49 protein-coding genes (2 of these 49 cut by a window edge) are annotated in these 57,671 nt (G+C 59.2%); 18 read left to right on the forward strand and 31 right to left on the reverse strand.

The window, feature by feature from the left end:
* Positions 1-239 carry the beginning of a DUF2066 domain-containing protein gene (locus tag JFU37_RS21870; protein ID WP_201118650.1) on the reverse strand. The gene continues 790 nt to the left of window position 1, outside the view, so only the first 239 of its 1,029 coding nucleotides appear in the window; its start codon is at positions 237-239; its stop codon lies beyond the left edge, outside the window.
* 382 nt (positions 240-621) lie between these two features.
* Between JFU37_RS21870 and purM the strand changes: the two genes are divergently transcribed.
* The 3 genes from purM to JFU37_RS21885 are packed head-to-tail and all read left to right on the forward strand — an operon-like array spanning position 622 to position 3,052.
* Positions 622-1,680 carry a phosphoribosylformylglycinamidine cyclo-ligase gene (purM, locus tag JFU37_RS21875; RefSeq protein WP_201118653.1) on the forward strand — a complete coding sequence of 353 codons (1,059 nt, stop codon included), beginning with the start codon at positions 622-624 and terminating at the stop codon, positions 1,678-1,680.
* The gene (gene purN, locus JFU37_RS21880; protein WP_201118656.1) at positions 1,680-2,330 is read left to right on the forward strand and encodes a phosphoribosylglycinamide formyltransferase; all 651 of its coding nucleotides are present in this window, start codon (positions 1,680-1,682) and stop codon (positions 2,328-2,330) included. Before purM ends, purN begins: the two co-directional genes overlap by 1 nt.
* 8 nt (positions 2,331-2,338) lie before the next feature.
* Entirely contained in the window at positions 2,339-3,052 is a 714-nt protein-coding gene (locus JFU37_RS21885; protein ID WP_201118658.1) for a DUF3108 domain-containing protein, read from the forward strand.
* A 64-nt stretch (positions 3,053-3,116) separates the two neighbouring features.
* Here JFU37_RS21885 and JFU37_RS21890 read toward each other — a convergent pair whose 3' ends face one another.
* Both JFU37_RS21890 and JFU37_RS21895 read right to left on the reverse strand, forming a co-directional pair.
* Positions 3,117-4,295 (reverse strand): trans-sulfuration enzyme family protein, encoded by a 1,179-nt coding sequence (locus JFU37_RS21890; protein WP_201118661.1) that lies wholly within the window; start codon positions 4,293-4,295, stop codon positions 3,117-3,119.
* Positions 4,292-5,668, reverse strand: a complete 1,377-nt coding sequence (locus JFU37_RS21895; RefSeq protein ID WP_201118664.1) for a pyridoxal-phosphate dependent enzyme — start codon at positions 5,666-5,668, stop codon at positions 4,292-4,294. The genes JFU37_RS21890 and JFU37_RS21895 overlap by 4 nt, the downstream gene beginning before the upstream one ends.
* A gap of 265 nt (positions 5,669-5,933) precedes the next feature.
* Here JFU37_RS21895 and JFU37_RS21900 point away from each other — a divergent pair, with 265 nt between their 5' ends.
* Both JFU37_RS21900 and JFU37_RS21905 read left to right on the forward strand, forming a co-directional pair.
* The gene (locus tag JFU37_RS21900) at positions 5,934-6,350 is read left to right on the forward strand and encodes an OsmC family protein (RefSeq protein WP_201118667.1); all 417 of its coding nucleotides are present in this window, start codon (positions 5,934-5,936) and stop codon (positions 6,348-6,350) included.
* A 61-nt stretch (positions 6,351-6,411) separates the two neighbouring features.
* Positions 6,412-7,272: a pirin family protein gene (locus JFU37_RS21905; RefSeq protein ID WP_201118669.1), complete on the forward strand. Its 861-nt coding sequence runs from the start codon at positions 6,412-6,414 to the stop codon at positions 7,270-7,272.
* A gap of 92 nt (positions 7,273-7,364) precedes the next feature.
* Here JFU37_RS21905 and JFU37_RS21910 read toward each other — a convergent pair whose 3' ends face one another.
* The 4 genes from JFU37_RS21910 to JFU37_RS21925 form a co-directional block, all read right to left on the reverse strand.
* Positions 7,365-8,093, reverse strand: a complete 729-nt coding sequence (locus JFU37_RS21910; RefSeq protein WP_201118671.1) for a dienelactone hydrolase family protein — start codon at positions 8,091-8,093, stop codon at positions 7,365-7,367.
* A 212-nt stretch (positions 8,094-8,305) separates the two neighbouring features.
* Entirely contained in the window at positions 8,306-10,210 is a 1,905-nt protein-coding gene (htpG, locus tag JFU37_RS21915) for a molecular chaperone HtpG (protein ID WP_201118673.1), read from the reverse strand.
* A 63-nt stretch (positions 10,211-10,273) separates the two neighbouring features.
* Positions 10,274-10,741 carry a PaaI family thioesterase gene (locus JFU37_RS21920; protein WP_201118675.1) on the reverse strand — a complete coding sequence of 156 codons (468 nt, stop codon included), beginning with the start codon at positions 10,739-10,741 and terminating at the stop codon, positions 10,274-10,276.
* Entirely contained in the window at positions 10,738-11,214 is a 477-nt protein-coding gene (locus JFU37_RS21925; protein WP_201118677.1) for a PaaI family thioesterase, read from the reverse strand. The genes JFU37_RS21920 and JFU37_RS21925 overlap by 4 nt, the downstream gene beginning before the upstream one ends.
* A gap of 158 nt (positions 11,215-11,372) precedes the next feature.
* Between JFU37_RS21925 and JFU37_RS21930 the strand changes: the two genes are divergently transcribed.
* Entirely contained in the window at positions 11,373-11,606 is a 234-nt protein-coding gene (locus tag JFU37_RS21930) for a hypothetical protein (protein WP_201118679.1), read from the forward strand.
* A gap of 67 nt (positions 11,607-11,673) precedes the next feature.
* Here the strand turns inward: JFU37_RS21930 and JFU37_RS21935 are convergent, their stop codons facing one another.
* The 12 genes from JFU37_RS21935 to sdhC form a co-directional block, all read right to left on the reverse strand.
* Complete coding sequence (locus JFU37_RS21935; RefSeq protein ID WP_201118682.1) at positions 11,674-12,075, reverse strand: MAPEG family protein; 402 nt, start codon at positions 12,073-12,075, stop codon at positions 11,674-11,676.
* Positions 12,075-12,812, reverse strand: a complete 738-nt coding sequence (locus JFU37_RS21940; protein WP_201118684.1) for a DUF599 domain-containing protein — start codon at positions 12,810-12,812, stop codon at positions 12,075-12,077. The genes JFU37_RS21935 and JFU37_RS21940 overlap by 1 nt, the downstream gene beginning before the upstream one ends.
* 226 nt (positions 12,813-13,038) lie before the next feature.
* Entirely contained in the window at positions 13,039-14,352 is a 1,314-nt protein-coding gene (gene brnQ / locus JFU37_RS21945) for a branched-chain amino acid transport system II carrier protein (protein WP_201118687.1), read from the reverse strand.
* Between the two features lie 394 nt (positions 14,353-14,746).
* A complete protein-coding gene (sucD, locus tag JFU37_RS21950) occupies positions 14,747-15,628 on the reverse strand; it encodes a succinate--CoA ligase subunit alpha (RefSeq protein WP_027922418.1) in 882 nt (293 codons plus the stop codon).
* Complete coding sequence (gene sucC / locus JFU37_RS21955) at positions 15,628-16,794, reverse strand: ADP-forming succinate--CoA ligase subunit beta (protein WP_008148602.1); 1,167 nt, start codon at positions 16,792-16,794, stop codon at positions 15,628-15,630. Before sucC ends, sucD begins: the two co-directional genes overlap by 1 nt.
* A 198-nt stretch (positions 16,795-16,992) precedes the next feature.
* Complete coding sequence (gene lpdA, locus JFU37_RS21960; protein WP_201118690.1) at positions 16,993-18,429, reverse strand: dihydrolipoyl dehydrogenase; 1,437 nt, start codon at positions 18,427-18,429, stop codon at positions 16,993-16,995.
* Positions 18,430-18,531: 102 nt separating this feature from the next.
* A complete protein-coding gene (gene odhB, locus JFU37_RS21965) occupies positions 18,532-19,752 on the reverse strand; it encodes a 2-oxoglutarate dehydrogenase complex dihydrolipoyllysine-residue succinyltransferase (RefSeq protein WP_010456848.1) in 1,221 nt (406 codons plus the stop codon).
* Positions 19,753-19,794: 42 nt separating this feature from the next.
* Positions 19,795-22,626, reverse strand: coding sequence for a 2-oxoglutarate dehydrogenase E1 component (locus tag JFU37_RS21970; RefSeq protein ID WP_201118693.1), 2,832 nt, complete (start codon positions 22,624-22,626; stop codon positions 19,795-19,797).
* Positions 22,627-22,887: 261 nt separating this feature from the next.
* A complete protein-coding gene (locus JFU37_RS21975) occupies positions 22,888-23,592 on the reverse strand; it encodes a succinate dehydrogenase iron-sulfur subunit (RefSeq protein ID WP_201118695.1) in 705 nt (234 codons plus the stop codon).
* 11 nt (positions 23,593-23,603) lie between these two features.
* Positions 23,604-25,379 carry a succinate dehydrogenase flavoprotein subunit gene (sdhA, locus tag JFU37_RS21980; protein WP_201118697.1) on the reverse strand — a complete coding sequence of 592 codons (1,776 nt, stop codon included), beginning with the start codon at positions 25,377-25,379 and terminating at the stop codon, positions 23,604-23,606.
* 3 nt (positions 25,380-25,382) lie between these two features.
* Positions 25,383-25,751 (reverse strand): succinate dehydrogenase, hydrophobic membrane anchor protein, encoded by a 369-nt coding sequence (gene sdhD, locus JFU37_RS21985; protein ID WP_059402221.1) that lies wholly within the window; start codon positions 25,749-25,751, stop codon positions 25,383-25,385.
* Positions 25,745-26,119, reverse strand: a complete 375-nt coding sequence (gene sdhC / locus JFU37_RS21990) for a succinate dehydrogenase, cytochrome b556 subunit (protein WP_027922413.1) — start codon at positions 26,117-26,119, stop codon at positions 25,745-25,747. Before sdhC ends, sdhD begins: the two co-directional genes overlap by 7 nt.
* A gap of 363 nt (positions 26,120-26,482) precedes the next feature.
* On the opposite strand from sdhC, the gene gltA reads away from it, so the two are divergent.
* A complete protein-coding gene (gltA, locus tag JFU37_RS21995; RefSeq protein ID WP_201118699.1) occupies positions 26,483-27,772 on the forward strand; it encodes a citrate synthase in 1,290 nt (429 codons plus the stop codon).
* A gap of 939 nt (positions 27,773-28,711) precedes the next feature.
* Here the strand turns inward: gltA and JFU37_RS22000 are convergent.
* From JFU37_RS22000 to JFU37_RS22010, 3 genes are all read right to left on the reverse strand, one after another.
* A complete protein-coding gene (locus JFU37_RS22000; protein ID WP_201118701.1) occupies positions 28,712-30,370 on the reverse strand; it encodes a cation acetate symporter in 1,659 nt (552 codons plus the stop codon).
* A complete protein-coding gene (locus JFU37_RS22005) occupies positions 30,367-30,678 on the reverse strand; it encodes a DUF485 domain-containing protein (protein WP_201118703.1) in 312 nt (103 codons plus the stop codon). Before JFU37_RS22005 ends, JFU37_RS22000 begins: the two co-directional genes overlap by 4 nt.
* Before the next feature lie 294 nt (positions 30,679-30,972).
* Complete coding sequence (locus JFU37_RS22010; RefSeq protein ID WP_201118705.1) at positions 30,973-31,824, reverse strand: glycine betaine ABC transporter substrate-binding protein; 852 nt, start codon at positions 31,822-31,824, stop codon at positions 30,973-30,975.
* Between the two features lie 286 nt (positions 31,825-32,110).
* Between JFU37_RS22010 and JFU37_RS22015 the strand changes: the two genes are divergently transcribed.
* Positions 32,111-33,712: a glycoside hydrolase family 17 protein gene (locus JFU37_RS22015; protein WP_201118707.1), complete on the forward strand. Its 1,602-nt coding sequence runs from the start codon at positions 32,111-32,113 to the stop codon at positions 33,710-33,712.
* 52 nt (positions 33,713-33,764) lie between these two features.
* Here JFU37_RS22015 and JFU37_RS22020 read toward each other — a convergent pair whose 3' ends face one another.
* Together JFU37_RS22020 and JFU37_RS22025 are read right to left on the reverse strand one after the other, a co-directional pair.
* Positions 33,765-34,772: an RHS repeat-associated core domain-containing protein gene (locus tag JFU37_RS22020; protein WP_201118709.1), complete on the reverse strand. Its 1,008-nt coding sequence runs from the start codon at positions 34,770-34,772 to the stop codon at positions 33,765-33,767.
* A 220-nt stretch (positions 34,773-34,992) separates the two neighbouring features.
* The gene (locus tag JFU37_RS22025; RefSeq protein ID WP_201118711.1) at positions 34,993-35,361 is read right to left on the reverse strand and encodes a hypothetical protein; all 369 of its coding nucleotides are present in this window, start codon (positions 35,359-35,361) and stop codon (positions 34,993-34,995) included.
* Positions 35,362-35,584: 223 nt separating this feature from the next.
* Between JFU37_RS22025 and JFU37_RS22030 the strand changes: the two genes are divergently transcribed.
* Positions 35,585-36,883, forward strand: a complete 1,299-nt coding sequence (locus JFU37_RS22030) for a serine/threonine protein kinase (protein WP_201118713.1) — start codon at positions 35,585-35,587, stop codon at positions 36,881-36,883.
* Positions 36,876-37,664, forward strand: coding sequence for an MlaA family lipoprotein (locus JFU37_RS22035; protein WP_201118715.1), 789 nt, complete (start codon positions 36,876-36,878; stop codon positions 37,662-37,664). The genes JFU37_RS22030 and JFU37_RS22035 overlap by 8 nt, the downstream gene beginning before the upstream one ends.
* Before the next feature lie 144 nt (positions 37,665-37,808).
* Here JFU37_RS22035 and JFU37_RS22040 read toward each other — a convergent pair whose 3' ends face one another.
* Genes JFU37_RS22040 through JFU37_RS22060 form a run of 5 tightly spaced genes read right to left on the reverse strand, consistent with a single transcriptional unit; the run spans position 37,809 to position 47,641 of the window.
* Complete coding sequence (locus JFU37_RS22040) at positions 37,809-38,723, reverse strand: DUF808 domain-containing protein (RefSeq protein ID WP_201118737.1); 915 nt, start codon at positions 38,721-38,723, stop codon at positions 37,809-37,811.
* Positions 38,724-38,767: 44 nt separating this feature from the next.
* Positions 38,768-40,315, reverse strand: a complete 1,548-nt coding sequence (locus tag JFU37_RS22045; protein WP_201118739.1) for an efflux transporter outer membrane subunit — start codon at positions 40,313-40,315, stop codon at positions 38,768-38,770.
* Positions 40,316-43,435, reverse strand: coding sequence for an efflux RND transporter permease subunit (locus tag JFU37_RS22050; protein ID WP_201118741.1), 3,120 nt, complete (start codon positions 43,433-43,435; stop codon positions 40,316-40,318).
* Positions 43,432-46,506 carry an efflux RND transporter permease subunit gene (locus JFU37_RS22055; RefSeq protein WP_201118744.1) on the reverse strand — a complete coding sequence of 1,025 codons (3,075 nt, stop codon included), beginning with the start codon at positions 46,504-46,506 and terminating at the stop codon, positions 43,432-43,434. The genes JFU37_RS22050 and JFU37_RS22055 overlap by 4 nt, the downstream gene beginning before the upstream one ends.
* A gap of 13 nt (positions 46,507-46,519) precedes the next feature.
* The gene (locus JFU37_RS22060; RefSeq protein ID WP_201118747.1) at positions 46,520-47,641 is read right to left on the reverse strand and encodes an efflux RND transporter periplasmic adaptor subunit; all 1,122 of its coding nucleotides are present in this window, start codon (positions 47,639-47,641) and stop codon (positions 46,520-46,522) included.
* Positions 47,642-47,836: 195 nt separating this feature from the next.
* On the opposite strand from JFU37_RS22060, the gene JFU37_RS22065 reads away from it, so the two are divergent.
* A complete protein-coding gene (locus tag JFU37_RS22065; protein WP_201118749.1) occupies positions 47,837-48,442 on the forward strand; it encodes a TetR/AcrR family transcriptional regulator in 606 nt (201 codons plus the stop codon).
* Positions 48,443-48,555: 113 nt separating this feature from the next.
* Here JFU37_RS22065 and JFU37_RS22070 read toward each other — a convergent pair whose 3' ends face one another.
* Together JFU37_RS22070 and JFU37_RS22075 are read right to left on the reverse strand one after the other, a co-directional pair.
* The gene (locus JFU37_RS22070) at positions 48,556-49,014 is read right to left on the reverse strand and encodes an REP-associated tyrosine transposase (protein ID WP_201118751.1); all 459 of its coding nucleotides are present in this window, start codon (positions 49,012-49,014) and stop codon (positions 48,556-48,558) included.
* A 199-nt stretch (positions 49,015-49,213) separates the two neighbouring features.
* A complete protein-coding gene (locus JFU37_RS22075; RefSeq protein ID WP_201118753.1) occupies positions 49,214-49,654 on the reverse strand; it encodes a GlcG/HbpS family heme-binding protein in 441 nt (146 codons plus the stop codon).
* A 266-nt stretch (positions 49,655-49,920) separates the two neighbouring features.
* Between JFU37_RS22075 and gcl the strand changes: the two genes are divergently transcribed.
* The 7 genes from gcl to JFU37_RS22110 all read left to right on the forward strand — a co-directional run.
* Entirely contained in the window at positions 49,921-51,696 is a 1,776-nt protein-coding gene (gene gcl / locus JFU37_RS22080) for a glyoxylate carboligase (RefSeq protein ID WP_201118755.1), read from the forward strand.
* A 143-nt stretch (positions 51,697-51,839) separates the two neighbouring features.
* The gene (gene hyi, locus JFU37_RS22085; RefSeq protein WP_201118757.1) at positions 51,840-52,622 is read left to right on the forward strand and encodes a hydroxypyruvate isomerase; all 783 of its coding nucleotides are present in this window, start codon (positions 51,840-51,842) and stop codon (positions 52,620-52,622) included.
* 164 nt (positions 52,623-52,786) lie between these two features.
* Positions 52,787-53,677 (forward strand): 2-hydroxy-3-oxopropionate reductase, encoded by an 891-nt coding sequence (locus JFU37_RS22090; RefSeq protein ID WP_201118759.1) that lies wholly within the window; start codon positions 52,787-52,789, stop codon positions 53,675-53,677.
* A 175-nt stretch (positions 53,678-53,852) separates the two neighbouring features.
* Complete coding sequence (locus JFU37_RS22095) at positions 53,853-55,133, forward strand: glycerate kinase type-2 family protein (protein ID WP_201118761.1); 1,281 nt, start codon at positions 53,853-53,855, stop codon at positions 55,131-55,133.
* Positions 55,123-56,538: a pyruvate kinase gene (pyk, locus tag JFU37_RS22100; protein WP_201118763.1), complete on the forward strand. Its 1,416-nt coding sequence runs from the start codon at positions 55,123-55,125 to the stop codon at positions 56,536-56,538. The genes JFU37_RS22095 and pyk overlap by 11 nt, the downstream gene beginning before the upstream one ends.
* A gap of 146 nt (positions 56,539-56,684) precedes the next feature.
* Positions 56,685-57,599, forward strand: coding sequence for an urea transporter (locus tag JFU37_RS22105; protein ID WP_201118765.1), 915 nt, complete (start codon positions 56,685-56,687; stop codon positions 57,597-57,599).
* Between the two features lie 21 nt (positions 57,600-57,620).
* On the forward strand, positions 57,621-57,671 hold the 5' portion of the coding sequence (locus JFU37_RS22110; RefSeq protein WP_201118767.1) for an ion transporter. The gene runs 774 nt beyond the window's last position; only the first 51 of its 825 coding nucleotides appear in the window; it begins with the start codon at positions 57,621-57,623; the stop codon falls past the right edge of the window.

The following is a 57,671-nucleotide window of genomic DNA, read 5'->3' on the forward strand; positions in this document are numbered from 1 at the left end:
ATGATTTGCTGCGGATCTTTGCGTACGGCCGCCAGACCCGGGCTTTGCGCAGCCTTGGGATCGCCGGTCAGGCGCAGGACCAGCGTATCCAGCGCACGCTGCGTCGCTTGATCACGCTCCTCCTGCGACTGACTGCTGACAGGCTCGCGAACCTGATAAAGACCTTTGACGGTTTCGGCATGGCTCGCCAGGCTGAAAAATGACAAACAGCCCACAAACATGAATTTACACAAACGCATGGAGGATTCCTGACGACAAGAGCGGCTGGAACAGACCGCATGAAGATGATCGGGCAAGGCTGTGACCACATCCTTGCGCAAAACATTCATACGATCACTGGAAGTTTTCGCACTGTCATAACGATAGACGGTTAATAGCGATACCTTATACAGCCATGCAAGACGCCACTCACACGGGCAATATCAATTTTTTTTATGCGATATGCCCCTGCCGTCGGCGTGAGGATGGCCGCTGCCCCTCAAGCCTGATAAAATCGCGCGCCTTCGCAGACCGGCAACAGCCGGGCACCCTGAAATATGCGCTCGGCACTCGTCCTCGTATGTTTCGGCGGTCCCACTGGACTCGGTCGTTACCCCTGAATCCCCCCTAAAGGCCTGGATCATGAGCAAGCAACCCTCCCTGAGCTACAAGGACGCCGGTGTAGACATCGACGCCGGTGAAGCATTGGTCGAACGCATCAAGAGCGTCGCCAAGCGCACTGCGCGCCCGGAAGTCATGGGCGGCCTGGGCGGTTTCGGCGCCCTCTGCGAAATCCCGGCCGGCTACAAGCAGCCTGTGCTGGTTTCCGGCACTGACGGCGTCGGTACCAAGCTGCGCCTGGCGCTGAACCTGAACAAGCACGACAGCATCGGCATCGACCTGGTTGCCATGTGCGTGAACGACCTGGTGGTCTGCGGCGCCGAGCCGCTGTTCTTCCTCGACTACTACGCCACCGGCAAACTGAACGTCGAAACCGCGACCCAGGTCGTCACCGGTATCGGCGCTGGCTGCGAACTGTCCGGCTGCTCCCTGGTCGGCGGCGAAACCGCTGAAATGCCTGGCATGTACGAAGGCGAAGACTACGATCTGGCCGGCTTCTGCGTCGGCGTCGTGGAAAAGTCGGAAATCATCGACGGTTCCAAAGTCGCTGCCGGCGACGCACTGCTTGCCCTGCCGTCTTCGGGCCCGCACTCCAACGGCTACTCGTTGATCCGCAAGATCATCGAAGTCTCCGGTGCAGACATCGAAAACATCCAGCTTGAAGGCAAACCGCTGACCGACCTGCTGATGGCCCCAACCCGTATCTACGTGAAGCCGTTGCTCAAGCTGATCAAGGAAACCGGCGCCGTCAAAGCCATGGCCCACATCACCGGTGGTGGCCTGCTCGACAACATCCCGCGCGTTCTGCCAAAAGGCGCTCAAGCGGTGGTTGACGTTGCAAGCTGGACCCGTCCTGCCGTGTTCGACTGGCTGCAAGAGAAAGGCAACGTCGACGAAAACGAAATGCACCGCGTCCTGAACTGCGGCGTCGGCATGGTCATCTGCGTGGCTCAAGAGCACGTCGAAACCGCGTTGAACGTGCTGCGTGAAGCTGGCGAGCAACCTTGGGTCATCGGCCAGATCTCCACCGCGGCTGAAGGCGCGGCCCAGGTTGAACTGAAGAACCTTAAGGCGCACTAATGTCCGCCACCTGTAATGTCGTGGTGCTGTTGTCCGGCACCGGCAGTAATTTGCAGGCCTTGATCGACAGCACGCGGACCGGCAACAGCCCGGTCCGCATCGCTGCGGTGATTTCCAACCGCGCCGACGCCTATGGCCTGCAACGCGCCAGGGACGCGGGTATCGACACCCGCACCCTGGATCACAAGGCATTCGAAGGCCGCGAAGCCTTCGATGCCGCGCTGATCGAACTGATCGACGCTTTCAATCCCAAGCTCGTGGTACTGGCTGGCTTCATGCGCATTCTCAGCGCTGACTTCGTGCGCCACTATCAGGGTCGCCTGTTCAATATCCATCCCTCGCTGCTACCCAAATACAAAGGGTTACACACGCATCAGCGCGCGCTGGACGCCGGCGATACTGAACACGGCTGCTCCGTGCATTTCGTCACCGAGGAACTCGATGGCGGACCACTGGTCGTACAGGCAGTAATACCGGTAGAGTTGCACGATTCGCCGCAGAGTCTGGCGCAGCGGGTCCACGTTCAGGAACACCTGATCTACCCGATGGCCGTACACTGGTTTGCCGAAGGTCGTTTATCACTCGGTGAACAAGGTGCTTTACTGGATGGTCAGTTACTTGCGGCCAGCGGCCACTTGATTCGAACCTAGGAGATTTTATGCGTCGTGCCCTGCTCTTCGCTTGCGCTCTGCTCGCCCTGCCCTTTGCGCAGGCGGCGGACCTTCAACCCTTCTCCGCCAGCTACACCGCCGACTGGAAGCAACTGCCCATGAGCGGCACGGCTGAACGCAGCCTGACCCAACAAGCCAATGGCGTCTGGAAGCTCAGTTTCAAGGCGTCGATGATGATCGCCAGCCTGACTGAAGAAAGCACCCTGACCCTGGACAAGAACACCCTGCTGCCTCAGTCCTACAACTTTGAACGTAGCGGCCTGGGCAAAGCCAAGAAGTCGAATCTGGATTTCGACTGGACCACCAAGATGGTCACTGGCACGGATCGCGGCGACCCGGTCAAGGTCCCGCTAAACACTGGCATGGTCGACAAATCCACTTATCAACTGGCCTTGCAGCACGACGTCGCCGCCGGCAAAAAAAGCATGAGCTATCAGGTAGTCGACGGCAACGACGTCGATACCTACGATTTCCGCGTGCTGGGCTCGGAAAAAGTCGAGACCAAGGCTGGCAACATCGATGCGATCAAGGTCGAGCGTGTACGCGACCCGACACAAAACAAACGCATCACCGTGCTGTGGTTTGCCAAGGACTGGGATTACCTGCTGGTTCGTTTGCAACAGGTTGAGACTGACGGCAAGGAGTACAACATCATGCTCCTCGACGGTACGGTCAACGGCAAGCCTGTCAAAGGCAGCTGATCCGGATCGACACCAAAATCCGGAATCTGATAAGGATTCCGGATTTTTTTATGCCTGTTGCCATTCAAATCCGCGCCAATGCCTGGGCCAGGTCGGCACGCAGGTCTTCGACATCCTCGACCCCCACCGACAAACGCACCAGTGCATCGCCAATCCCGAGCTGCGCGCGGGTGTCTGCAGGAATAGTCGCGTGCGTCATGATCGCCGGGTGTTCGATCAGGCTTTCCACACCGCCCAGGCTCTCGGCCAAGGCGAAGATCTGCATGCTCTCGAGGAAACGCTTGGCGCCCGCCAGGTCGCTGTTCAAATCGAGCGAAATCATCCCGCCAAAACCGCGCATCTGCCGCATCGCCAGTTGGTGCTGCGGGTGCGACGGCAGGCCCGGATAGTAAACGCGCGCCACCTGCGGCTGATGCTCCAGCCATTGCGCCAGTTCCAGCGCGTTGCTGCAGTGGCGTTCCATGCGCAGCGCCAGTGTCTTCACCCCGCGTAAGGTAAGGAAAGCGTCGAACGGCCCGGCGATAGCCCCCACCGCGTTCTGCAGGAAGCCCAGGCGCTCGCCCAGTTCGACGTTCTGCCCGACCACCGCAATACCGCCGATCACGTCGGAGTGGCCGTTCAGGTACTTGGTCGTCGAGTGCACCACGATATCGAAGCCCAACTCCAGCGGACGTTGTATCCACGGGCTGGCAAAGGTGTTGTCGGCCACACAGAGGATCCCTCGATCGCGACAGATGCGCGCGATAGCCGCGAGGTCAGTCAGACGCAGCAAAGGATTGCTGGGCGTCTCGACACAGACCATTCGCGTGTCGTCCTGCAGCGCCGCCTCGAAGGCCGACAGGTCAGTCAGATCGACGAAACTGAAGCGATGCCCGGCGCTGCGCCGCCGCACCTTGTCGAACAACCGGAAAGTACCGCCGTACAGGTCATTGCCGGACACAATATGCGCGCCCGTGTCGAGCAGTTCGAGCACCGTGGAAATAGTCGCCAGCCCCGAAGCAAAGGCGAACGCCCGCGTGCCGCCCTCAAGGTCCGCCACGCAACGCTCCAGCGCAAAGCGCGTCGGATTGTGCGAGCGCCCGTAGTCGAAGCCCTTGTGCACACCGGGGCTCTGCTGCAAAAAGGTGGAGTTGGCGTAAATCGGCGGCATCAGCGCCCCGGTGGTCGGGTCCGGCGACTGTCCGGCATGGATCACCCGGGTGGCAAAGCCACGTGGCGCAGCGGTTTCATCGTGTTGACTCATGTCAGCGATCTCCGTAAGTGATTGAGCATGTCGACTCGAGTAATCAAGCCGTGGAAGCCCGAGGCATCGGCGATGATCGCCACCAGCCCCCGGTCGAGCTCCGCCCGTAGTTCAGCCAGGCTGGCGCCGGGAGGCAGGGTTTGCAGTTTGTCGGTCATTGCGCTGGCGACGGTCAGGCGGAAGTGCGAAGGGTCTTCCTGCATGCCGAGCAGAATATCGGATTCGTCAATTACACCGACCAGCCGCTGTCCGCCCACCAGCACCGGCAATTGCGACACATCCGCCAGGCGCATGCGCTGGAAGGCCGTGAGCAGCGTGTCGTCCGGGCCCACGCTGATCACCCGCCCATCCTCGAAGCGCCGCGCGATCACGTCACGCAGATCGCCATAAGGCTTACGCGCAAGCAATCCCTGATCGTTCATCCACTGATCGTTGTAGACCTTTGACAGGTAGCGGGTGCCGGTATCACAGACAAAGCTGACTACCCGCTTCGGCTCGGTTTGCTCGCGGCAGTAGCGCAGCGCCGCCGCCAGCAAGGTGCCGGTCGAAGATCCGCCGAGAATGCCTTCGGCGCGCAGCAGTTGACGAGCATGATCGAAGCTTTCCTCGTCGCTGATCGAATACGCGTGGCGCACGCTGGACAGGTCGGCAATCGATGGAATGAAGTCTTCGCCGATCCCTTCGACCGCCCAGGAACCGGGCGTACCGAGCGTGCCGCTGCGGCTGTACTCGGCCATCACCGAGCCGACCGGATCGGCCAGCACCATGGCCAGGTCCGGCTGCACTCGGCGAAAGAAACGGGTCAGCCCGGTCAGCGTGCCGGCCGAACCGACGCCGACGACGATGGCATCCAGATCGTGCTGGGTCTGCGCCCAGATCTCCGGCGCGGTGCTGCACTCGTGGGCCAGCGGGTTGGCCGGGTTGTTGAATTGATCGGCGAAAAAGGCCTCGGGAATTTCCTGCGCCAGCCGCGCCGCGACGTCCTGGTAATAATCGGGGTGGCCCTTGCCGACATCGGAGCGGGTGATGTGCACCTCGGCGCCCATCGCCTTCAGGTGCAAGACTTTCTCGGAGGACATTTTGTCCGGCACCACCAACACCACCCGGTAGCCCTTGGCGCGGCCGACCAGGGCCAGGCCGAGGCCGGTGTTGCCGGCGGTGGCTTCGACGATCGTGCCGCCGGGACGCAGGCGGCCATCACGTTCGGCGGCGTCGATCATCGCCAGGCCGATGCGATCCTTGATCGAACCGCCCGGGTTCTGCGATTCGAGCTTGAGAAAAAGTGTGCACGGGCCAGTATCGAAACGGCTGACACGCACGAGTGGCGTATTGCCGATCAGTTCGAGTACGGCAGGGCGGGAGTCGTTCGGCATGTCTTCACCTCGCGGCAGGAATCCCACTGGATGGACAGCAACCTGCGGCGAGTCATCGCGCGTCAGTCGCAACCTAAGCATCGCTTGGACCATAGGCCGGGATTGGCCCACTCGCAACCGTGCGCAGCCAACCGGTCGCATCGTTGTAATGATTCAGCGTGATCACGACCGGGTTGCAAATAGTGGAACGCCCGTGACGGGGAATGCTCTATAACTTCAAGGTCTTTTTGATCGATGACTTTTCCTACTGCCTACGAGGTTTCCCATGTCCGTCACCGTCAATACCGTCTCCAGCGAAGGTTTTCGTCACAGCGTGCAGATTGATGAACATGAGCTCTTTGCCGATGTGCCTCAATCCGTGGGTGGCGAAGGCTCGGCACCGGAGCCACACGACTACTTCGACGCCGCACTCGGCACCTGCAAAGCTCTGACCTTGAAGATGTATGCCAAGAAGAAAAACATCCCGCTGACGGGCGTTACGGTCGAGGTCAAACGCGACAACAGCGAAGAGCAAAAAGGCAAATATGCGCTGCACGTCAAACTGACGCTCAAGGGCGTGCTCACCGACGCCGAGCGCGAAGAACTGCATCGCGTGGCCGACCGCTGCCCGGTCCACAAGCTGATGACCACCACCGACGTCAGCATTGAAACCCACTTGTCCGAAGGCGCCTTCAGCCAATAGCGGCAAGGGCTACACAAGCGGGTTATGCTCCATGCGTCACCCGCTCAGCCTGGAATGCACCATGAACACTCCGCTCGTGATCCGTCCCCGCACCGAAGATGTCGAAGGCCAGCCGATTCTTCGCCCGTTACCATCAGCCAAATGCCGCAGTGTCGGACCTTTCGTGTTTTTCGACCACATGCTGGAAACCCACTATCCGGCGGGCAAAGGCATGAACATCCGCCAGCATCCGCACATCGGCCTCTCCACCCTCACCTACCTGTTCCAGGGGCAGATCCAGCACAAGGACAGCCTCGGGTCCGATCAGGTCGTGGATGCCGGCGATGTCAGCTGGATGACCGCAGGCAGCGCGATTGCCCATGTCGAGCGCACGCCCGAGGCATTGAAGAACATCGGGTTCACAATGCACGGCTTGCAGATCTGGCTGGCATCGCCCAAGGATCGTGAGCAGGGCCCGGGACACTACAGCCACCATCCAGCCGCCACATTGCCCGTGAGCGATAACCTTGGGGTAAAGATCCGGATGATTGCCGGGTCAGGCTTTTGCCTGGAATCACCGGTGCCGGTGCTTTCTCCTACGTTGTATGCGGAGTTGAACCTGCAAACGGCAACGACATTGCTGATTCCTACCGAACATGAAGAGCGGGCATTGTATGTATTGAGCGGAGAGGTGCAGCTTGAAGGTGAGCCGCTGGAACTGAATTCGTTGGTGGTGCTGCCTGCTGGCGAAGAGATGACACTGTTCGCCGAGAGTGACTGTCATGCCGTGCTGTTTGGTGGGGCGCCGCTGGATGGGCCGCGACGAATCAACTGGAATTTTGTGGCGAGCGATCCGGCAGTGATTGATGAAGCACGGCGACGCTGGGCGGCCGGGGATTGGCCGACGGTGCCGGGGGAAAGTGAGCGGATCGAACTGCCCTAGGGGCAAAGTCAAAAGATCGCAGCCTGCGGCAGCTCCTACACGGACCAATGTAGGAGCTGCCGCAGGCTGCGATCTTTTGATCTTAGGGACTATCAGCCCTTAAACACTTCATCCAGCAAATTATGCATCGACGTAAAGGCCCGAGCGGCCGTCTTCGCGTCATACATCATCTTCCCCGGCACATTCGCATGCGGGTCAGTAAACGAATGCACCGCGCCGCCATAACTCAGCAACTGCCAATCCACCCCCGCCGCATTCATCTCATTTTCAAACGCGGGCAGTTGCTCCTTCGGCACCAGTGGATCAGAAGCGCCGTGCAGCACCAACACCGAGCCTTTGATGTTGTTGGCATCAGCCGGATTCGGTGAGTCCAGTGACCCGTGGAACGACACTGCCGCCTTCACTGGCGCACCCGTGCGGGCCAGGTCCAATGCACAGCAACCGCCGAAGCAAAAACCGAACGTCGCCAGTTTCGAGGTATCGACGGCGGCCTCGCCTTGGCTCTGCAACTGCTCGAATGCCGCCTGCAAGCGCTTGCGCAGCAACGCGCGGTCATTCTTCAGCGGCATCATCGCCGCCCCCGCCTCGTCGCCGTTCTGTGGACGAACCGATTGGCCATAAACGTCCGCGATCAACACCACATACCCCTTGGACGCCACAGACTTGGCGATTTCCTCGGCACCGGCGCTGATACCCATCCAGTTCGGCGCCATCAACAATCCCGGGCGCGGGCCTTTGTGGTCGGCATCGAACGCCAGACGGCTTTCAAAGGACTGGCCATCAAGCTGATAAGCAACTGAACGAACAGTGATTTGACTCATGACTAACTCCCAGTAAAAGACACCAGAACGAAAAAACCCGCCGAAGCGGGTAATGCCTGTCCGTAGGAGCGAGCTTGCTCCGGGCGGCGTTCCGACGATGGACTCAAGAACGCCGCGTTTAGCCAGTAAACACGCGTTATCGTTAACGACCATCGCGAGCAAGCTCGCTCCTACAAAGGCTCACATACGCTTAACTGACCTGTACAACCAAATTAAACCGACAGTTCAACCAGCAGCTTGTTCAGGCGGCGCACGTAGGCGGCCGGGTCTTTCAAGCTGTCGCCGGCGGCCAGGGCTGCCTGATCGAAGAGAATGTGCGACAGGTCGCCGAAGCGTTCGTCGCTCTGCTCGTTGTCGAGTTTCTCGATCAGCGGGTGAGCCGGGTTGAATTCGAAGATCGGCTTCGAATCCGGAACCTTCTGACCGCTGGCTTCAAGGATCTGACGCATTTGCATGCCCAGGTCTTGTTCGCCGATGGCCAAAATCGCCGGGGAATCGGTCAGGCGGTGGGAAACCCGCACTTCAGCAACGGAATCGCCCAATGCCGTTTTCAAACGCTCGACCAGACCTTCTTTGGACTTGGCGACTTCTTCCGCCGCTTTCTTGTCCTCTTCCGAGTCCAGGTTGCCCAGGTCCAGGTCACCGCGCGCCACGTCGACAAAGCTCTTGCCGTCGAAGTCGCTGAGGTAGCTCATCAACCACTCGTCGATACGGTCGGTCAGCAGCAGCACTTCGATGCCTTTCTTGCGGAAGACTTCCAGGTGCGGGCTGTTTTTGACTTGCGCGTAGGTTTCGCCGGTCAGGTAGTAAATCTTGTCCTGCCCTTCCTTGGCGCGAGCCAGGTACTCGACCAGACCCACAACTTGCTCGCCTTCTTCGCCCTGAGTGGACGCAAAACGCAGCAGGCCAGCGATTTTCTCTTTGTTGGCGAAGTCTTCTGCCGGGCCTTCTTTCATGACCTGACCGAAGTTTTTCCAGAAGCCTTTGTATTGCTCAGGCTCGTTCTTCGCCAGTTTTTCCAACATGTCCAGCACACGCTTGGTCAGCGCCGACTTCATGGAGTCGATGATCGGGTCTTTCTGCAGGATTTCCCGCGACACGTTCAGCGACAGGTCATTGGAATCGACCACGCCTTTGATAAAGCGCAGGTACAACGGCAGGAACGATTCGGCTTGATCCATGACAAAAACGCGCTGCACATACAGCTTCAGGCCTTTCGGCGCTTCACGCTGGTACAAATCGAACGGAGCACGGGTCGGCACGTACAGCAGCGAGCTGTATTCGAGCTTGCCTTCGACCTTGTTGTGGCTCCAGCTCAGCGGATTTTCGAAGTCGTGGGCAATATGCTTGTAGAACTCCTGGTATTCCTCGTCCTTGATCTCGGTGCGAGGACGGGTCCACAGGGCGCTGGCGCGGTTGACGGTTTCCCATTCAACGGCCGGCTTCTCTTCACCCTCGGCGGCGGCCACTTCTTTCGGCAACTCGATTGGCAGAGCGATGTGGTCGGAGTATTTCTTGATGATGTTGCGCAGACGCCAGCCATCAGCGAACTCGTCTTCACCGGACTTCAGGTGCAGCACGATGCGGGTGCCGCGGTCGGCTTTCTCAACGGTGGCAACTTCAAAATCGCCTTCACCTTTGGACGACCAGTGCACGCCTTCGCTGGCGGCAGCACCGGCACGACGGCTGAATACATCGACTTTATCGGCGACGATGAAGGCCGAATAGAAACCAACACCGAATTGACCGATCAGGTGGGAGTCTTTCTTCTGGTCGCCAGAGAGGTGTTTCATGAAATCGGCAGTGCCGGATTTGGCGATGGTGCCCAGGTGGGTAATCGCGTCTTCACGGCTCATACCGATGCCGTTGTCTTCGAGGGTGACGGTTTTAGCGTCCTTGTCGAAGCTCACACGGATTTTCAGTTCCGCGCCACCTTCCAGCAGTTCAGGCTTGGACAGGGCTTCGAAACGTAATTTGTCGACAGCGTCAGAGGCGTTCGAAATCAATTCGCGAAGGAAAATTTCCTTATTGGAATACAGCGAATGGATCATGAGGTGCAGCAGTTGCTTCACCTCGGTCTGGAAGCCCAGGGTTTCCTTTTGAGTTTCCACGCTCATAGTCATCAAACTCCAACTTGGATGGCATTGGCCGCGCCCGAAAGGGTTGGCGGCGGGATGTCATCAAGGTTGGGGCTGCGACTCGGATTTCAAGGGCTCTTCAATTTTGAAATGCGCCCGGGCCGTGGCAATGGGCTCGGCTTCGGTGGTCTGCCAGGCCGTAATCGCCACATTGGCGACCCGCCGCCCCTGACGGCAAACCTGGCATCGGGCCCAGGTATCGCGAAACTGCCCCGCGCGCAGGTAGTCGAGGGAGAAGTCGATGATCTTCGGTACGCCCGGCGAGCCCGTGCAAATCAGCAGGTGCAGCGCGGCGGACAGCTCCATGAACCCGGCAATCACCCCCCCATGAATCGCCGGCAATAAAGGGTTACCAATGTTGTCCTTGTTGGCTGGCAGCCGAAACAGCAGCTCATCCCCTACGCGCGAGCAGTCGACGCCAATCAGCTTGGCGTAGGGAAGCAGGTGCAGCAGCGATGCGTAGTCGCCCTTTTCATGCGCCTGTTGCAGCTGCGCCTTGAAGTCGGTCATTTCGCACCTCCGGCGATGACGCCACCAAAGCCTTTTGTGCCTTTGATGGCCGTGCCCATGCGCATGAAGGTGCCCACCACGTGGGCGATGGGTTGCTCGGGATCATCCTGGTAGGCAAAACCCCGGGCAAAGATCACGTCAGTCGTCACCCGGTAGCACTGGGCGAAACCGTAGACATCCTTATGGGGCTCGGCGGCGTGCATATAATCGATCCGCAGGTCGAGGGTCGGGCAGACTTCAAATTCCGGTAACACGCAGAGGGTGGACATGCCGCAGGCCGTGTCCATCAGCGTGGTCAGGGCGCCGCCGTGGATCACGCCGGTTTGCGGGTTGCCAACGATCTGCGGGGTGTATGGCAGAATGACGGTCAGGCCTTCGCTGCTCGCACTGTGAACCCGCAGACCCAGTACCTGACAATGTCGCAGCGCCGACATAAATCGCGTCGCGCGCTCAAAAACGGGGTTTTCCGTCATTTGATAAAAACTCTTCTTAGTATTTGGACATCGCACTAGGCATATTCGGTAAAAGTTCCCGTCGGAATAATCTTATATATTTGAACGAATTGAGGAACTTAACGCTGTGGGCTGTGCTCGAAAGGCCAGTAGATATTTTCCATCAGGAGAAACACCCCATGCGTAAGACTTTAGCTATTGCCTTGATGTTGACCGCTTCCCTCGGTCTCGCAGCCTGCGGTAAAAAATCCGAGGACAAAGCTCAAGATGCTAACCAACATGCTGAACAAGCTCAGCAAGACATGAGCAAAGCTCAGGATAAAGTGAACGACGCTGCGAAAGAAAACGCCGAAGCCGCCAAAGATCAGGCTGAATCGAACGAGGCAGCCGCAAAAGAAGCACCTAAAAACTAAAACAGTTTTTAGCGTGATAAAGAAAACCCGCCAAATGCGGGTTTTCTTTTGTCTGTCATTTGTCCCGTTACAGCAAAATAGTTCTAAAAGTCGGACTAATCATCAGCAGTAACGAACACACTAATCCGACAAACCACACCAGACTCCGCTGCCAGGCCAAATCCCCCCAATAACACAACAAGTAGATGATCCGCGAAATCACAAAGATGATTGCCAGCGCGTCGATCAACCAGCCCGCCGTCTGTGTGGTGTGAGCCATCAACACCCCCACCGCAAACAAAATGAACGCCTCGAAACAATTCTGATGAGCCGCCACCGCCCTGGCGCCTAAGCCCGTCAATTGTGCCTGCTGCTGACGCGGCAAGTGATTGTTGTAACCGCCCTGCTCTTTCATGGCCTTGGCCACCGGCATGCGCGCCACGTATATCAATAAGGCACTGATAAACACACACCAGAACGGAATACTCATCAAGCGGCCTCTTTGTTCGCCTCAGGCAATGGCGCCTCTGTAGGGGTATAGACCATTACATCTAGAACGTCGGAATGAAACTCCCGGCGATACAACACCAGCACGACGCCAGTACTCATCAACATGAACAACCAGGGGCTGACAAACCAGGCCAGCATGGTCATGCCGAAATAATAGGAACGCAGGCCGAAGTTGAACTGGTTAGCGGCCATGGAGATGACACGCGCCGCACGGGCCGCGAAAGCTTTACGCTCCAGCTCGGAGACATGGCGCTCACCGACCATCGGCGCCGAGCCGATCAGGATGGCAGCAAAGTTGTACTGACGCATGCACCAGCTAAACGTAAAGAACGCATAGACGAACACCAGCGCCAGACACAGCAACTTGATCTCCGACATTCCCTGGGACGCCTGTTGCACCATCGGAATGTCCGCCAACAACGAGACCGCCCTTTCGGACGCACCGAGAACGGTGAGAATACCGGCCAGGATAATCAGCGTACTTGAGGCGAAGAACGAGGCATTGCGTTCCAGATTGCCAATCACGCTGGCGTCGGCGATGCGGTTATCGCGTAGCAGCATGCGGCGCATCCAGTCTTCGCGGTACAGATGCAGCACGCTGGCCAGGCACGCGGTGTCGCGGCCCTTCCACGAGGCATATCGGGTGTAACCACCCCAGCAGATGACGAACCAGAGTGCGGCGAGGATGTGAATCAGGTTGGCGTGGATGAACGACATGCAGGTCCTTGTGATGTGTTTAAGGAGTACTAAAATCCTGTGGGAGCGGGCTTGCTCGCGAAGAGGGCCTTTCAGGCAACATCTCTATTGAATGTTAAGCCCCCTTCGCGAGCAAGCCCGCTCCCACATTTGATCTTCGTATGCCCATAAAAAATGCCCCGTATCGATTGATACGGGGCATTTCTGTACGTGCTCAAGGCCCGCTTGTGACGGACCTTGCAGCGGCTTAAGCCAGCGCTTCTTCGCGCTTGCCCAGCAGACGATCGCAGGCCACCGCGACCACCAGTGTCATGACCGACGGCACCAGCCATGCCAGCCCCTGCTCGCTCAGCGGCAGGTGTGACAGCTGAGTCGGCATCCAGCCCGCCAGACCCGCGCCCTTGAGGGCGTCGATCAGGCCGAAAAGGAACGATACCAGCATCACCGGACCGACAATGCGGCCTTGCTCATGCCAGAAGTCCTTACAGAAGCTCAACGCCACCAGGGCAATGCACGGCGGGTAAATAGCGGTCAGTACCGGGATCGAGAACGCAATCAGCTTGGTGAGGCCCAGGTTGGACACCAGCAAGGAGAACGCTGCCAGGATAATGACCAGCGTCTTGTAGGACAGTGGCAGCACGCGGCTGAAGTATTCAGCGCAGGCGCACGTCAGACCCACCGCAGTGACCAGGCAGGCCAGCGAGATCAACACCGCCAGAAAACCGCTGCCCAACGAGCCGAAGGTGTGTTGCACATAAGCGTGCAACACCGCCGCGCCATTGGTGGCACCCGCTGCAACTTCGTGACTGCCCGAACCGAGCCGGAACAGGCTGACGTAAACCAGCGCCAGACCGACGCCGGCAATCAATCCGGCAATGATCGCGTAACGGGTGATCAACGCTGGTGAATCGACGCCACGGGAGCGGATGGCGTTGACGATAACAATGCCGAACACCAATGCGCCCAGTGTATCCATGGTCAGGTAACCATTGATAAACCCTTGGGAGAACGGCGCCGCCACGTATTCCGGGGTCGCCACGCCGATGTCACCAGCCGGCAAGGCAAATGCTGCGATACCGAGCGCGGCCAGGGCGATGATTTTCAGCGGCGCGAGAAAACGTCCTACGGTGTCCAGCAAACGGCCCGGGTAGAGCGAGATGAAGAACACCAGCAGGAAGTACACCGAGCTATAGAGGAACAGCGCCAGCGGGCTCTCGCCAGTCAGCGGCGCCAGACCTACTTCGAAGGATACCGTTGCGGTACGCGGTGTCGCGAACAGCGGACCAACGGCGAGGTAGCACGCGGCGGCCAGTAAACCACCGGCGACTTTACCGATCGGGCTGCTCAACGCATCCATTGCGCCACCGACCTTGGCCAGTGCAACTACGGTGATCACCGGCAATCCGACCGCCGTGATCAGAAAACCCAGCGCCGCCATCCAGACATGAGGTCCGGACTGCAAACCGACGATAGGCGGGAAGATGATGTTGCCAGCCCCGACAAACAGGGCAAACGTCATAAAACCAAGTGCCAGGATGTCCTGGCCTTTCAACACTTTCATTAAGGAAATACCACACTACTGAATCGGAATTTAGAGAGGGATTTCCCTTAGGGGTGAGGGAAATGCTGTCGGCCCGTATAGGACTGACCCTTTAGCGCGACGCGTCCTTGTGGGACGCAGACGCAAAAATGGCGGCTAGCCTAACGAATTTGGGTGAAAAACGCACTGTTAGAGGGCGAACTATCCGATACGCGACATCTTCGTGTCGCGTTTACATATTAAAAATGCATCGTTTGTAGGAGCGAGCTTGCTCGCGATGGACGTTAACGATTACGCGTGCAACTGGTTGTCCGCGTTTCCCTTACGTTCATCGCGAGCGAGCTCGCTCCTACAGACGCACAAAGGCCACCCGAAGGTGGCCTTTGTTTGGTGAAGCGTGAATTAAGCGCGAGGCTTACTTCATCGCCCAACCGGTCAGCTCGGACAACGCCTTGCCGATGTCTGCCAGCGAACGCACGGTTTTAACGCCTGCGTCTTCCAGGGCAGCAAACTTCTCGTCTGCAGTGCCTTTGCCGCCAGAGATGATTGCGCCAGCATGGCCCATGCGCTTGCCCGCAGGGGCAGTCACACCAGCGATGTAGGAAACAACCGGCTTGGTCACGTGTGCCTTGATGTAGGCAGCCGCTTCTTCTTCAGCCGAACCGCCGATCTCACCGATCATGACGATCGCTTCGGTCTTCGGGTCTTCCTGGAACAGCTTCAGGATGTCGATGAAGTTCGAGCCTGGGATCGGGTCACCGCCGATGCCGACGCAAGTCGACTGACCGAAACCGGCGTCAGTAGTCTGCTTCACAGCTTCGTAGGTCAGGGTGCCGGAACGGGAAACGATACCGACCTTGCCTGGCAAGTGAATGTGACCTGGCATGATGCCGATCTTGCATTCGCCTGGAGTGATCACGCCTGGGCAGTTAGGACCGATCAGGACTACGCCCAGCTCGTCGCACTTGACCTTGGCATCCAGCATATCCAGGGTAGGAATGCCTTCAGTGATGCAAACGATCAGCTTGATGCCGCCGAAGGCTGCTTCCAGGATGGAGTCCTTGCAGAAAGGAGCTGGAACGTAGATCACGCTGGCGGTGGCGCCAGTGGCAGCTACAGCGTCTTTCACGGTGTTGAACACTGGCAGACCCAGGTGCTCGGTGCCGCCTTTGCCCGGCGTTACGCCACCGACCATCTTGGTGCCGTATTCGAGGGCCTGCTGGGTGTGGAAACTACCTTGCGAACCGGTAATACCCTGGCAGATAACTTTGGTGTCTTTATTGATCAGGACGCTCATTATTTGCCCTCCGCAGCTTTAACGACTTGTTGAGCAGCGTCGGTCAGGCTGGTAGCAGCGATGATGTTCAAACCGCTTTCTGCCAGTACTTTAGCGCCCAGCTCAGCGTTGTTGCCTTCAAGGCGAACAACAACCGGGATTTTCACGCCGACTTCTTTCACAGCGCCGATGATGCCTTCGGCAATCATGTCGCAGCGAACGATGCCGCCGAAGATGTTGACCAATACTGCAGCGACGTTAGTGTCGGACAGGATGATCTTGAACGCTTCGGTAACGCGTTCTTTGGTAGCACCGCCGCCCACGTCGAGGAAGTTGGCTGGTTTGCCGCCATGCAGGTTGACGATGTCCATGGTACCCATGGCCAGGCCAGCACCGTTGACCATGCAACCGATGTTGCCTTCCAGTGCTACGTAGTTCAGTTCGAACTTGGCAGCGTGCGCTTCGCGCGGATCGTCTTGCGACGGATCGTGGAAAGTCTTCAGCTTAGGCTGACGGTACATGGCGTTGGCGTCGATGTTGATCTTGGCGTCGAGGCAATGCAGATCGCCGTCAGCCTTGATCACCAGCGGGTTCACTTCCAGCAGGGCCAGGTCGTGATCCTTGAACAGCTTGGCCAGACCTACGAAGATCTTGGCGAACTGAGCAACTTGCTTGCCTTCCAGACCCAGCTGGAATGCCAGCTCGCGCCCCTGGAATGGCTGAGCGCCAACCAGTGGATCGATAGTGGCCTTGAGGATTTTCTCAGGGGTGTCGTGAGCGATTTTCTCGATGTCCACGCCACCTTCGGTGGAAGCCATGAACACGATGCGACGGCTCGAACGGTCAACGACAGCGCCCAGGTACAGCTCTTTAGCGATATCAGTGCACGATTCAACCAGGATCTTGGTGACTGGCTGACCATTGGCGTCTGTCTGGTAAGTCACCAGACGCTTGCCCAGCCACTGCTGTGCGAATGCCTTGGCGTCTTCTTTGCTGCGAACCAGCTTAACGCCGCCCGCTTTACCGCGACCACCAGCGTGGACCTGGGCTTTGACAACCCACTCGGTACCACCGATTTTGTCGCAAGCTTCTGCTGCTGCTTCCGGAGTGTCTACTGCGAAACCCTGGGATACTGGCAGGCCGTATTCAGCGAACAGCTGCTTACCCTGATACTCGTGAAGATTCATGCTTATTACCGTCTTCGTTAGGTACTGCGCATTCGGTGCTGCACTTGTTCAAGTGCCGCACCACCTGTGACTGCTGCTTGCGTAGCCTTTCCGGACAACCGGTGCAGCTACGCAAGACTGCGTCCAGCGGATATTCCGCGGTGAGACTTGCATGCAAGGCTCACGACGGGCCAAACCGCCGTGGTTTCTTATTGTGTCTTAACGCTTCTTGCGGTTGGCAATGTGGATGGCGCCGCCATTCACAGCCAGAGCTGCTTCGTGCAAGGCTTCGGACAGGGTCGGATGGGAGAAAACCATCATGCCCAGGTCTTCAGCGCTGGTGCCGAATTCCATACCGATCGCGCCCTGCTGAACCAGTTCTGCAGCGCTCGGGCCAATCACGTGGACGCCCAATACGCGGTCAGTCTTGGCATCAGCAATGACTTTCACGAAACCGCCGGTGTCGTTGGCTGCCATGGCACGGCCACTGGCTGCGAACGGGAAGGTGCCAACGTTAACTTCAACGCCTTCAGCCTTCAAGGTCTGCTCGGTTTTGCCGACCCACGCGATTTCCGGGTGAGTATAAATAACAGACGGGATCAGGTCATAGTTGATTTGGGCTTTGTGGCCCTTGATGCGCTCAACCACCATGATGCCTTCTTCGGACGCCTTGTGCGCCAGCATCATGCCGCGAACCACGTCACCGATCGCGTAAACGCCCGGAACGCTGGTCGCGCACTGGTCGTCAACGAAAACGAAACCGCGCTCGTCGATCGTCACACCGCTGTCAGCTGCCAGCAGTTCGGTGGTCACTGGACGGCGACCAACGGCAACGATCAGCTTGTCGAACGTGATGTTCTGTTCGCCATTGGCATCGGTGTAGTTCACAACAACTTCGTTGCCGTTCACTTTGGAACCGGTGACGCGAGCGCCCAGCTTGATGTCCAGACCTTGTTTGGTCAGGGTCTTGTAGGCTTCTTTGGAAACGGCGTCGTCAGCGGCTGGCAGGAACTTCTCCAGCGCTTCCAGAACAACCACTTCAGAACCCAGACGCGACCAGACCGAACCCAGTTCCAGACCGATAACGCCAGCGCCGATCACGCCCAGACGCTTAGGTACGGATTGGAATTCCAGCGCGCCAGTCGAATCGACGATCACGTTCTGGTCAACCGGAGCCGGTGGAATGTCGATCGGACGCGAGCCCGAAGCCAGAATCACGTTCTCGGCTTCGATGATTTCGACGGTGCCGTCCGGCTTGGTCAGTTCAACTTTCTTGCCAGCCAGCAGTTTGCCGTGGCCTTGCAGGGAAGTGACGCCGTTAGCCTTGAACAGGGTTGCAACGCCAGAGGTCAGGCCTTTGACGATGTTGGCTTTACGGCCAACCATTGCAGCCACGTCCATGGTCACGCCAGCGTGATTGATACCGTGGATTGCGAAGCCTTCTTTGGCTTCCTTGTACTTCCAGGAGCTGTCCAGCAGCGCCTTGGATGGAATGCAGCCGACGTTCAGGCAAGTACCGCCCAGAGCCAGTTTGCCTTCCTTGTCGGTGTACTTCTCGATGCAGGCAGTCGTCAGGCCAAGCTGCGCTGCTTTGATGGCAGCTACATAGCCGCCAGGGCCCGCACCGATCACTACTACGTCAAATTTCTGCGACATTCAAAAAATCCTCTTTTGGCAAGCTTGAAGCCGCGAGCGGCAAGCCCAAGCGAAAGCCCGAAAGGCTTGCCGCTTGAAACTTGCAACTCACAGCTGCTTCTATCAGATATCCAGCAGCAAACGAGCCGGGTCTTCCAGCAGGTTCTTGATGGTAACCAGGAAGGTCACAGCTTCTTTGCCATCGATCAAACGGTGATCGTAGGACAGAGCCAGGTACATCATCGGACGGATAACAACCTGACCGTTGATCGCCATAGGACGCTGCAGAATGTTGTGCATGCCCAGGATTGCCGCTTGCGGCGGGTTGACGATCGGGGTCGACATCATCGATCCGAAAGTACCACCGTTGGTGATGGTGAAAGTACCACCGGTCATTTCGTCCATCGACAGTTTGCCGTCACGCGCCTTCTTGCCGAAGGTGGCGATGCCGCCTTCGATTTCAGCCAGGCTCATCAGTTCGGCGTTACGCAGAACCGGTACAACCAGACCGCGGTCGCTGGAAACAGCCACACCGACGTCAGCGTAGCCGTGGTAAACGATGTCCGCACCGTCGATCGACGCGTTGACAGCCGGGAAGCGTTTCAGCGCTTCGGTGGCAGCCTTGACGAAGAACGACATGAAGCCCAGGCGCACGCCATTGTGGGACTTCTCGAACAGGTCCTTGTACTTCGAACGCAGGGCCATGACTTCGGTCATGTCGACTTCGTTGAAAGTGGTCAGCATGGCCATGTTCGATTGCGCTTCAACCAGACGCTTGGCAACGGTGGCCCGCACGCGGGTCATCGGTACGCGCTTCTCGATGCGATCGCCAGCAGCGAACACCGGCGCAGCAGCGGCAGGAGCAGCAGCCTTGGCAGGTGCGGCAGCCGGAGCGGCTTTCTTGGCAGCAACAGCAGCTACCACGTCTTCCTTGGTCACACGACCGCCTTTGCCAGTGCCGGCAACGGAAGCGATGTTGATGCCGTTCTCTTCAGCCAGCTTGCGAGCAGCCGGTGCAGCGACAGGATCGTCTTCGCCTTCGGCAGCCGGAGCAGCGGCCTGTGCAGCAGCCGGAGCAGCGGCAGCGGCTGGAGCGGCAGCAGCACCGCCCGCTTCGATGGAGCCCAGGACTTCGTCGGACAGAACGGTGTCGCCTTCGTTCTTGACGATAGCGCCCAGTACGCCGTCGGCAGTCGCCAACACTTCCAGCACAACCTTGTCGGTTTCGATGTCGACGATCAGGTCATCACGCTTGACGGCGTCGCCCGGTTTTTTGTGCCAGGTGGCAACGGTGCCATCGGCAACCGATTCCGGGAAGGTGGGGGCTTTGATTTCGATAGCCATTATCTGTGGGTCCTTAAATTCGGTTTCAGGTGCGCGAAGGCGTTAAACAGTAAAGGCGTCTTGCAGCAGTTTTTCCTGCTGCTCAGCGTGCATCGATGCATAACCACAAGCAGGTGCAGCGGAAGCATCACGGCCGGCGTATTCGAGTACGAGCGACTTGTTGTGATTGCCAACGATGCGGCGCATGTGGTGCTGGCTGCAGTACCAGGCACCCTGGTTCATCGGCTCTTCCTGACACCAAACGATATGTTTGAGGTTGGTGTACGGAGCCAGGACTTCATTCAAGTCGTCCTCAGGGAATGGGTACAGCTGCTCAAGACGCACGACGGCGATATCGTCACGGCCTTCGGCACGGCGTTTTTCCAGCAGGTCGTAGTAGACCTTGCCGCTACACAGAACAATGCGCTCGACCTTTTTCGGGTCTTGAGCATCGATTTCCGGGATAACGGTCTGGAACGAACCTTCGGCCAGATCTTCCAGCGTCGAGATGGCCAGCTTGTGGCGCAGCAGCGACTTCGGCGTCAGGACTACCAATGGTTTGCGCAGCGGGCGAATCACCTGACGGCGCAGCAAGTGGTAGATCTGAGCCGGCGTTGTCGGCAAGCACACCTGAATGTTGTGCTCGGCGCACAGCTGCAGGTAACGCTCGAGACGAGCCGAGGAGTGCTCTGGCCCCTGACCTTCATAACCGTGCGGCAGCAACATGGTCAGACCGCACAGACGGCCCCACTTGTGCTCGCCACTGGTGATGAACTGGTCAATAACCACCTGGGCACCGTTGGCGAAGTCGCCGAACTGGGCTTCCCAGATAACCAGCGCATTTGGCGTGGTGGTCGAGTAACCGTACTCAAAAGCCAGCACCGCTTCTTCGGACAGGAACGAGTCGTACAGGTCGAAACGTGGCTGACCGTCATACAGATGCTGCAGCGGGATGTAGCTGCTAGCGTCTTTCTGGTTGTGCAAGACAGCATGACGGTGAGAGAACGTACCGCGGCCGATGTCCTGGCCAGTCATGCGAATCGGGTGACCTTCGAACGCCAGGGTCGCGTACGCCATGGTTTCGGCGTAACCCCAGTTGATCGGCAGGCCGCCGGCTTGCATTTTCTGGCGATCTTCGTAGATCTTGGCAACCTGGCGCTGAACCACGAAGCCTTCCGGAATTTCCAGCAGCTTGGCAGACAGTTCCTGCAAGGTTTTCAGGTCGAAGCGGGTGTCGTGACGCGCAGTCCAGGCGTGGCCCAGGTACGGACGCCAGTCCACGAACAATTCTTTGTTCGGCTCTTTGACCAGGCTTTTCACTACGTGCAGACCGTTGTCCAGCGCGTTGCGGTATTCATCGATCTTCGCCTGAACACGCTCTGCGTCCAGCACACCACTTTGCGTCAGACGATCGGCATACAGCTCACGGGTCGTGCGCTGCTTGGCGATCTGCTGATACATCAAAGGCTGCGTGCCGCTTGGTTCGTCAGCCTCGTTGTGGCCGCGACGACGGTAGCAGAACATGTCGATGACCACATCGCGCTTGAACTGCATGCGGTAGTCAATGGCCAGCTGGGTCACGAACAATACAGCTTCCGGATCATCGCCATTCACATGGAGGATCGGCGCCTGGATCATTTTCGCAACGTCGGTCGCGTACTCGGTGGAGCGGGCGTCCAGCGGGTTGCTGATGGTGAAACCGACCTGGTTGTTGATCACGATGTGCACGGTGCCGCCGGTTTTGAAACCGCGGGTCTGCGACATCTGGAAGGTTTCCATCACCACGCCCTGACCGGCGAATGCCGCGTCACCGTGGATGGAGATCGGCAGGACCTTCTCACCGGTAGCGTCGTTACGACGATCCTGACGGGCGCGAACCGAACCTTCGACCACTGGAGAAACGATTTCCAGGTGGGACGGGTTGAACGCCATGGCCAGGTGAACTTCACCGCCGGCGGTCATCACGTTGGACGAGAAGCCCTGGTGATATTTAACGTCACCGGAACCCAGCTCGACCTTCTTCTTGCCTTCGAACTCGTCGAACAGCTCGCGCGGGTTCTTGCCGAAGGTGTTGACCAGCACGTTGAGACGACCACGGTGGGCCATGCCGATGACGATTTCCTTGGTGCCGTAGGAACCGGAACGCTGGATCAGCTCGTCGAGCATCGGAATCAGGCTCTCGCCGCCTTCCAGGCCGAAACGCTTGGTACCCGGGTATTTGGTCCCCAGGTATTTTTCCAGGCCTTCGCCGGCGGTGACGCGCTCGAGCAGGTGGCTCTTGATGTCGGCGGAGTACGTCGGACGGCCGCGCACGCTTTCCAGACGCTGCTGGAACCACTGGCGCTGCTCGGAATCGGTGATATGCGTAAATTCAGCGCCGATGGTGCGGCAATATGTCTGCTGCAACGCTTCGTGAATTTCGCGTAGGCTCGCTTCCTCTTTGCCGATGAACAGGTCGCCGGCACGGAAGGTCGTATCAAGATCGGCATTGGTCAAGCCGTAATGATTGATCGACAGGTCTGCAGGTGCAGGACGCTGCCACAGCCCCAGCGGGTCAAGCTGGGCTGCCTGGTGGCCACGCATACGGTAGGCCTGGATCAACCGCAGCACTTCAACTTGCTTCTTTTCGTGCTCACTGCTCACGCTTCCGGCGGAAACCGGTTGGGCGCGGCGCTGGTTCTTTGCCAGCAAGACGAAATGATCGCGAATTGTGGAGTGCGAAACATCGGTGGCAGTGTTGCCGTCAGCAGGCAACTTCTGGAAGTAGGTGCGCCACTCTTCTGGCACAGCGTTAGGGTCGTGCAGGTAGAGCTCGTAGAGCTCTTCCACATAGGCAGCGTTACTACCGGATAGGTAGGCGCTGTTCCACATGCGCTGCATCACGCTTTCTTGCATGCTTGGTCACCCTCGGTTAGGGGAACACCACCGGCGTCGACACCGAGCACGCTTGCAGAAGTCCGAATGCAGCGACCAAAACAAGCCACTAGGATCACGCTGATAGTCCGGGTACCAGCCCGGATGCCCCTGCTTGTCTCATTTCTTCAAAATAAGAGCCGCAGCTTTATGGGCTGCTGCTCAGGTTAAAACTACGGCGCCGGTTGAAGCCTGCGCCGTAGCATCTACAGGTACTGCGGTGTTACGGGTACAGCAGCTGAATCACACGCCGCTTTGGAGCAGCATGTTACGTATGTGACCGATGGCCTTAGTCGGGTTCAGGCCTTTCGGACAGACGTTGACGCAGTTCATGATCCCGCGGCAGCGGAATACGCTGAACGGGTCATCCAGCGAAGCCAGACGCTCGGCAGTCTTGGTGTCGCGGCTGTCTGCCAGGAAGCGGTACGCTTGCAGCAGGGCAGCTGGACCCAGGAACTTGTCCGGGTTCCACCAGAAGGACGGGCAAGAAGTCGAGCAGCAAGCGCACAGGATGCACTCGTACAGACCGTCAAGCTTTTCACGCTCTTCCGGGGTCTGCAGACGTTCGATGGCCGGAGCCGGCGTGTCGTTCTGCAGGTATGGCTTAACCTTCTCGTATTGCTTGTAGAAGATGCTCATATCGACGACCAGGTCACGGATAACCGGCAAACCTGGCAGCGGACGAACGATCAGCTTGTTACCTTTTACGACAGAAGACAGCGGCGTAACGCACGCCAGACCGTTTTTGCCGTTGATGTTCATGCCGTCGGAACCGCAAACACCTTCACGGCAAGAGCGACGATAGGAGAAACCTTCGTCCTGCTCTTTGATCAGGGCCAGCACGTCCAGCACCATCAGGTCTTTACCACCGGTGTCGACCTGGAATTCCTGCATGAACGGCGCAGCGTCCTGATCAGGGTTGTAGCGATAAACACTGACTTGCAACATGGCGGCCACCCTTAATAAGTCCGAATCTTAGGTTCAAAAGTCGGAACAGTCTTCGGCGAGAAGTTCACGGCGCGCTTGGTTACGCGTTTGTCACCCGGGAAGTACAGGGTGTGGCACAGCCAGTTTTCGTCGTCGCGGTCTTCGTAGTCTTCACGGGCGTGAGCACCGCGGGACTCTTTGCGGATCTCTGCAGCGATGGCGGTGGCTTCGGCCACTTCCAGCAGGTTCTGCAGTTCCAGCGCTTCGATACGAGCGGTGTTGAACGCCTGGCTCTTATCGTTGATCTTGACGTTGGCGATACGGCCACGCAGATCAGCCAGCTGAGCAATACCCTTCTGCATGTATTCGCCGGTACGGAATACACCGAAGTAGTTCTGCATGCAGCTTTGCAGTTCTTTACGCAGGGTGGCGACGTCTTCGCCTTCGGTACGCGAGTTCAGGCCATCGAGACGAGCCAGGGCTGCGTCGATGTCGGACTGGCGAGGACGAGCGTAATCAACGCCTTCTTTCAGGGTCTGCTCCAGGAACAGGCCGGCGGCGCGACCGAATACCACGAGGTCGAGCAGCGAGTTACCGCCCAGGCGGTTGGCACCGTGAACCGATACGCAAGCCACTTCGCCTACTGCGAACAGACCAGGAATGATCTGGTCTACGCCGTCGGCGTCCTGGGTGATTGCCTGACCATGAATGTTGGTGGCAACGCCGCCCATCATATAGTGGCAGGTTGGAACGACCGGAATCGGCGCCACGGCTGGATCGACGTGAGCGAAGGTCTTGGACAGTTCCATGATGCCTGGCAGACGGCTGTGCAGAACTTCTTCACCGAGGTGATCGAGTTTCAGCATTACGTGGTCGCCATCCGGACCGCAACCGTTGCCGGCGATGATTTCTTTAACCATCGAACGAGCAACAACGTCACGACCCGCCAGGTCTTTGGCGTTCGGAGCATAACGCTCCATGAAACGCTCGCCGTGCTTGTTGATCAGGTAACCGCCTTCACCGCGGCAGCCTTCAGTAACCAGTACACCGGCGCCGGCGATGCCGGTCGGGTGGAACTGCCACATTTCGATGTCTTGTACCGGCACGCCAGCACGCAGAGCCATGCCGACGCCGTCACCGGTGTTGATCAGGGCGTTGGTGGTGGACGAGTAGATACGGCCTGCACCGCCAGTCGCCAATACGGTGGCGTTAGCGCGGACGTAGGAGGTTTCGCCGGTTTCGATGCAGATCACGATCATGCCGACAAAGGCACCATCTTCGTTCTTCACCAGGTCGACGCCGTAGTATTCGTTCAGGAATACGGTGCCGGCCTTGAGGTTGGCCTGGTACAGGGTGTGCAGCAGCGCGTGACCGGTACGGTCGGCAGCGGCACACGTACGTGCAGCCTGGCCACCTTTACCGAAGTCTTTCGACTGACCGCCGAACGGACGCTGATAGATGCGGCCTTGTTCGGTACGGGAGAACGGCAAGCCCATGTGTTCGAGTTCGAAGACCGCTTCCGGGCCTACGGAACACATGTATTCGATAGCGTCCTGGTCACCGATGTAGTCGGAACCCTTGACGGTATCGTACATGTGCCAGCGCCAGTCATCGTTCGGATCTGCCGAGGCGATGGCGCAGGTAATGCCACCCTGGGCGGATACAGTGTGCGAACGAGTCGGGAACACCTTGGTGATCACGGCAGTCTTGTGACCACCTTGTGCCAGCTGCAGAGCAGCGCGCATGCCAGCACCGCCGCCGCCAATGATGATGGCGTCGAACGAAAGCGTATTAACTGTAGTAGACATGAATCAGATACCCCAAAGAATCTGCACACCCCAGACGAAGTACGCGAACATCGCGACGCCGCATACCGCCTGGAAGAGGAAACGTATTGCAGTCGCGGACTTGCCGAACGCCATTGGCGTCAGGTAGTCGGTCGCGATGGTCCACATGCCGACCCAGGCGTGAGCGCCGAGGGCAACGAGGGCCAGGAGACTGAAAATACGCATCCAGTTGCTTGCGAACAGTTCATGCCATTGGGCGTAGCCGAGGCCAGGATGGGCGACGACGTATCCGATCAGGAAAATGAAGTAAGCCGCGAGAACGACCGCAGACACACGTTGTGCCATCCAGTCATAGAGGCCCGAACGCGACAGGTTCGTGACGTTAGTTACCATATCCAAACTCCTGCCAGAACGATTACCACCACGGAAACGGCGATAACGATTTTCGAGCCCAGTTTGCCGCCTTCAAGCGACTCGCCGATGCCCATGTCCATGATCAAGTGGCGCACACCGGCAACCAAGTGATACAGCAAGGCGGACAGGATGCCCCAAATCACTAGCTTGGCTAGCGGACTGGTCAGACACGCTTTCACCTGACCGAAGCCTTCTTCTGAGCTCAGCGACTTGTCCAATGCATAAAGCATGATGGCCAGGCTGACAAAGAGGATGACACCGGAGATTCGGTGAAGAATGGACGTGTAAGCAGTGACTGGGAGTTTGATGGTCCTTAGGTCTAGGTTTACAGGTCGTTGGCTATTCACGGCTTTTTTTCACACTGAAGAGCCCCTAACAATCAGGGCAAAGTTGTTGGGGAGTGCACTGGTCAGGTACCCACCACCCAGGGAGTGCGACCCCCAATAAAGCAGGCCCAAAAGCCCCTGGCGGTCGGAGGCCGAGTATAGACAGTTAGGCTACTAATGACAACGCGTTCACCTACCCCAAATAGCGCATTGCACAAGTTGGATAAAAGGCGTAAATGGCAGTCAAATTCGAGGAAAAAGTCCGGTTAAAGCCTTCTGGGGCAAGACTTTAGGCAAATTGACATTCAAATTTATCTCACTATAGTGGTGCGGGCCCTGCGTGGGGGGTCTGTCTGATGATTTCAAGCATAAATAGGAGGCCACATGGCTGACAAAAAAGCGCAGTTGATCATCGAGGGCGCAGCCCCCGTCGAGCTGCCCATTTTAACCGGCACCGTTGGTCCCGATGTTATCGATGTTCGGGGCCTGACGGCCACGGGCCGTTTCACCTTTGACCCTGGTTTCATGTCGACCGCCTCCTGCGAGTCGAAGATCACCTATATCGACGGCGACAACGGCATCCTGCTGCACCGCGGCTACCCGATCGAACAGCTGGCTGAAAAGTCGGACTACCTGGAAACCTGCTATCTGCTGCTCAACGGCGAATTGCCGACCGCAGAACAGAAGGCCCAGTTCGTCAGCACCGTCAAGAACCACACCATGGTTCACGAGCAGCTCAAGACGTTCTTCAACGGCTTCCGTCGCGACGCCCACCCGATGGCCGTCATGTGCGGTGTAGTCGGCGCCCTCTCGGCCTTCTACCACGACTCCCTGGACATCAATAACCCGCAGCATCGCGAAATCTCCGCGATCCGTCTGGTTGCCAAGATGCCGACGCTGGCAGCGATGGTTTACAAGTACTCCATGGGCCAACCCATGATGTACCCGCGCAACGACCTGTCGTACGCGGAAAACTTCCTGCACATGATGTTCAACACCCCGTGCGAGATCAAACCGATCAGCCCGGTGCTCGCCAAGGCCATGGACCGGATCTTCATCCTCCATGCCGACCACGAGCAGAACGCATCGACTTCCACCGTACGCCTGGCCGGCTCTTCGGGTGCTAACCCGTTCGCCTGTATTGCCGCCGGTATCGCTGCACTGTGGGGCCCTGCCCACGGCGGCGCGAACGAAGCTGTTCTGACCATGCTCGATGAAATTGGCGATGTTTCGAACATTGACAAGTTCATCGCCAAGGCCAAGGACAAGAATGATCCGTTCAAACTGATGGGCTTCGGTCACCGGGTTTACAAAAACCGCGACCCACGCGCCACAGTTATGAAGCAGACCTGTGACGAAGTGCTGAAAGAGCTGGGCATCAAGAACGATCCGCAACTCGAACTGGCCATGCGCCTGGAAGAGATCGCTCTGACCGACCCGTACTTCATCGAACGCTCGCTGTACCCGAACGTCGACTTCTACTCGGGGATCATCCTCAAGGCGATCGGCATTCCAACCAGCATGTTTACCGTGATCTTCGCTCTGGCGCGGACTGTCGGCTGGATCTCCCACTGGAAAGAAATGCTCTCCAGCCCGTACAAGATCGGCCGCCCGCGCCAGTTGTACACCGGCTACGAGTCGCGTGACATTACCAAGCTGGAAGACCGTAAATAAGACCTGTCTTGCGATAACGTCTTAAGTTGTACCGAGAACGGCCTCTATATATAGAGGCCGTTTTTGTTTGTGGCGATTGGACTTTGATTGGGTGTATATCCGTTTTTTTGGTAGCGGCGGCTATTGGTTCCGCTCTTACAGCGGGTCACTTTGAAAAGCGCAAAGTAACCAAACGCTTCTGCCCCTTTCGTTCGGTGCCTCGCCTAGGCTCGGCATGCCCTCGCTCCGGTCCTGCTCCGTGGGCCCGCCGCCATCGGCCATCCATGGCCGGGGGCGGCTAACCCGGCATCCTTGCCGGGTTGCCCACTGCGCAGAACCTCCACTCGGCCTCTCGAGGGTGCGGTGCGTCAACATCCAAAGCGAGGCGGCCTGCCGGCCGGCCTGACCTTTAATTACGCGCCCCACCTGTAGGAGCGAGGCTTGCCCGCGAAGCTGTTGATCTTGCCGTTGCCGTGGCTTTGGCTTTGGCTTTGGCTTTGGCTTTGGCTTTTGATCTTGATCTTGATCTTGATCTGCCCGCCCCTTCGGGAGGCTGAGTGGAGGTGTTCATCTGGGGATTGGCGCGCAGCGCCGTTCGACGCAGTCGAACACATTGCATGTAGGTCGTAGCGAAGCAGACCGGAGGGCAATGCCCCCAGATGGATACCGGAACGAAGGAACGCCGAGCCTAAGCGAGGGGCCGGACGCTCGGGGCGAGCCTTTTTTGCTTACTTTTTTTGGCGTTTGAAAAAAAAGTGAGTCGCCGTAAGGGCGAAACCCTAAGTCGCCGTTACCGCAGCAATGGATATGTACACCATCAAAAACCCCGCCCCGCCCCGAATCAGCTATCGCAGGCAAGCCAGCTCCCACAGGGCCCGATAACCGCCCAAACAAAAATGCCCCAATCTCTCGACCGGGGCATTTCCGTTTAACACCACTTACCCAAACAAACCCAAACCCTTAGTGAGAAACCGCCCCACTCGCCCCCAACCCAGTCTGCGAGCGAACAAATTGCGGGAAGAACAGCGCCCGCTCATTGTCAGCCGCGGTCGACTTGTCAGTAATCGAGAAGAACCAGATCCCGGCAAAGGCAATGGCCATCGAGAACAGCGCCGGGTACTCATACGGGAAGATAGCCTTCTCGTGATGCATGATCTGCACCCAGATTGTCGGCCCAAGCACCATCAAGCCAACAGCACTGATCAGCCCCAGCCAGCCCCCAATCATCGCTCCACGGGTAGTCAGCTTCTTCCAGTACATGGAAAGCAACAGCACCGGGAAGTTACAGCTCGCCGCGATGGAGAACGCCAAGCCCACCATGAACGCGATGTTCTGGCTTTCGAACAGAATACCCAGACCGATCGCCAGCACCCCAAGGAAGATGGTGGTGATTTTGGAAACGCGGATTTCGTCCTTGTCGTTGGCCTTGCCCTTCTTGATCACACTGGCATAAAGGTCGTGAGACACCGCGGTAGCACCGGCCAGGGTCAGACCGGCAACGACAGCCAGAATGGTCGCGAACGCTACTGCCGAGATGAAACCCAGGAAGATACTGCCACCTACCGCGTTGGCCAGGTGCACCGCCGCCATGTTGTTGCCGCCCAACAGCGCGCCAGCCGCATCTTTAAAGGCCGGGTTGGTGCTGACCAGTACGATCGCGCCGAAGCCGATGATAAAGGTCAGGATGTAGAAGTAGCCAATAAAGCCGGTTGCGTACAACACGCTCTTGCGAGCTTCTTTTGCGTCACTCACGGTGAAGAAGCGCATCAGGATGTGCGGCAGGCCTGCAGTGCCGAACATCAGGGCCAAGCCGAGCGAGAACGCCGAGACTGGATCTTTCACCAGACCGCCCGGGCTCATGATCGCCTCACCTTTAGGGTGAACCTTGATCGCCTCGGAGAACAGTGTGTTGAAATCAAAGTGGACGTATTTCATCACCATCAATGCCATGAACGAGGCACCGGACAGCAACAGCACCGCCTTGATGATCTGCACCCATGTGGTTGCCAGCATGCCGCCGAACAGTACGTACAGGCACATCAGGATACCGACCAGGATCACCGCTACGTAGTAATCGAGACCGAACAGCAGCTGGATCAGCTTGCCGGCACCGACCATTTGCGCGATCAGGTAGAACGCCACCACCACCAGCGAACCGCAAGCGGACAGTGTGCGGATCTGGGTTTGCCCGAGACGGTAGGACGCCACGTCCGCAAAAGTGTATTTACCCAGGTTACGCAGGCGCTCGGCGATCAGGAACAGAATGATCGGCCAGCCCACCAGGAAGCCGATCGAGTAGATCAGGCCATCGTAGCCGGAGCTGTACACCAGGGCGGAAATACCCAGGAAGGACGCCGCCGACATGTAGTCACCGGCAATCGCCAGACCGTTCTGCAGACCGGTGATCTTGCCGCCAGCCGCATAGTAGTCGGCCGCCGATTTGTTGCGCTTGGAGGCCCAGTAGGTGATGCACAGGGTCAAACCGACGAACGCCACGAACATCAGGATCGCGGAAACGTTGAGCGGTTGTTTATGCACTTCGCCCGTCAGGGCTTCAGCCGCCCAGGCACCAGGTGCAAACGCTGCGATGCTCAATAGAGCCATTAGACGCCGGATCATTGCTGAGCCTCCTTGAGAATCGCATTGTTCAGGTCGTCGAATTCGCCATTGGCGCGTCGTACGTAGATTGCAGTCAGGACAAAGGCCGAAACAATCAGCCCGACACCAATCGGTATCCCCCAGGTAATCGACGACTCTGGGCTGATTTTCGCCCCCAGAATATGCGGCCCGTAAGCAATCAAAAGGATGAATCCGGAGTAAAGCCCAAGCATGATCGCCGAAAGAATCCAGGCGAACCGTTCCCTCTTACTAACCAGCTCCTTGAAGCGCGGGCTGTTTTGAATCGAGAGGTAAATGCTGTCGTTCATTGTTTTTATCCTCGCAGCACAGATTAAGTTGGAACGTATCCACTCTATTCGGCTCAAGGACAGGTTCCAGACGACCTTAGTATTAGAACGACATGACGATTTCGCCAATTTTCAACACGCAATAAATAAATGTGGGAGCGGGCTTGCTCGCGAAGAGGACATCACATTCAACATCATCGTTGACTGTCACATCGCCTTCGCGAGCAAGCCCACTCCCACAGCGATACAAAAAAGGCCGCCCGGCATGAATGCCAAGCGGCCCTGGAAAGCGCAGATTAGGCGCGTTCTTTGGTTTTACTTAGTCCAATCTGCAACGCGATCCGGGTGCTTGGCTACCCAATCCTTCGCCGCGGCTTCAGGCTTGGCGCCATCCTGGATTGCCAGCATGACTTCACCAATTTCGTCTTTCGACGCCCACTGGAAGTTCTTCAGGAACTTGGCCACTTCCGGCGCCTTCGTTGCCAGTTCTTTGCTGCCGATGCTGTTCACGGTTTCAGCGGCACCATAAACGCCTTTCGGATCGTCCAGGAAGCGCAGTTTCCACTTCGCGAACATCCAGTGCGGCACCCAACCGGTGACAGCAATGGATTCGTTTTTCTTCTCGGCACGGGTTAGCTCGGCAATCATGCCGGCGCCGGAACTGGCCTTGAGTTGATAGCCGGTCAGGTCGTAGTCCTTGATCGCCTGCTCGGTTTTCAGCATTACACCCGAACCGGCGTCGATGCCGACGATACGACCTTTGAAACTGTCATCGGTTTTCAGATCGGCAAGGGACTTGGCCTTGACGTACTCAGGCACGATCAAGCCGATTTTCGCGTCTTTGAAGTTCGGGCCGTAATCGACGACTTGGTCCTTGTTCTTGGCCCAGTATTCGCCGTGAGTCACCGGCAGCCAGGCAGACAGCATGGCGTCCAGTTTGCCAGTGGCCACACCTTGCCACATGATCCCGGTGGCCACCGCTTGCAGTTTCACGTCATAACCGAGCTTCTGCTTGATCACTTCGGCGGCCACATGGGTCGTCGCGACGCTGTCCGACCAGCCATCGACATAACCGATGCTCAGGGTTTTGCTCTCGGCATTGGCCATAGTGGAGCCAATCGCAAGTACCAGTGCGGCACCCGCGCCTAAAAGTCGTCGCATCTTCATCGTTACTTCCCCGAAAGTGCTGCGCTCGACGGATGCCGAGTCGCGTCAACGTATTGTTATGGTGCGCAGCGCCCCCATCACGCCTAACCGCAAACCCGTTCGAACATCAGCGGAGTACTGACGCCTCGATAATCAACCTGACGCCAACCAAGACCTGTGCTGTCAGCGACCTCAATGCATCGAGAAACGACATCAGAACGCCATTAATCTTGAGTACGGGAACAGGCTAGTCAATCCGCCCGAACTTTGCATGTCAAAACACTGCAAGCCACCAAGCGCGCGACAAATGCAGGTAACATGCGCGGCTTTGCTCCCAGACGGCCTGACCATGCCCGCGACATCACGCTTTCCTTTTTTTGCTTATCTATTTGCCTGCCTGCTCGGGCTGTTTGCCCTGGGTGGCTTCTGGTACGGCCTCGGCAAACCGGTGATTCTGGCTGACGTGGCCAGCGCGACACACAAACCCAAACTGCAATGTGCTTCCTATACGCCATTCGACAAGGATCAGTCGCCGTTCGATCAACCCTTCAAGTTGCGCCCGGAGCGCATGGATGCCGACCTCGCGTTGCTAGCAACCCGCTTCGAATGCATCCGCACCTATTCCATGACCGGCCTTGAGGCCCTGCCGGATCTCGCGCGAAAGCACGGGCTGAAAATGATGATCGGCGCCTGGGTCAACAGCAACCCGGTGGACACCGCCAAGGAAGTTGACCTGTTGATCGCCTCGGCCAATGCCAACCCGGACGTGGTGACCGCGGTGATCGTCGGCAATGAAACGTTGTTGCGCAAGGAGGTCACCGGCGCGCAGTTGGCCAAGCTGATCAACAAGGTCAAAAGCCAGGTCAAGCAGCCTGTCACTTATGCCGACGTCTGGGAGTTCTGGCTCAAGCACCCGGAAGTCGCGCCGGCGGTGGACTTCCTGACCATCCACTTGCTGCCGTACTGGGAAGACGATCCATCCAATATCGACGCCGCGCTGCAACATGTTCGCGAAGTGCGTCAGGTGTTCGCCAACAAATTCGCGCCCAAGGACGTGATGATTGGCGAAACCGGCTGGCCAAGCGAAGGCCGTCAACGCGAAACCGCCCTTCCGAGCCGGGTCAATGAAGCCAAATTCATTCGGGCATTTGTCATCATCGCCGAGCAGGAAGGCTGGCACTACAATCTGATTGAGGCCTTCGACCAGCCATGGAAACGCGCCAGCGAAGGCGCGGTCGGTGGCTACTGGGGCCTGTTCGATGCCGATCGCCAGGACAAGGGCGTGCTGGCAGGTCCAGTGTCGAACGTGCCGTACTGGAAACAATGGCTGGCGGTGGGTGGCTTGATTTTCCTCGGCACGTTGGTCCTCGGCGGTCGCGTACGCAGCACTCGCGCGGCGCTGGTTCTACCGCTGTTGGGGGCGTTGGCGGCTTGCTCGATTGGCGCCTGGGGCGATCTCGCACGGGTCAGCACCCGGTTTGCCAGTGAATGGTTGTGGGTTGCTCTGCTGACTGTTTTGAATGTGCTGGTGTTGGCTCATGCCGCGCTGACGCTGAGTGCTCGCACTGGCTGGCGCGAGCGGGCCTTCAACGTGCTGGAGCGTCGGGCTGGCTGGTTGCTGGCAGTCGCAGGGTTTGCGGCGGCGGTAATGATGCTGGAGATGGTGTTCGATCCGCGCTATCGCAGCTTTCCGAGCGTTGCGTTCATTCTGCCGGCGTTGGTGTACCTGTGCCGCCCGGTGAGCGTGCCGCGTCGCGAGATCGCCCTGCTGACCTTCATCATCGGCGCTGGCATTGCGCCGCAGCTGTTTCGTGAAGGGTTACAGAATCAGCAGGCTTGGGGGTGGGCGCTGGTGAGTGTGTTGATGGTGGTGGCGTTGTGGCGGAGTTTGCGGGTGCGCAATGGCTGATCACCGACAAACACCGATGCAAATGATCGAGTCTGGTAAACACCGGATTCGATCACTTCCCCCTGATCAAGCCTATTAGTGAGTTCGTAGGCATTAGTTCTCCGGGATATTTCAAGACATGCTCTCGAGCCACAGTCGCCAGCTGCTGCTCAGCTTGCTGAAAATCGGACCGATATTTTTCCAATTCTTTGTACTTAATTTCATCAGGGAATTGGTTAGCATCAGCAAAGCGTTGGAATTTTGCGCTCCTCGTCTCTTGTTGAGCGAGCTTCTTCGCCGCGTGCCTGTACTCCGCACCCGCCTGATATATTTTTGATTCGTCTGCTTTTGCCATGGCCTCTGTAACTTTGGTGGCGTGGGTTTTGGGGGTTGCCTTCAAAACACTTTCGCGACCTGACTCAGCCAGAGTCGGCGCTTTGGAGAATCTGGTTATTACGGCGTTCTTCATTACACGCAAACCTTTTCCTGCCTCCTGCCCGGCAGAGATTGACACTGATACAAGCCGACTAATCCCGCGAGCGAACAACGCAAACTCTCCCATCGGATCCACCCAGTTGACGGGATCCCCACCGCAATACGCATACGCATTCACCCCACCCTTCCCAAACGGACTCAAACTGTCCGGACTGTTGAATCGCATCAACGCCGGATTAAAAGCGCGGTATCCATTCCCAAGCAAGTAATGCCCGGTCACCGGGTCCCGTCGTTCACCGTTGAAACCCAGAAGACTGATCAAGCCGCCTTCGGGAGAACGATGACCATAGGGGGAATAGACGGGTTGCTGGTGCTGACCGACGGCGATGGATTGCAGGACCGACCGCTGCAGGTCGGTAGCTAACAAAGCACAATCGACGCTGTCCGCTTCAAACCGACGTTGCGCCAACGGCTGAGCCTCGTGTTCAAACACCGAGTGCTGCACCTGCCCCTGTATTTCTGTGGCCAATCGATTTTTTCGGTAAAAGCGCTGGACACTGTCGCGATTCAGTGGCGTACAACCAACCACCCGATCCAACGGGTCGTATTGATAGCGGCAGAGCAACGTTTCGCGCTGAGCAGTCATGGCGTTGCTCCGTTTCGTATCCAAGGGCTTGGATTGCTAGATTCGGAGTTATGAGGACGACTGTCTACTATCAGAACTGATAGGTATAGAGAGAAAATCCGCCAGCCTTACTGGCCTCATCGCGAGCAGGCTCGCTCCCACAGTAGATGTTCAGTGAACACAGAATTTGTGTCTGAAGGAGATCAAATGTGGGAGCGAGCCTGCTCGCGAAGACGGACTATCAGGCGTCGCGGGACGCCCTGACCAGCCGCAACCCGGCAATCACCACCGCAAACACCGCCAACGTCGTGTTGTACAACGCCAACGCCGGAAATCCGAAGACCAGCGCCAATACGGCCAGCCACCACCCTGCCCGCCCCGGCCATACGAAGCCGATCACGGCCGCTGCCAGTGCCGCCCAGCCCAACACACCAAAGTGAATCATCAATCCCAGATTCGAACGAACCAGGCATTCCCACCGACTCGCGTCATCCACGCAGAGGCCGACCCACTGCGCATCCTCCATGAAGCCATAGCGCGCGCCATAACTGGCAGCCAGCCATAACGGCAGCAAAACAAGCAGCAAAATCACGGGTAGACGGCGGGACATGAAGCACTCCAATTAACCAAAAACGGCGGCCAGCTTAATCTCCCGACGGCCTTACGCAAGTGTTAACAACAGTTAACTGGCCAGCCAATCGCTGCAAAGTGTATCGTCCATCTACTATTACTCAGAATTAGGCCTGTTTGGTGCCGACACACGGCACTTTGGCGCAAATCCAGTGGTCATAGCCTGCGAACTCATTCGGCACCTTTTTCTAAGGGATCTAGTCATGCTCCGTTCCTTGCGCTTCGCCGCCCTGTTTGGCGGCCTTATTTTGAGTGCGTCCGCACTGGCGGTCGACATCGACGCCGCCAGTTATGGCTACCCCTTGACCAACCCGTTCGAGGCAACAATTGCCACGACTCCGCCGGACTTGCGCCCGGAGTTGCCGCGGAACGAGGACATCAATCAGTCGGATCGCAGCGTCACCCTGCGCCCGGAGCGAGCATTCGAACTGCCGGACAACTTCTGGCCAGTAAAGAAACTCACCTACCGCATCGCCACTCAAGATAAAGCCGCACCGCTGATCTTCCTGATCGCCGGCACCGGCGCGCGCTATGACAGCAGCCTCAACGAATACCTGAAAAAGCTCTACTACAAGGCTGGCTACCACGTGGTGCAACTGTCGTCGCCTACCAGCTTCGACTTCATGAGTGCTGCCTCACGCTTTGCCACCCCGGGCATCACCAAGGAAGACGCCGAGGACATGTACCGGGTGATGCAGGCCGTGCGCGCGCAGAACCCGAAAGTGCCCGTCACCGCTTACTACCTGACCGGTTACAGCCTGGGCGCACTGGATGCCGCGTTCGTCGCGCACCTGGACGAAACCCGCCGTAGCTTCAACTTCAAGAAAGTCCTGCTGCTCAACCCGCCGGTCAACCTCTACACCTCGATCACCAACCTGGACAAACTGGTCCAGACCGAGGTCAAGGGCATCAACAACACCACCACATTCTATGAATTGGTGCTGAACAAACTGACCCGCTACTTCCAGCAAAAAGGCTACATCGACCTCAATGATGCCCTGCTCTATGACTTCCAGCAGTCCAAGCAACATCTGACAAACGAACAGATGGCCATGTTGATCGGCACGTCGTTCCGCTTTTCGGCGGCCGACATTGCCTTCACCTCGGACCTGATCAACCGTCGCGGCCTGATCACTCCGCCGAAGTTCCCGATCACCGAAGGCACCAGCCTCACGCCGTTCCTCAAGCGCGCATTGCAATGTGACTTCGACTGCTACATCACCGAGCAGGTCATTCCGATGTGGCGCGCCCGCACCGATGGCGGCAGCTTGCTGCAATTGATCGATCAGGTGAGTTTGTATGCGCTGAAAGACTACCTGCACGACAGCCCGAAAATCGCCGTCATGCACAACGCTGACGACGTGATCCTCGGCCCGGGCGATCTCGGTTTTCTACGCAGGACGTTCGGCGATCGCTTGACCGTTTATCCGCTGGGCGGCCATTGCGGCAACCTTAATTACCGCGTCAACAGCGACGCCATGCTGGAGTTTTTCCGTGGTTAAACACCTCCTGCTTATCGCTGCGTTACTCTGTGCCGGCGTCGCCAATGCCGATAACAGCAAAGCCAACGCGCCAGTTGTGGTCGACAGTGACGGCTTCAAGGAGCCTCTGAGCAAACTGAAAATCAACCCGGGGATGGATCAGCGCGAGTTCGAACGCTCGACGCTCAACGCGCTGAACGTCTATGACCCGCTGGAAGAGTGGAACCGCCGGGTTTACCACTTCAACTACCGCTTCGACCAATGGGTGTTCCTGCCCGTGGTGGACGGCTATCGCTACATCACGCCGAGCTTCCTGCGCACCGGCGTCAGCAACTTCTTCAACAACCTCGGTGACGTGCCGAACCTGTTGAACAGCCTGCTGCAGTTCAAGGGCCAGCGCTCGTTGGATATCACCGGGCGGCTGCTGCTCAACACTACCCTCGGCGTCGCCGGCCTGTGGGACCCCGCCACCGCCATGGGCCTGCCGCGCCAGAACGAAGACTTCGGCCAGACACTGGGCTTCTACGGTGTACCGGGCGGCGCCTATTTCGTACTGCCCATCCTCGGACCTTCGAACATTCGCGACACCGGCGGCCTGGTGTTCGACTTCTCCGCAGAATCGGCCATCAACTTCCTGAACGTCGCCCAAGTCAGCGAAAACCACCCGGAAATCTGGGTCCTGCGCGGCATCGACAAGCGCTACCAGACCGGCTTCCGCTACGGCCAACTGAACTCGCCGTTCGAATACGAGAAAGTGCGTTACGTGTACACCGAGGCGCGCAAATTGCAGATCGCCGAGTAATTCCATCGGCCACAAAAAAGGCCATTCGATGCGAGTCGAATGGCCTTTTTCATTTAGCGCGACATACATCGCCAAGATCGCAGCCTTCGGCAGCTCCTACAGCATGCCCAAAACCTGTAGGAGCTGCCGCAGGCTGCGATCTTTTCAGCCTTTCAGTGCTTTCCAGACTTTGCTGATCACCATCACACCCGCCAACACCACCGCACCCGCCACAATCCCCGCCACCGCATTCAACAACGTCGGCACGATAAACCCGGCGCTGCCCGCCCCTGCGCTGACGCTTTCAATCCAGTGATGAACCACCGGCACGCCGTGCGTGAGAATCCCACCGCCCACCAAAAACATCGCTGCCGTGCCTATCACCGACAGGCTTTTCATCATGTACGGCGCCGCACGCAATATCCCGCTACCGATGCTTTTGGCCATCGGCCCAGGCTTCTGGGTCAGCCACAGGCCCAAGTCATCGAGTTTGACGATGCCCGCCACCAGGCCATAGACGCCAACGGTCATGACGATGGCAATGCCCGACAGCACGATCACCTGCTGAGTCAGCGACGCACTCGCCACAATGCCCAAGGTGATGGCGATGATTTCCGCCGAAAGAATGAAGTCTGTGCGAATCGCGCCTTTGATTTTGTCCTGCTCGAACGCCACCAGATCGGTCGCCGGATCGGCCACGGCCTCGACCAGTTGCGCATGTTCGGCGTCATCTTCAGCCTGGCTGTGCAAGAACTTGTGGGCCAGTTTCTCGAACCCTTCGAAGCACAGGTAAGCGCCACCGACCATCAACAGTGGCGTGACCAGCCACGGAATGAACGCACTGATGGCCAGCGCCGACGGCACCAGGATCAGCTTGTTGCGAAACGAGCCCTTGGCCACGGCCCAGACCACCGGGATTTCCCGTTCGGCGCGCACACCACTGACTTGCTGGGCATTGAGCGCCAGGTCGTCGCCGAGCACGCCTGCCGTCTTCTTCGCGGCCATTTTGGTCATCAACGCAACGTCGTCGAGTACCGCGGCGATGTCGTCGATCAGCACCAGTAAACTGCTTCCTGCCATGGGTCAGGCTTCCCTACACAAACAAAGTGCGCGAAGCATAGCGCTCACGGCGTTTGCCAGCCACCGCCCAGGCTCTGAATCAACGCAACGCTGCCCTGGCTGAGTAACCCTTGGGTATCGCGCAGGCTCTGCTCGGCTTGCAGCAACACCAATTGCTGGGTCAGCACCGCTTGCTGGCTGACCGTGCCGGCGCGTTTTTGCGCCTCCTGGCTGCCGAACAATTGCTGATTGCGCTGATAAATTTGCCCGAACGCCTCGGCCTGTCGTTGCAGATGATTGATCGCCGACAGGTTGTCCTCGACGTTCTGCAACGCCCCGAGCACGGTGCCTCGGTAATTGGCGACATCCTGATCGTAGCTGGCCCGGGCTTGTTGCACCGCTGCTTCCCGGGCACCGCCGTCGAAAAGGGTTTCAGCCAGGGCGGGGCCGAGGGTCCAGATACGGTTGGGCACCGAGAACAGGCCACCGAGGGCGGTGCCGCGAAAGCCGACCTCGGCGGTCAGGTCGAGTGTCGGAAAAAACGCGGCCTCCGCCACGCCGATTCGGGCATTCGCCGCCGCAGCGGCACGTTCGGCGGCCACCACGTCGGGCCGGCGTTGCAGCAGCGTCGACGGCAGCGTCAGCGGTGGCTTGGGCAGGACGAAGGTGTATGCGCTCTTGGACGGCAAATTGAAATCCGCTGGCGCTACGCCCACCAACACCGCCAACGCATGTTCGAACTGCTCCCGTGAACGCTGGGCGGTCTGCAACGCGGCGACCACCGTGGTCAGTTGATCCTGGGCCACCAGCAACTGATCATTGGATGCGGTGCCCTGAACGAAATCGACCTGGATCATGTCCAGCAACTGTTGGTTGATCCGCTGCTGTTGCTCCAGCAATCCGATGTCCATATCCAATTGCCGCAACCCCAGATAATTGCTCGCCACACTGGCGCTGATCGACAACCGCACCCCCGCCAGCAGCGCATCGGAGCCCTCGGCCAAAGCCTTGCTGGACTCAATGCTACGGCGCACGGCGCCCCACAGGTCCGGCTCCCAACTGGCACTCAACGTCGCGCTGACGGTTTGCTGGACGCCCCCGGAATTACTGCCGGACACGGTGCTGGAATTGCTGACATTCCCCCCGCCGACGACGCCACGCGTCCCCGCCAGCCCGACGCCCACCGTCGGCCACAACCCGGCACGGCTCGACGCCACTTGGGCCTGGGCCAGGCGATACGCCGCCTCGGCCGCGATGATCGACTGATTAGCCTTGGCCGAACGATTCACCAGGTCATTGAGCATCGGGTCGTGATAATCCAGCCACCATTGACTGTCCAACGCCCCTTGCGGATTGGCCACGGCGCGCTGCCACTGGATGCCTTCCTTGAACGACATCGGCAACTCGATGGCCGGTTTTTGATAGTCCGGCCCGACCATGCAGCCGCTCAACACCACCGCCAGGATGAACACCACTAGCCCCTGTGGGAGCGGGCTTGCTCGCGAAGGCGGCTTAGCATTCAACATAGAGTTCGACTGACCTGACGCTTTCGCGAGCAAGCCCGCTCCCACAGGGATTTCGGCAGCTGTTACATGGGGGGCGTGATGCTTCATCTATTTCTCCTTGCCGTGCAGGCGTTGAGACGCCCGGTCGAGCCAGAGGTAGATCACGGGGGTGGTGTACAGCGTCAGTAATTGGCTGAACACCAGCCCGCCAATGATCGAAATACCCAGCGGCCGGCGCAGCTCCGAGCCATAACCGCTGCCGAGCACCAGCGGCAATGCGCCGAGAATCGCCGCCAGCGTCGTCATCATGATCGGCCGGAAGCGGATCAGGCAGGCACGACGAATCGCCTCCTTGGCGCCGAGGCCTTGCTGTGTGCGCTCGGTGATGGCGAAGTCGATCATCATGATCGCGTTTTTCTTGACGATGCCAATCAGCAGAATCACCCCGACCAGCGCGATGATCGACAGCTCGGTGCCGGTCAGCAGCAACGCGATCAGCGCGCCGACACCGGCCGAGGGCAAGGTCGACAGGATCGTCAGCGGATGCACCAGATTCTCATAGAGAATCCCCAGCACCAGATACACCGACAGCAGCGCCGCGACGATCAGCAACGGTTCGCTGGCCACCGACGACTGAAACACCTGGGCCGTGCCCGCGAACTGGCCGACCACACTGGCGGGCATGCGCAACTGGGCCACGGCGCTGTCCACCAGCGCCGTGGCCTGGCCAATGGCGACGCCGGGGGCAAGGTTGAAGGAGGCGGTCACCGCCGGAAAAGTGCCCTGGTGACTGATGGAGATCGCCGTGCGGTCCACCGAATAATCGGCAATCGCCGACAACGGCAGCAGTTGCGGGTTGGCGCTGGCGCTCAGGTCCGGCGCGACATTGCTGCCCCTGGTCGCGGCAACGGTGCCCACCGGCACATAGATCGAACCGAGGGTGCTCGGGTCGGTCCAGTAGGGCGGCGCGACTTCCATCACCACGTGGTACTGGTTGGCAGCGCGGTAAATGGTCGACACCTGGCGCTGGCCGAAGGCGTCGTAGAGGGTCTGGTCGATCGCCGAAATACTCACCCCGAGTCGCGCCGCCGCATCGCGATTGATCTTCACGTTGGCCAGCAGGCTGTTGTCCTGCTGATCGGTGTTGATGTCGGCCAGTTGCGGCAAGGCATGCAGCACCGCGACGACTTTCGGGACCCATTCATCGAGCGTGCTCTGGTCGTCGGCGGTCAGGGTGTATTGGTACTGCGCACCGCTCTGGCGACCGCCGACGGTGATGTCCTGGGCCGACTGCAAATACAAGCGGGTGCCCGGTATGTCGCCCAGGGTGTGGCGGATCTGGGCGATGACCTGATCGGCGCTGTCGCTGCGCTGGTTCAGCGGCTTGAGGTTGATGAATAGCTGCGCACTGTTGATCGCCCCGCCGCCTCCCCCTCCGCCACCGACAAAACCGCCCACGGTCAGCACATTCGGGTTAAGCATGACCTTGCGATTGATCTCGCTGAATTGCCGCTGCATCGCCGCATAGGAAATGCTCTGCGGCGCCACGATGCTGCCCGACAGCCGCCCGGTGTCTTCCTGCGGAAAGAACCCCTTGGGCACCAGCACATACAGCACCACCGCGAGGACAATCACCAGCACCGTGATCAGGCCCATCAGGATCGAATGCTCGATGACCCAGCCCAGGGTCCGATCATAGAAGCGGTGAAACCGCGAATCCGGATGATCGCTGTTCCCGGTTGCCGCCCCCTCGCTGCGTAACAGCACGCTGGCCAGCATCGGCGTGACTGTCAGGGAAATCAGCATCGAAATGACGATGGCCACCGACAATGAAATAGAAAACTCGCGGAACAGCCGCCCGACAATCCCGCCCATCAACAGCAACGGAATGAACACCGCCACCAGCGAGACGCTGATGGTCAGCACCGTGAACCCGACTTCCTGCGCCCCGGCCAATGCCGCTTGCAGACGGGTTTCACCGTTTTCCAGGTGGCGCATGATGTTTTCTACGACCACGATGGCGTCGTCCACCACGAACCCGGTGGAAATGGTCAATGCCATCAGCGACAGGTTGTTCAGGCTGTAGCCCAAAAAATACATCGCACCGAACGTGCCGAGCAGTGACAGCGGCACCGCGATTGCCGGTACCAGCGTGCTGCGCCAGTCGCGGAAGAACCCAAAGGTCACCAGCGTCACCAGCAGAATCGAGGCGATCAGCGACAACTCGACGTCGCGCAGCGAGGCGCGGATGGTCGTGGTGCGGTCCATCAGCAGGTTCAGCTTGATGTTGGCCGGAATCGAACTCTGCAGAAACGGCAGCGCCGCTTTCACCGCGTCCACAGCTTCGATGACGTTGGCCCCCGGCTGCTTGAACACCACCAGCAGCACCGCCGGTTTGCCGTTGGACAGGCCAAAATTGCGCAGGTCTTCGACGTCTTCGCGCACATAACCGAGGTCGGCGATGTGCACCACGTCGCCGTTACTTTGCTTGACCACCAGTGGCTCGTAGTCTTGCATCTGGTAGAGCATGTCGTTGGCGGCGATGCCATGGGTCTGGGCGCCGATCGCCACCGAGCCTTTGGGCGAGTTGGCGTTGGACGCCGAAATCACTGCCCGCACCTGCTCCAGGCTGACGCCGTAATGGTTGAGCCGATCCGGGTTGAGTTCGATGCGCACCGCCGGCAAGGCGCCACCGCCGACCGTAACATCACCCACGCCGGTGGTCTGCAACAGCTTCTGCTCCAGCAGGGTCGAGGCGACGTCGTACATTTGCCCGGGCGTGGCGTTGTCGGAGGTCAGGCTGATGATCAGGATCGGCGAGTCGGCCGGGTTGACCTTGCGGTAGGTCGGGTTGCCGGACAGGTCACTCGGCAGGTTGGTGCGCGCCGCGTTGATCGCGGCCTGCACGTCCCGGGCGGCACCATCAATGTTACGGTTCAAGTCAAATTGCAGGGTGATTCGGGTCGAGCCCAACGTGCTCGCCGAGGTCATCTGGGTGACCCCGGCGATCTGCCCGAACTGCCGCTCCAGCGGCGTCGCTACGGAGGTCGCCACGGTGTTCGGATCGGCACCGGGCAAAGAGGCGCGCACGCTGATGGTCGGGAAATCCACTTCCGGCAACGGCGCCACCGGCAGCAGGGTAAACGCCAGCACGCCGAACAACGCCAGGCCTGCCGCCAACAAGGTGGTGGCGATCGGGCGCTGGATGAACGGCGCGCTGAGGTTCATTGCCGTAGCTCTGGATCAGCAGAACGTCGACCACTGAAGCGCCGTTCCAGCGAATGCATGGCGAGGAAGATCACCGGCGTCGAGAACAGCGTCAGCAACTGGCTCAACAACAGACCGCCGATGATGGCGATGCCCAGCGGATGGCGCAGCTCGGACCCGATCCCGGTGCCCAGCGCCAGCGGCACCGCACCAAACAACGAAGCCATGCTGGTCATCAAAATCGGCCGAAAACGCAACTCGGCGGCCTGCCTAATCGCAGCGATCGCGTCGAGGCCGCCCTTGCGTTCCAGCTCCAGGGCGAAGTCGACCATCATGATGCCGTTCTTCATGACGATGCCGATCAACAACACGATGCCGATCAGCCCGATGATGTCGAACTGTGTCCCGGTGATCAGCAACGCCAGCAAGGCGCCGAGGGCCGCCGACAACAGCGTCGACAGGATGGTCACCGGGTGCACGAAACTCTCGTAAAGAATCCCCAGCATCAGGTACACCACGACAATCGCCGCCAGCACCAGAAACACCTGATTCGACAACGACGCCTCAAAGGTCGCCGCCGCGCCTTCCAGAGACGCCTGCACGGTCAGAGGCAAAGTCAACTGCGTTTCGATGGCCTTGAGGCGGTTGACGGCGGCGCCGAGGGTCTGGCCTGGCGCAAGGTTGAACGAGACATCGGCGTAAGGAAACTGCCCGAGGCGATTGAGGGTGATCGGCGTGCGCACCACGTGCAGGGTGGCCATGCTCGACAGCGGCGCCACCCCGCCGCCGGGGATGTCCACATAGAGCCCGGTCAACAGGTCGGACAGGTTGTGCGGCGGATGATCGGTGGCCATGACCACGTGATACTGGTTGAGCTGGGTGTAAATGGTCGACACCTGGCGCTGACCGAAGGCGTCGTACAGCACATCGTCGATGGCCTGGGGCGTGATGCCCAGGCGTGAGGCCGTGGCGCGGTCGAAGGTCAGCTGGATCTGATTGCCGAACTGCAGCGCCTGGCTCTGCACGTCAGTGAACATCGGGTCTTTCTTGATCGCCTCCAGCAGTTTGCCGGCCCACAGCTCCAGCACGTCGGGGTCGGTGGCCTGCAAGCCGACGCGGTAACGGGTGGTCGACACGGTGGCGTCGAGGGTCAGGTCTTGCACCGCGTGCAGATACAGGCGAATCCCCGAATCATCGGCGTTGGCATCCGCCAGTCGACGGATCACCGCCGCGCTGCTGTCGCGCTCGCCTCGGGGCTTGAGGTTGATCAACAGGTTGCCTTGGTTGATCGTCGGATTGGTCTGGTCGATGCCAACGAAGGACGACAGGCTGGCCACTGCCGGATCGTGCAGGATGCGGTCCGCCAGCCGGTGTTGCTCGACCTGCATCTGCTGGAAGGAAATGGTCGGCGCGGCCTGGGAAATCCCCTGGATCAGCCCCGTGTCCTGTTCGGGAAAAAAGCCCTTGGGCATGATCACAATGACCATCAGCGTCAACAGCGCGGTGCACACCACCGAGATCAGCGTCAGGGTCCGGTGCACCAGCACCCAGTCCAGCCCGCGCACGTAATAGGCGTTGATCCGGTCGAAGAAATCGACCCGGCGCCCGCCTTCTTTCGCCTTGAGCATCCGCGAACACATCATGGGCGTCAGGGTCAGGGAGATCAGGGTGGAAATCACAATGGTCACCGCCACAGTCATGGCGAATTCACGGAACAAGCGGCCCACCACATCCCCCATGAACAGCAGCGGAATCATCACCGCGATCAGTGCGATGGACAGCGAAATAATGGTGAAACCGATCTGTTCCGAGCCCTTGAGTGCAGCGTCCAGCGGCGAGTCGCCAGCCTCTATATAGCGCGTGATGTTCTCGATCATGACGATGGCGTCATCGACCACAAAGCCGATGGCGATGGTCAGCGCCATCAGCGTCAGGTTGTTCAGGGAAAACCCCAGGGCATACGCCACGGCCAGGGTGCCGATCAGGGTCAGCGGTACGGTCACCGCCGGAATCAGCGTGGCCGCGACGTTACGCAGGAAGATGAAAATCACGATCACCACCAGCAGCACGGCCACCGCCAGTTCGTATTGCACATCGGTGACCGAGGCGCGGATGGTCTGGGTGCGGTCGGTGAGTACCGCGACCTTGAGCGTGCCCGGCAGGCTGGCGCGCAGTTTTGGCAGCAGTTGCTGCACCCGATCGACCACATCAATGACGTTGGCGCCGGGCTGACGCTGGATGTTCAGCACAATCGACGGCGTACGGTCGGTCCACGCGGCCTGACGCGGGTTTTCCGGGCCCTGAATCGAACTGGCGATCTGCGCCAGCCGGATCGGCGCACCGTTTTTGTAGGCGATCACCAGGTCGCGGTATTCCTCGGCCGATTGCAGTTGATCGTTGCCGCCAATCGAATACGCCTGGAACTTGCCGTCGATGTTGCCCTTGGCCTGGTTGACGTTGGCATTGCTCAGCGCCGTGCGCAAATCCTCCATCGACAGCCCGAGGTTATTCAGCGCCGAGGTATTGGCCTGGACCCGCACCGCCGGGCGCTGACCGCCACTGATGGTCACCAGCCCAACGCCGCTGATCTGGGAGATTTTCTGCGCCAGTCGGGTGTCGGCCAGGTCTTCGATTTTGGTCAGCGGCAGCACATCGGAAGTCAGCGACAGGGTCAGCACCGGGGCGTCCGCCGGGTTGACTTTGCTGTACACCGGCGGGTACGGCAGGTTGGTCGGCAGGAAGGTGCCGGCGGCATTGATCGCGGCCTGCACTTCCTGCTCGGCGACGTCGAGGGACAGCGCCAGGTCGAATTGCAGGGTGATCACCGAAGCCCCGTCGGAACTGGTGGAACTCATCGACTTGAGCCCGGGCATTTCCCCCAATTGCCGTTCCAGCGGCGCGGTGATCGAAGAGCTGACCACTTGCGGGCTGGCGCCGGTGTATTGGGTAAACACCTGAATGGTCGGGTAATCGACTTCCGGCAGGGCCGAGACCGAGAGCAAGTGGTAACCCAGCATCCCCACCAACAGCACCGCGATCATCAACAAGGTGGTGGCAACCGGCCGTTCGATAAAAGGACGCGAGACATTCATGGCGAGCGACTCCTCACTGGCCGACGACTTTCACCGTCGAGCCATCGTCGAGTTTGTCCCCGCCCTCGGTGATCACCTGCTCACCGTTCTTGACGCCGTTGTCGAGAATTGCCGTGACATCGCCCATCGCCGGGCCGGCCTTGATGTTACGCAGGCTGGCCTTGTCGCCGTTGACCACGAACAGGAAGTCGCCCTGGCTGCCGTGCTGGATCGCGGTGGTCGGCACCACCGGTGCCTGGCTCAGGGTGTCGGCCTTGAGCCGGGCATTGACGAACTGGTTGGGAAACAGCGCATTGCCTGAGTCATCGAACTGCGCCTTGACCTTGATTGTGCCGGTGCTGATGTCCACTTGGTTGTCCAGGGCCAGCAGGCTGCCGGTGGCGAGCAGATTGTGCTTGTTGCGGTCGTAGGCCAGCACCGTTACCGGGCCACGGGCCAACGCCTGATTGATCGAGCCCAGGTCATCCTCGGGCACGGCGAAGACCACGGTGGCAGGGTTCATCTGAGTAATCACCGCGATCCCGGTGACGCTGCCGTTGGTCACGTAATTGCCCGGATCCACCAGTCGCAGGCCGACCACACCGTCGATGGGCGAGGTGATGGTGCAATAACTCAATTGCACCTCGAGGTCTTGCACGTTGCCCTGATCGGCCGCGACCGTACCCTGCTGTTGCTGGACGAGGGAGGCCTGGGTATCGAGGGTTTGCTGGCTGGTGGAGCCGATTTTGATCAGTTCACGAAACCGCGCCAGATCGCGCTGGTTGTTGCTCAGCACCGCCTGATCATGGGCCAGGGTGCCTTTGGCCACGGCCAGCTGAGCCTTGAGTGCGCGGTCGTCAATCCGGGCGATGACCTGGCCCTTGCTGACGCTCTGGCCCTCCTTGAATTCCACGGCACTGAGAATGCCGTCCACCTGGCTCACCACCGTGACGCTGCGGGTCGGCGTCACGGTGCCGAGGGCGTCGATGTAAACCGGTACGTCCTGCAATTTCACCGCCACCGCCGCCACGGGTTCGGCCGGTGGCGGCGGTTTGGCTTTGTGCTGACCGCCGATCAGGTAGAACCACAGGGCACACACCAGCAACAGCACCACGCCGAAGATCAGAACGAACTTGCCTTGCCTGTGTTTCTCCACGGCCGCCCGCCCCTCACACCTGATTGCTGCCTAAACTCTAGCAGCGCCCCTGTTCCCAGTCTGAAGGATGGCCAGTTTGTTCAGGCAGGCGACAGCCTGACGCGACGAGCACCTGACCCTGCGCATTCTTGAGCGCCGCGCGAGGCCGGTGCTAACATGCGCAACCGCCAGAACAGGCAAGGAACCACCTGGTTTATGAGCACTATCCGCGAGCGCAACAAACAATTGATCCTGCGTGCCGCCAGTGAAGAATTTGCCGACAAGGGCTTCGCTGCGACCAAAACCAGTGACATCGCAGCCAAAGCGGGATTGCCCAAACCCAACGTCTACTACTACTTCAAATCCAAGGAAAACCTCTACCGCGAGGTGCTGGAAAGCATCATCGAGCCGATCCTGCAGGCCTCGACACCGTTCAACGCCGACGGCGTGCCCAGCGAAGTGCTCAGCGGCTACATCCGCTCGAAAATCCGCATCTCCCGCGACCTGCCCTTCGCCTCCAAGGTGTTCGCCAGCGAAATCATGCACGGCGCCCCGCACCTGAGCCCCGACCTGGTCGAGCAGCTCAACGGCCAGGCCAAGCACAACATCGACTGCATCCAGACCTGGATCAACCGCGGCCAGATCGCCCCCATCGACCCAAATCACCTGATGTTCAGCATCTGGGCCGCGACCCAGACCTACGCCGACTTTGACTGGCAGATCACCGCCATTACCGGCAAGGCCAAGCTCGATGAAGAAGATTATGAAGCGGCGGCGCAGACGATCATCCGATTGGTGCTCAAGGGGTGTGAGCCGGACTGATAGACCGCGGTGTCTCGTTCGCGAGCAAGCCCGCTCCCACACTCGATCTCCATAACACCGAAAATCCAATGTGGGAGCGGGCTTGCTCGCGAAGGCGGCAACTCGGTCCCCAATCAAACCCAGATCGCATCCCACAACGGGTAGTCGCCAAGCTTCCCGACCAGCCCCGCCCGCAATGGATTGGCCACAACATACCGGGCAACCCTCACCAAACTCTCCTCCCGCCGCAACGCCCGATCATGAAAACTCTGCTGCCAAAGACTGCCCGTCCTGCCAGTGGCGGCATTGATTGTTCGGGTACTCAACGATTTTGTCTGGCACATCAATTGGCCCAGTGAGCCTTTTTGCAACCGGATCAGCCAGTGAAAATGATCGGGCATGACGACAAAGGCCAAGGAGTCGGCAAAACCCTGCGCCTGAGCTTGCTTGAATTGATGCACGACCATCCTGCCCAAACTGTAATCCCTAAAAACAGGCTCGCGCTGGAGAGTATTGGCAGTCAGTAGATAGATTCGGTTCTGTTCGGCATAGCGGCCGATACGAAGGCGATGTGAAGCTGACAACTTTGGCATTCCTTTGCCTCTCTCATGGATGGATTCATGAGAAGGCTAGATCAGCGAACCGGAGACTGAGGGGCAGACTATTAGCAGGATGTGTCTGGCGGATCGCCTTCGCGAGCAAGCCCGCTCCCACACTCGATCTCCGTAACACCGAAGATCCAATGTGGGAGCGAGCTTGCTCGCGATGGCGGCAGATCAATCAACAAAAATATTAGGCAGTCACCCCAGCATCCGCCCGCAACCCCAACGCCTCGATCGCATTGATCGCGCATTGCTCATCCACATCAGAAAGATCACCACTGATCCCCACCGCCCCCAACACCTTTCCTTCCTGATCCCGAATCAACACACCGCCCGGTGCCGGCACCACACTGCCCTGCCCCAGACTGTTCAACGCAGCGATGAACGCCGGGCGTTGTTGTGCGTCCAGCGCCAGCAGGCGTGAGCCTTTACCCAGGGCGATGGCGCCCCAGGCTTTGCCGATGGCGATCTGTGGGCGTAGCAGGCTGGCGCCGTCTTCGCGCTGCAGGGACACCAGGTGTCCACCGGCATCCAGCACGGCAATGGTTAACGGAGCCGCCGAGATTGCACGCCCCGCGGAGATGGCCTGACTGGTCAGGTTGACTGCAACGTTCAAGGTTAAAGCGCTCATGGTGCCGTCCTCATTTTGTTATACGGAAAGCGGTAGGCCTTCATTCTGTTCAGAAGTCCAATGCGACAAATAGAACACAATGACTTATTTTTTTGTATACAATAATTTTCGAAAAGCGCCACATGCGACGAAAAGCCACAGCAGAACAGGCTTCCGACGAATGAAACAACCGCTTGAGAAAATGGATTGACCTGCGCCGTCCGCCGTGAATAAACTCTGCGCAAAGCCACTTGTATACAATTACAAAACGTAAGAGGCACAAAACCATGAGCAAAATGAGAGCAATCGAAGCCGCCGTTCTGGTGATGCGCCGTGAAGGGGTTGATACCGCTTTTGGCATCCCGGGCGCCGCGATCAACCCGCTGTACTCCGCCTTGCAAAAGGTCGGTGGCATCGATCACGTCCTCGCGCGCCACGTTGAAGGCGCCTCGCACATGGCCGAGGGCTACACCCGCACCAAGGCCGGCAACATCGGCGTGTGCATCGGCACTTCCGGCCCTGCCGGTACTGACATGGTCACCGGGCTCTACAGCGCCTCGGCCGACTCGATCCCGATCCTTTGCATCACCGGGCAAGCACCCCGCGCCCGTATGCATAAGGAAGACTTCCAGGCTGTCGACATCACCACCATCGTCAAGCCAGTGACCAAGTGGGCAACCACCGTCATGGAGCCGGGCCAGGTGCCTTATGCGTTCCAGAAAGCTTTCTACGAAATGCGCTCCGGCCGTCCAGGCCCAGTGCTGATCGACTTGCCGTTCGACGTGCAGATGGCTGAAATCGAATTTGACATCGACGCCTACGAACCCCTGCCGCTGGCCAAGCCATCCGCTAACCGCGTGCAAATCGAGAAGGCCCTGGCCATGCTCGATCAGGCCGAGCGCCCACTGCTGGTTGCCGGTGGTGGCATCATCAATGCCGATGCCAGCGAGTTGCTGGTGGAGTTCGCCGAGCTGACCGGTATTCCAGTGATCCCGACCCTGATGGGCTGGGGCACGATCCCGGACGATCACCCATTGATGGTCGGCATGGTCGGTTTGCAGACGTCGCACCGCTACGGCAACGCCACGCTGCTGAAGTCCGACGTGGTGCTGGGTGTCGGTAACCGCTGGGCCAACCGTCACACCGGTTCGATCGACGTGTACACCGCAGGCCGCAAGTTCATTCACGTCGACATCGAGCCGACGCAAATCGGCCGCGTGTTCAACCCGGACCTGGGCATCGTGTCCGACGCCGCTGCCGCGCTGACCGTGTTCATCGAAGTGGCTCGCGAATGGCAAGCCGCCGGCAAGCTGAAAAACCGCAGCGCCTGGCTGCAAGACTGCCAGCAGCGCAAGGCCAGCCTGCAGCGCAAGACTCACTTCGACAACGTGCCGGTCAAGCCGCAGCGCGTTTACGAAGAAATGAACCAGGTGTTCGGCAAAGACACGTGCTACGTCAGCACCATCGGTCTGTCGCAGATTGCCGGCGCGCAGTTCCTGCACGTCTACAAACCGCGTCACTGGATCAACTGCGGTCAGGCCGGTCCGTTGGGCTGGACCATTCCGGCGGCGCTGGGCGTGGTCAAGGCGGATCCGACCCGCAAGGTCGTGGCACTGTCGGGCGACTACGACTTCCAGTTCATGATCGAAGAATTGGCGGTGGGCGCGCAGTTCAAGCTGCCGTACATCCACGTGGTGGTCAACAACTCGTACCTGGGGCTGATTCGTCAGTCTCAGCGCGGTTTCGACATGGACTACTGCGTGCAGCTGTCCTTCGATAACCTGAACGCTCCGGAACTCAACGGTTACGGTGTCGACCACGTCGCGGTCGCCGAAGGCCTCGGCTGCAAGGCCCTGCGTGTGTTCGAACCGGATCAGATCCAGCCCGCCCTGCGCAAGGCTCAGGAACTGATCGAAGAGTTCAAGGTGCCGGTGATCGTCGAGATTATTCTGGAGCGTGTGACCAACATTTCCATGGGTACCGAAATCAACGCCATCAACGAATTCGAAGACCTGGCGCTGGTCGGCAACGACGCACCGACTGCGATTTCGCTGCTCGATTAAGTTGACCTGATACCTGTAGCAGCTGCCGAGGTACGAGGCTGCGTTGCGTGTCCGCAGGACCGCCGCCGAGGGCCGCTTCGCAGCCCAACGCAGCCTCGTTCCTCGGCAGCTGCTACAGGCACCTATTTTTACGGGAGACTACCATGCCGCGTTTCGCAGCCAACCTGTCCATGCTGTTCACTGAGCAGGATTTTCTTGCCCGTTTTGAAGCGGCCGCCAAGGCCGGCTTCAGTGGTGTCGAATACCTGTTCCCTTACGACTTCAGTTCCGCCGAGATCAAGGCCAAACTCGATGCCAACGGCCTGACCCAAGTGCTGTTCAACCTGCCGGCCGGTGACTGGGCCAAGGGCGAACGCGGTATCGCGTGCCTGCCGGACCGGGTCGAGGAGTTCCGCGCCGGGGTCAAACTGGCCATTGCTTACGCCAACGTGCTGGGCAACACCCAGGTCAACTGCCTGGCCGGCATCCGCCCACAAGGCGTCGACGATGCCACCGTGGAAAAGACCTTTGTCGCCAACCTCAAGTACGCCGCCGACAAGCTGCAAGCGGCGGGCATCAAACTGGTGATGGAGGCGATCAACACCCGTGACATCCCGGGTTTCTACCTGAACAACACGGCGCAAGCCCTGTCGATTCGCGAACAGGTCGGCAGCGCCAACCTGTTCCTGCAATACGACATCTATCACATGCAAATCATGGAGGGCGACCTGGCCCGCACCATGGCCACGCACTTGGGCGAGATCAACCACATCCAGTTGGCCGACAACCCGGGGCGTAACGAACCGGGCACGGGTGAAATCAACTACCGCTTCCTGTTCGAACACCTGGACCGCATCGGTTATCAGGGGTGGATCGGCTGTGAGTACAAACCGCTGACCACCACGGAAGCGGGTTTGGGCTGGCTCAAAACCCATAACGCAATCTGACGCAAAACTGTAGGAGCGAGCTTGCTCGCGAAGGACGCCAACGATAACGCGTTCCGCCTGGATGGACCCGGGCGCCAAATCGTCCATCGCGAGCAAGCTCGCTCCTACAAAAGCAACGCTCCCCTATTTGCTTGACGCAGCAATAAAAACAAGAGGATTTTCTCATGGCTAAAATCGGATTTATCGGCACCGGCATCATGGGCCACCCAATGGCATTGAACCTGCAGAAAGCCGGTCACAGCCTGTTCCTGTCGGCGCACCACGACGCCGCGCCTGCCGACCTGATCGCCGCTGGCGCTGTCGCTCTGGCGAACCCGAAAGAAGTCGCTCAGGAAGCCGAATTCATCATCGTCATGGTGCCGGACACCCCGCAGGTTGATGACGTGCTGTTCCGCGCCGACGGCATCGCCGCGGGTGTTGGCAAAGGCAAAATCGTCATCGACATGAGCTCGATCTCGCCCACCGCCACCAAAACCTTCGCGGCCAAAATCAACGAGAAAGGCGCCCAGTACCTCGACGCGCCGGTGTCCGGCGGTGAAGTCGGTGCCAAGGCTGCGACCCTGAGCATCATGGTCGGCGGCGACACCGATGCCTTCGAACGCGCTCTGCCGCTGTTTCAGGCGATGGGCAAGAACATCACCCTGGTGGGCGGCAACGGCGACGGTCAAACCGCGAAAGTGGCGAACCAGATCATCGTGGCGCTGAACATCCAGGCCGTGGCCGAGGCCCTGCTGTTCGCGTCGAAAAACGGTGCTGATCCTGCCAAGGTGCGTGAAGCACTGATGGGTGGTTTCGCCTCTTCGAAGATTCTCGAAGTGCACGGCGAGCGCATGATCAAAGGCACGTTCGATCCAGGTTTCCGCATCAGCCTGCACCAGAAGGACCTGAACCTGGCCCTGGCTGGCGCACGTGAGTTGGGCATCAACCTGCCAAACACCGCCAACACCCAGCAAGTGTTCAGCACCTGCGCGGCCATCGGTGGCAGCAACTGGGACCACTCGGCACTGATCAAGGGCCTGGAGCATATGGCGAATTTCTCGATTCGCGATAAATAACACCGGCCTGAAGCTGGCTCGGTCCCCTGTGGGAGCGAGCTTGCTCGCGATGGCATCGCCTCGGTCTGCCTGAGAGACCGCGTCGCCTGAATCGCAGGCAAGCCAGCTCCCACAGGACCGCGTCGCAACACCTGCTGTCGTTTAATCCCAATAACAAGAATTCCGGGAGCCCGCCATGTCGGTCGATCCGCAACAATTCCTGCGCGAGCTGTTTGCCACAGCCATTGACGCGGCCCATCCACAGCAAGTCCTCGAAGCTCATTTACCCAAAGACCGCAGCGGTCGGGTGATCGTCATTGGCGCCGGCAAAGCCGCAGCCGCCATGGCTCAAGTCGTCGAGCGTTGCTGGCAGGGTGAAGTCTCAGGTCTGGTGGTGACCCGTTACGGCCACGGCGCCCCCTGCGAAAAAATCGAAGTCGTCGAAGCCGCTCACCCGGTACCGGATGCGGCAGGTTTAGCCGTGGCTAAACGGGTGCTGGAACTGGTCAGCAACCTGACCGAAGACGACCGCGTGATCTTCCTGCTGTCGGGCGGTGGTTCTGCCCTGCTGGCCTTGCCTGCGGCCGGCATTACCCTCGCCGACAAGCAATCCATCAACAAAGCCCTGCTCAAATCCGGCGCAACCATCGGCGAGATGAACTGCGTGCGCAAGCACCTCTCGGCGATCAAGGGCGGTCGCCTCGGCAAAGCCTGCTGGCCTGCCACTGTTTATACCTATGCGATTTCCGATGTACCGGGCGACCTCGCCACGGTTATCGCCTCCGGCCCGACCGTGGCCGACCCAAGCACTTCGGCTGAAGCGTTGGCCATCCTCAAACGCTATGGCATCGACGTCCCGGCGTCGGTACGCAACTGGCTGCAAAGCGCGGAATCGGAGACGGTCAAACCCGGCGATCCGAGTCTTGCACGCAGTCATTTCCAGTTGATCGCCCGACCACAACAGTCGCTCGAAGCGGCTGCGGTGAAAGCCCGTCAGGCCGGTTTCAGCCCGCTGATCCTCGGTGACCTGGAAGGCGAATCCCGCGAAGTGGCCAAGGTTCACGCCGGCATCGCGCGGCAAGTGGTCTTGCATGGCCAGCCATTGGCGGCGCCGTGCGTGATCCTCTCGGGCGGCGAAACCACCGTCACCGTGCGCGGCAATGGCCGGGGCGGACGCAACGCCGAATTTCTGCTGAGCCTGACCGACAGCCTCAAAGGCCTGCCCGGTGTCTACGCGCTGGCCGGTGATACCGATGGCATTGACGGTTCCGAAGACAACGCCGGCGCGATCATGACCCCGGACAGTTACGCCCGCGCCACCGCCCTGGGTCTGAGCGCCAGCGACGAATTGGATAACAACAATGGCTATGGCTATTTCGAGGCGCTGGACGCACTGATCGTCACCGAGCCGACCCGCACCAACGTCAACGACTTCCGCGCCATCCTGATTCTCGAGAGCCCTAAACATGACGCCTGACAAAAAGGTAAAAATCCTCGCCACCCTCGGTCCGGCCACCAACGGGATTGATGACATCCGTGAACTGGTGCAGGCCGGGGTCAACATCTTCCGCCTGAACTTCAGCCACGGCGATCACGCCGACCACGCCCAGCGCTATCAGTGGATTCGTGAAGTCGAGCGCCAGCTCAATTACCCGCTCGGGATTCTGATGGACCTGCAAGGTCCGAAACTGCGGGTCGGCAAGTTCGCCGAAGGCAAGGTGCAATTGCATCGTGGCCAGGCCTTGCGCCTGGACCTGGACCCGACGCCTGGGGATGAACGCCGGGTCAACCTGCCGCACCCGGAAATCATCGCGGCGCTGGAGCCGGGCATGGACCTGTTGCTGGACGACGGCAAGCTGCGCCTGCGGGTGGTGACCCAGTATGCCGATGCCATCGACACCACTGTGCTCAATGGCGGCGAGCTGTCGGACCGCAAAGGCGTGAACGTGCCGCAAGCGGTGCTGGAACTGAGCCCGCTGACCGCCAAGGACCGTCGCGACTTGAGCTTCGGTCTGGAGCTGGGTGTGGACTGGGTGGCGCTGTCGTTCGTGCAGCGCCCGGAAGACATTCGTGAAGCCCGCGAACTGATCGGCAATAAAGCGTTTTTGATGGCCAAGATCGAGAAGCCGTCGGCGGTGACACAGCTGCGGGAAATCGCCGAGTTGAGCGATGCGATTATGGTCGCTCGCGGAGATCTCGGCGTTGAAGTGCCGGCCGAAAGCGTGCCGCAGATTCAGAAGAACATCATCAGCACTTGCCGCGAACTGGGCAAACCGGTGGTGGTGGCGACGCAGATGCTGGAGTCGATGCGCTTCTCCCCGGCCCCGACCCGTGCCGAGGTGACCGATGTTGCCAACGCCGTGGCCGAAGGTGCCGATGCCGTGATGCTGTCGGCGGAAACCGCGTCCGGTGACTACCCGCTGGAAGCCGTGCAGATGATGAGCAAAATCATCCGCCAGGTGGAAAACGGTCCGGACTATCAGACTCAATTGGATGTGAGCCGGCCGAAGGCTGAAGCGACGGTGTCCGATGCGATCAGCTGCGCGATCCGTCGCATCAGCAATGTGCTGCCGGTGGCGGTCTTGGTGAACTACAGCGAGTCCGGTACGTCGAGCCTGCGTGCGGCGCGGGAACGGCCGACGGTGCCGATTCTGAACCTGACGCCGAACTTGCAGACGGCGCGCCGTTTGACGGTGGCGTGGGGCGTACATTCGGTGGTCAATGACCGGCTGCGGCAGGTGGATGAGGTGTGCTCGACGGCGTTGGAGATTGCGCAGGCGCAGGGCATGGCCAAGCGTGGCGATACGTTGTTGATCACGGCAGGTGTGCCTTTCGGGCAGCCGGGGTCGACTAATTCATTGCGTATTGAGACGTTGATCTAGCGTCCGCTCCGGCCTCTTCGCGAGCAGGCTCGCTCCCACAGTTGATTTGTGTTGTTCACAAATCTGACGACTGAACAGAGATTCAGTGTGGGAGCGAGCCTGCTCGCGATGCAGGCGACTCGGTCCCTCTGACACACAGATAAAAAATGCCTGCCAACCACTTCAACACCCACTGCCCCGATTGGGCGACTGCCCTGCTCAACGGCTTCAGCCAGATCTTCCTCCAGCGCCATCCGCTGTGTGGCCTGCTGTGCCTGTTGGCGATTCTTTTTACCGCGCCATTCCTGCTCGGCGGTGCGCTGTTGGGCGGCGTTGCCGGATTGCTCACCGCGCAACGTCGCAACTACGCCAAGGCCGATCGTCAGGCCGGGCTGTTCAGTTACAACGGTGTTTTGCTCGGCTTGCTGCTGAGTCTCTATTTCCCCTGGTCAGCGATGTTGCCGCTGGTGATCATCGCCGCTGGCGGACTGAGTGCAATGCTCACGGAGCAATGGCTCAAGCGCGCCCGCGACCATCATTGCCCGCCCGCCTACACCGCGCCTTTTGTCGGCATGAGCTGGTTGCTGCTGTTGTTCGCAGCCCCCCAACACCCCGCGCCGCTGCTCGAAATGAACACCCTCAACCTGCTCGCCGCTTCACTGAAAGGGCTTGGCCAGGTGATGTTTCTGGGTCATCCATTGGCGGGTGCATTGATTGCCATTGGTTTGCTGATCGCCGACCGCCGCGCGTTTTTATGGGCGCTGCTGGCGTCCGCTGCCGGCCTCGGCTTCGCCTTGCTGCATCACGAAACGTCTAGCGCATTGCTCGGCTTGAACAGCTACAACCCCGTGTTGGCTGCCCTTGCCTTCAGCCATGTTCGCCGCCAACCCTGGCTGCCGCTGCTGGGCATTGCGCTGGCGGTATTGCTCACACCGGCTTTCGCCGCACTCGGTCTGGCCACGCTCACCGCGCCATTCATCCTCGCGTGCTGGCTGATCCGCGCCGGCCTTCGCCTGATGCGCCAAACGGCGATAGACAGCGCGCCTTGCGCTTTGAAGGAGAATCAACCTAGGCTTCGCTGATCATTGGTTCAGGTGGTATCCATGGACAGCAGTAAAAACTGGCGTGAAGAGCTTTACGTCATGGTTTTCCAC

The organism is Pseudomonas sp. TH41 (assembly GCF_016650695.1).
Classification (GTDB): domain Bacteria; phylum Pseudomonadota; class Gammaproteobacteria; order Pseudomonadales; family Pseudomonadaceae; genus Aquipseudomonas.

What these genes read in the sequence shown, in the direction of transcription:
- purM (WP_201118653.1), top strand. Translation starts at nt 622, where the DNA reads ATGAGCAAGCAACCCTCCCTGAGCTACAAGGACGCCGGTGTAGACATC.
- purN (WP_201118656.1), top strand. Translation starts at nt 1,680, where the DNA reads ATGTCCGCCACCTGTAATGTCGTGGTGCTGTTGTCCGGCACCGGCAGT.
- JFU37_RS21885 (WP_201118658.1), top strand. Translation starts at nt 2,339, where the DNA reads ATGCGTCGTGCCCTGCTCTTCGCTTGCGCTCTGCTCGCCCTGCCCTTT.
- JFU37_RS21890 (WP_201118661.1), bottom strand. Translation starts at nt 4,295, where the DNA reads ATGAGTCAACACGATGAAACCGCTGCGCCACGTGGCTTTGCCACCCGG.
- JFU37_RS21895 (WP_201118664.1), bottom strand. Translation starts at nt 5,668, where the DNA reads ATGCCGAACGACTCCCGCCCTGCCGTACTCGAACTGATCGGCAATACG.
- JFU37_RS21900 (WP_201118667.1), top strand. Translation starts at nt 5,934, where the DNA reads ATGTCCGTCACCGTCAATACCGTCTCCAGCGAAGGTTTTCGTCACAGC.
- JFU37_RS21905 (WP_201118669.1), top strand. Translation starts at nt 6,412, where the DNA reads ATGAACACTCCGCTCGTGATCCGTCCCCGCACCGAAGATGTCGAAGGC.
- JFU37_RS21910 (WP_201118671.1), bottom strand. Translation starts at nt 8,093, where the DNA reads ATGAGTCAAATCACTGTTCGTTCAGTTGCTTATCAGCTTGATGGCCAG.
- htpG (WP_201118673.1), bottom strand. Translation starts at nt 10,210, where the DNA reads ATGAGCGTGGAAACTCAAAAGGAAACCCTGGGCTTCCAGACCGAGGTG.
- JFU37_RS21920 (WP_201118675.1), bottom strand. Translation starts at nt 10,741, where the DNA reads ATGACCGACTTCAAGGCGCAGCTGCAACAGGCGCATGAAAAGGGCGAC.
- JFU37_RS21925 (WP_201118677.1), bottom strand. Translation starts at nt 11,214, where the DNA reads ATGACGGAAAACCCCGTTTTTGAGCGCGCGACGCGATTTATGTCGGCG.
- JFU37_RS21930 (WP_201118679.1), top strand. Translation starts at nt 11,373, where the DNA reads ATGCGTAAGACTTTAGCTATTGCCTTGATGTTGACCGCTTCCCTCGGT.
- JFU37_RS21935 (WP_201118682.1), bottom strand. Translation starts at nt 12,075, where the DNA reads ATGAGTATTCCGTTCTGGTGTGTGTTTATCAGTGCCTTATTGATATAC.
- JFU37_RS21940 (WP_201118684.1), bottom strand. Translation starts at nt 12,812, where the DNA reads ATGTCGTTCATCCACGCCAACCTGATTCACATCCTCGCCGCACTCTGG.
- brnQ (WP_201118687.1), bottom strand. Translation starts at nt 14,352, where the DNA reads ATGAAAGTGTTGAAAGGCCAGGACATCCTGGCACTTGGTTTTATGACG.
- sucD (WP_027922418.1), bottom strand. Translation starts at nt 15,628, where the DNA reads ATGAGCGTCCTGATCAATAAAGACACCAAAGTTATCTGCCAGGGTATT.
- sucC (WP_008148602.1), bottom strand. Translation starts at nt 16,794, where the DNA reads ATGAATCTTCACGAGTATCAGGGTAAGCAGCTGTTCGCTGAATACGGC.
- lpdA (WP_201118690.1), bottom strand. Translation starts at nt 18,429, where the DNA reads ATGTCGCAGAAATTTGACGTAGTAGTGATCGGTGCGGGCCCTGGCGGC.
- odhB (WP_010456848.1), bottom strand. Translation starts at nt 19,752, where the DNA reads ATGGCTATCGAAATCAAAGCCCCCACCTTCCCGGAATCGGTTGCCGAT.
- JFU37_RS21970 (WP_201118693.1), bottom strand. Translation starts at nt 22,626, where the DNA reads ATGCAAGAAAGCGTGATGCAGCGCATGTGGAACAGCGCCTACCTATCC.
- JFU37_RS21975 (WP_201118695.1), bottom strand. Translation starts at nt 23,592, where the DNA reads ATGTTGCAAGTCAGTGTTTATCGCTACAACCCTGATCAGGACGCTGCG.
- sdhA (WP_201118697.1), bottom strand. Translation starts at nt 25,379, where the DNA reads ATGTCTACTACAGTTAATACGCTTTCGTTCGACGCCATCATCATTGGC.
- sdhD (WP_059402221.1), bottom strand. Translation starts at nt 25,751, where the DNA reads ATGGTAACTAACGTCACGAACCTGTCGCGTTCGGGCCTCTATGACTGG.
- gltA (WP_201118699.1), top strand. Translation starts at nt 26,483, where the DNA reads ATGGCTGACAAAAAAGCGCAGTTGATCATCGAGGGCGCAGCCCCCGTC.
- JFU37_RS22000 (WP_201118701.1), bottom strand. Translation starts at nt 30,370, where the DNA reads ATGATCCGGCGTCTAATGGCTCTATTGAGCATCGCAGCGTTTGCACCT.
- JFU37_RS22005 (WP_201118703.1), bottom strand. Translation starts at nt 30,678, where the DNA reads ATGAACGACAGCATTTACCTCTCGATTCAAAACAGCCCGCGCTTCAAG.
- JFU37_RS22010 (WP_201118705.1), bottom strand. Translation starts at nt 31,824, where the DNA reads ATGAAGATGCGACGACTTTTAGGCGCGGGTGCCGCACTGGTACTTGCG.
- JFU37_RS22015 (WP_201118707.1), top strand. Translation starts at nt 32,111, where the DNA reads ATGCAGGTAACATGCGCGGCTTTGCTCCCAGACGGCCTGACCATGCCC.
- JFU37_RS22020 (WP_201118709.1), bottom strand. Translation starts at nt 34,772, where the DNA reads ATGACTGCTCAGCGCGAAACGTTGCTCTGCCGCTATCAATACGACCCG.
- JFU37_RS22025 (WP_201118711.1), bottom strand. Translation starts at nt 35,361, where the DNA reads ATGTCCCGCCGTCTACCCGTGATTTTGCTGCTTGTTTTGCTGCCGTTA.
- JFU37_RS22030 (WP_201118713.1), top strand. Translation starts at nt 35,585, where the DNA reads ATGCTCCGTTCCTTGCGCTTCGCCGCCCTGTTTGGCGGCCTTATTTTG.
- JFU37_RS22040 (WP_201118737.1), bottom strand. Translation starts at nt 38,723, where the DNA reads ATGGCAGGAAGCAGTTTACTGGTGCTGATCGACGACATCGCCGCGGTA.
- JFU37_RS22045 (WP_201118739.1), bottom strand. Translation starts at nt 40,315, where the DNA reads ATGAAGCATCACGCCCCCCATGTAACAGCTGCCGAAATCCCTGTGGGA.
- JFU37_RS22050 (WP_201118741.1), bottom strand. Translation starts at nt 43,435, where the DNA reads ATGAACCTCAGCGCGCCGTTCATCCAGCGCCCGATCGCCACCACCTTG.
- JFU37_RS22055 (WP_201118744.1), bottom strand. Translation starts at nt 46,506, where the DNA reads ATGAATGTCTCGCGTCCTTTTATCGAACGGCCGGTTGCCACCACCTTG.
- JFU37_RS22065 (WP_201118749.1), top strand. Translation starts at nt 47,837, where the DNA reads ATGAGCACTATCCGCGAGCGCAACAAACAATTGATCCTGCGTGCCGCC.
- JFU37_RS22070 (WP_201118751.1), bottom strand. Translation starts at nt 49,014, where the DNA reads ATGCCAAAGTTGTCAGCTTCACATCGCCTTCGTATCGGCCGCTATGCC.
- JFU37_RS22075 (WP_201118753.1), bottom strand. Translation starts at nt 49,654, where the DNA reads ATGAGCGCTTTAACCTTGAACGTTGCAGTCAACCTGACCAGTCAGGCC.
- gcl (WP_201118755.1), top strand. Translation starts at nt 49,921, where the DNA reads ATGAGCAAAATGAGAGCAATCGAAGCCGCCGTTCTGGTGATGCGCCGT.
- hyi (WP_201118757.1), top strand. Translation starts at nt 51,840, where the DNA reads ATGCCGCGTTTCGCAGCCAACCTGTCCATGCTGTTCACTGAGCAGGAT.
- JFU37_RS22090 (WP_201118759.1), top strand. Translation starts at nt 52,787, where the DNA reads ATGGCTAAAATCGGATTTATCGGCACCGGCATCATGGGCCACCCAATG.
- JFU37_RS22095 (WP_201118761.1), top strand. Translation starts at nt 53,853, where the DNA reads ATGTCGGTCGATCCGCAACAATTCCTGCGCGAGCTGTTTGCCACAGCC.
- pyk (WP_201118763.1), top strand. Translation starts at nt 55,123, where the DNA reads ATGACGCCTGACAAAAAGGTAAAAATCCTCGCCACCCTCGGTCCGGCC.
- JFU37_RS22105 (WP_201118765.1), top strand. Translation starts at nt 56,685, where the DNA reads ATGCCTGCCAACCACTTCAACACCCACTGCCCCGATTGGGCGACTGCC.